The following is a 53,570-nucleotide window of genomic DNA, read 5'->3' on the forward strand; positions in this document are numbered from 1 at the left end:
GACGACCCGGCGGGCCCCGGCCGCCAGGATGAACGGCATGGATCCCGAACTCGAAGCATTCGTCCACCTGCTGCCCAAGGTCGACATGGCCGACCCGGTCGGCACCCGCCACCTGTTCGACTCGCTCGCCGCGAGCCGGCCGCCGCTCGACACCACCGGCCTGGACATCGAGGACCGCACCGTCCCCGGCGACCCCGACGTGCCCGTGCGGATCTACCGCCCCCGGCAGGCGCACGGCGCCGTCCTGTGGCTGCACGGCGGCGGGTTCGTCTTCGGCGGCCTGGACGCCGAACACCCCTGGGCCACCCGGATCGCCCAGGACGCCGGGGCCGTGGTGATCTCGGTCGGCTACCGCCGCGCCCCCGAACACCGCTTCCCCGCCGCCCTCGACGACTGCTACGCCGTGCTGGTCTGGGCGGCCGACCACGCCGCCGAACTCGACATCGACGCCGACCGGATCGCGGTCGGCGGCCACAGCGCCGGCGCCAACCTGGCGGCCGCCACCGCCCTGCGCTCCCGCGACGAGCACGGCCCGCGGATCCGCTTCCAGCTCCTCAACGAGGCCATCCTCGACGACCGCCACCGGACCTGGTCCGCCCGGAACTTCACCGACACGCCGTGGAACAACCGCGCCGTGCGGATCGCCGCCATGGACCACTACCTGGGCGGCCGACCGGCCACCCCGTACGCGGCCCCGGCCCTCGCCACCGACCTGACCGGCCTGCCGCCCGCGTACGTCGCCACCGCCGAGTTCGACCCCAACCGCGACGAGGGCATCGACTACGCGCTGCGCCTGCTGCAGGCCGGCGTGAGCGTCGAACTGCACCAGTGGCCGGGCACCTTCCACGGCTCCCAGGCGATCCTTTCCGCCGAGGTGTCGCAGCGTCAGATCGCCGCGCTGGGCGCCGCACTGCGCCGGGCGCTGGCGGACTGACGAGGATTCGGGGCCGGGGCCGGGGCCGGGGCCGGGGCCGCGGGTCGATCGCGATCAGCGGGTCGGGCGGCCCCGGCCCGGTCGGCGGGGGAGCGGAGCGAGCCGTAGCACTGCATCCGCTGCCGGCGCAGCCGGTTGTCGGCCAGCGCCGTCCACACCGAGTGGATCACCACCAGGTACATCAGCCCCATCGCGCCCCACTGCGCACCGCCACCCATCACCCTCCACGCGACGCGCCGTCAGAACAAAGGCAAGTTTCGCCTGTTCCCGCAGGGACGTGGGGGATGATGAGCCCGCTGATCACCCTGCGCCCGAGTGGAGCGAACGTGTCGATGATCCCGGCTGACCTGCGATTCGCGGAGTCACACGAGTTGGCCCGCCTGGAAGCGGACGGCACGGTGACGGTCGGGATCAGCGACCACGCCCAGAAAGCGCTCGGCGACATCGTCTTCGTCGAGCTGCCCGAGGTCGGCAGGACCTTCACGGCCAACGACCCCGCCGGCATCGTCGAGTCGGTCAAGGCCGCCTCCGACATCTACACGCCGATCGGCGGCAAGGTCATCGCCATGAACGAGGAACTGGCCGACAGCCCCGAACTCATCAACGACGAGCCCTACGACGCCTGGATCTTCAAGCTGAAGCCCTCCGACAAGGCCGAGCTCGACAAGCTCCTCGGGTGAGGCCGATCGGCGCTGGCGAGGCCGGGGCGGCCGCCATCGTGGCCGGACCGGCGGTTCGGTGTGTGGCTCCGTGGCTGCAGCCTTGGATGGTCTGGGAGGACAGGAGCCGGTGCCCTAATCTGGACGTCATGTCGAACCCTGACAGGCTGCTCGTCGACATCGCCGCGATGGTCGAGTCCGAGCGCAACAACCAGATGTCGCTGACCGTGGTGGTTCCCGGAGCCGTGATCACCGGCAGGCTTGCGCCAGTGGCCCTGTGGTTGGAGCGAGTTGCAGAGGTCCTGCAGTCCTCGGATCACCTGAAGCCGTTCGCTGCCCTGTTCACCCCGCCCGCGGACGGGTCGCCCGCACGCCCCACTCATCTCCACCTGCACCGGGCGAAGATCCTGCAGGGAAACTTCGGGCTCCCTCACACCGGCGGTATGTACCGCATCGCCATTGAGGACATCAGTAGCTGGACGGTCGGGGACCTCAGCTACTCCGACACCTGACAAGGACTCGACGGGCCGGGGCGCGATCCGCCTCCCGTCCGGCTCGCGACGGGCCGATGGGTGTGGAAGCCGGGCAGCCCGCTGGAGTGGCGCGGCCGAAGCCGTGGGAGGTCAGCGACGAGCTCTGGGCGGTGATCGAGCCGCTTCTTCCGAAGGTGAAGCGCCGGTCCGTTTCTGGGAGACCCTCGCCACGGCCGCCGAGCAGATGCAGCTGAAGAACAGCGCCGCCTGGTGCCACTGGCGCTGCTATGAAACCCGCAACGGGATCATCCGAGCTGATCTTACCCTTTGACCGGTCAGCGAGAGCCGACGGCAGACCCTCTTCTCCGGAACCGGAGTTCTCCGGCCGATGTGGAACATCGGAAACCGAACCCCGATCGGCGAAGCGCCCCTCAACATCGCGAGCCTCTGGGGCGAACCCACACCCTTCCTGGAGCCCGGCGAGCGAGCTTCGGTGCGACTCGCACCCCTCGACCCTCGCAGTGGCGGCACCTTCACCCGGCCAAACGATCGCCGTGCACGAAGACCGGCCGTCGCAGGAACGGCTGTCGTCCTGGAAGTCCACGATCCTACGGCCACACCCACCGCACAGTGAATCGCCCCGGCGTGTTCGGGGACTCAGTTTGTTGGATGAGTGGCCGGAGTGGGGCCGTGGTGGTGATCGTAGTGGGCCTGTTCGGCCTCGACCGGGGTGGGGTCGTCGCAGGCGCTGTGCAGGCGGCGGTTGTTGTACCAGTCGACCCAGGTCAGGGTGGCGATCTCGACGTCGGTCAGGGATTGCCACGGCCCGTTCGGTTTGATGACCTCAGTCTTGAACAAACCGATCGTGGTCTCGGCGAGGGCGTTGTCCAGCGCGTCGCCGACCGTGCCGACGGACGGGGCGATGGCCGCGACGGTCAGGTGCTCGGTGTAGCGAATGGCGAGGTATTGCGACCCGGCATCCGAATGATGGGCTCTGGACAGGCAGCCGTCCGTGGCGAAGCCTGGCCGCACGAGCAGCTCCTCGATCTCGCCCGGCGGCGGGTGGCTGCCTACGTGAAGGCGGTGGACTACGGGATCGACGCGGTCGCCGACCAGCAGCGCGCCGAGCAGGAACTTCAGGGGCTGGAGGCTGCCGCCGACAGCGCCCGCGGGTAGGCGCCGCCGGCCGGTGGGTGTCCGCGTCAGTGCAGGGGCTGGGCGTGCACGGGGGTGTCCGGCTCCGGGCGGTGGATGAGGGCCAGGAGGTGGACGAGGCCGCTGTCCTCGATCTCCACGCGGACGGTGCGTTCGGCGTCGGCGTAGATCGGGTGTCCGTGGGTCCGTAGCCGGTCTGCTGTTCGACCAGCACGGCGTCCTGCTCGCTGTGGGCTTCGGGACGGCCGGGGAAGGTGAGCAGCCAGCGCGACGGTATGGGGGCCACCGGCATTGCCTCCTGTCCGCCGCCGGTGTCCGACCCTATGTCGGTGTGGGGCCGGGCGGCGGTAGGCACACTGGCGAGGCCGGGCAACCGCCCCGCCGCGGCCCCGCCGATGCCGGCGTCGGCGGGCAAGCGGTGCTCGCGCCGCGCACCCGGAGCGGCGCCGGGGGCGGTTGGTCGCCGGTTCGGGGGCGGTCCCGGGCGGGTTGGCGGCGTGGTCTGGCATACCGTGAAGGGGGCCTGGGGAGCTTCCCGGGCCGGGGGAAGGGATGAGTTCGTGCTGGAGACCGAGCTGCGCCCGGGGGCGGCGCGCGTGTGGGCCGTGCCGGGGCCGGAGGAGGACGGCCGCTCTGGGGCCGGCCAGCTGCCGAGGGCGGTGGGACAGATGCTGGCCCTGGCCGGCTGGGTCGGCGAGGGCAGGCAGTTGACCACGACCGGACAGCTGCTGCGCGCCGATGCGCGGGAGCTGGTCGCGCTGCTGGGTACCGGCGGCAACGAGGCGGGGGCCGGGCCGGCTGCGGCCCTGCGTGGTGTGCAGGTGTTGTTGGCGTGGGCCCACCTCGCCGGCCTTGTGGCGACCGATGGTCCGTGGCTCGGGCCGGGCCGGGCCGCCGCGCGGCTGCGGGAGGATCCCGGGACGCTGCGGGATGCGCTGTTCGCGGCCGTGCCGCGGCTCGAGGACTCCCGCTGCGGCTGGCAGTCCATTCGCCTCCACCTGGAGGGCTCGGCGGACTTCAGCGCGGGCCTTGGTGCCCTGTGGCGACGCCTTTGCACGGGTCCGCTCACCGAGGAGGAGGCCGCCCAGGTGGTCTGGGACGAGCTGACGGGCCGCCACCACGTCGAGGAGCGCCAGCCGGAGGGCCTGACCTCGTGGAAGGTCGTGGTGGCCCGGGACGTGGCCAGGGCGCTCGCCCTCTACGAGGCTGTTGGTGCGGTCCGGGCCGAGGACGGCTGTGTCGCTCTGACCGGCTACGGCCGCGAGCGGCAGCCGATGGTGGCGCGCCACGGGTGAGCCGACAGGCCTCAGGGCAGCCGGAGGGCCTGTCCGGCGAGGATGAGGCCGGGGTCGTCGCCGATGGTGTCCTGGGTGGCGTCGTAGAGGGCGGGCCAGCCACCGGCCACCTGCTGCGCCTGGGCGATGGAGTCGAGGGTGTCGCCGTCCTCTCAGCGACAGGCGCCCCGGCCGGCCGCCCATGCCGGCCCGGGGGATTTTCTACGCGTGAAGCTGCGGTTACCGGTGCGTGCCCGGGTCCGCCATCACATCCGACCCGCGCCCAGTGCCGGGACCCCGCAGGCCCTAACCCCGGCAGGCCAGCACGGACGTGCTGGCCTGCCCACCCGCGTACCCCGCCGCTACCCGACCGCCTGCAGCATGTCCCCTGCGTCCGCAGACCTCCGCCACCGCCCACTGCTGACAACATCGCGGGCCTCGAGGCGGCTTCGCGGCACAGCCCGGAAGCCCTGATCCACACCGTGCGATCCGGCCCCGGTGGCCGGTCGGCTCGTCCCGCTGCCAGAGGTCTCGGGGCGGTCGCGGCCTGGCGAGATCGCCGGTTCAGACGGCGTTGGAACGCCAGGCATCGCGGGCAGCGCTGGAGGCGGACGCGGCCTGGTGGGCGGTGCGGGAGGCCATCTCCACGGGGTGGGTTTCCCAGGCCGTGACTATTCGGCGTCCGGCCATGGCGAGGGCCGTGGCGACCAGGGCCGCTCCTGCGACGCTTAGGAGGGCCCCGGCGCCGGCCATGGCGGCGCCCACGGTGAGGCGGTGGACGTTCGGCTTGAACTGCTTGGCATGCAAGTGGTTGTTCGGCATGCCTCCACGATGCGCGGCGCCGCTTTCCGCCGCACCCGCGGCCGTCCGGTGTGGGCCGCGGCGCCAGCGCCGGCGAGCGTGGGCCGCGCGCCGGCCACGTCGGTGTCCGCCGAGGGACGTTTGACCGCGCCGTTCTGGCCCGCTCGGGCACCTCCTCAGCGTGCTCGGCTCCCAACACACCGGTGGCGAATGCTGCGATTTCGCTGCCGTGTTCCCCGCCTGGGTGCGCACCGTTTTCGCCGCCCGCTTTCGGTCACCCGGCCGGTCGCCGCCCCGGCCTTCGTCGAAGCCGTCGCCCGCGCCCTCAGAGGCCCGCCCGAGCCGCTGGGACACCTCCGCCGTCCTGACCGTCCTCGCCAACCTGGCCCGCACCGAACTCACCGGCCGAGTACTCGCCCACCTGCCGTGCAACTACGCGCTGCTGTTCGGCCCCGGCCGACCTCACCACCGCCGCCTGATACCCGCTGCGGGCGGCCGTGCGCGCCGGCCGGCGTGCGGCCCACCGAGGCGACAGATGGTCGCGCGGCCTTTCCGTGCCGAGTTCGCCGCCGGCCGGGCAGCGCACCCGCTGCGCGGCAGCCGTCCGGCCGAAGTCGATGGTCGGGGGGCATGCCATGCTCGTTGTATGAAGGACGGGGAGGGACCCGCGATGCCGGGGTCAGATGGCGGTGGCTGCGGCCCGGCAGGGGACGACGCCGTCTTCTCCTCGCGCCGATACCGGCCCCGCGGACGGCCGACGGCCGACGCAGGTCCGGGCACGGCACTGCCGGCGCCGGAGATCCAGGAGATGCTGGACGCCCTGCCCGGCTCGGTGATCTTCCTCGTGCCGGTGCTCGGCACGACGGGCGAGGTCGCGGACTTCCGGATCACGGCCGCCTCGCCGGAGGCGGTCGACATCGGGACACGCCGAGGAAGGGACCTGGTCGGGCTGAGCATCCTGGAGACCTACCCGACCGTGGCCGGCACTGCGCTGTGGCACGGCTACCTGCAAGCTTTGAGCACCGGCGTCCGCTATGAGGGAGAACCGTTCGAGTACGAGGAGGTCCTCGCCGGCATCCCGCGCGTGTCCCGCTTCGCCGTCCGGGCGGCCCCTTGCCGGTCGGGGCTGATTGTCTCCTGGGTCCGCCTGGACAGCGGCGAACGCGAACAGCGCAGACTGACCGCCATGCAGCGCCTGGGGAACATGGGGTGGGCGGACTGGGATCTGGTCCGCGACGTGATCACATGGTCTGACGAGGCATACTCCATCTTCGGTCGGGACCGGTCGCTCGGCCCGATGACACTGGAGGAGCTGCCCGCCCACGTCGTCGCCGAGGACCTGCCCGCGCTGGGTGAAACCGTGCAGCACCTCCTCGGGGACGGCAGGCCCGTCGATCACACCTTCCGGATCACCACCCCCGCCGGAGAGATCCGCCACGTGCGGATCGTCGCGGAGGCCGAGGCGGACGTACACGGCGACCCGGTGGAGGTCCACGGCTTCTTCCAGGACCGGACCGCCACCAAGAACGCCGAACAACAACTGCTGGACCAAGAACGCGCCGCCCTTGTCCAGCGCGGCCTGCTCACCGCCGAACGCGACCTCGCGGACCAGCTCAAACACGCCCTGCTCCCGCCGCCACAGCGATCCATGCGTCTGGCCGGCCTCACCGTCGACGTCGCCTACCAACCCCTGCAGGAAGGTCTCAACCTCGGCGGAGACTGGTACAGCGCCATCGAACTGCCCGACGGCAGCGCCCTGCTCGTCATCGGCGACGTCGCCGGCCATGGACTGGCCGCAGTCGCCACCATGGCTCAACTGCGCTTCACCGCCAAAGGCATGGCCATTACTGGCATGCCCCTGGTCACGATCCTCGACCGGCTCAACACCCTCCTGCGGCACACCCCCGAACGGAACTTCAGCACCGCCACCATGATCATGGCCCGCTACGAGCCCACCCATCAACAACTCACCTGGGTCCAGGCCGGCCACCTCCCACCCCTCCTGATCCGCCAGGGCCGGGCCCACTACCTCCCCGTCCCCGACGGCGTCCTGCTGGGCGCGACGACCACACCGACCTACCAGTCGGCCACGCTGCGCCTGCTGCCCGGCGACCACCTGCTGCTGTACACGGACGGCCTGATCGAGGAGCCGGGCCAGATCATCGACGAGGGCCTGGACCGCCTCGCCCGCACCGCAGCCGGCTGCGTCGGGAACGCCTGCGCCCTCGACAGCATTCTGGGCGTACTCGTCACGCCCGAATGCCGCAGGGACGACATCTGCGTCCTGCACATCAGCCGGTGACCCGCTCTTGCCGCTCCCCCCGGCCCTGATGGGGCGAGCGAGACCTGGCGGAAGATCAGTGGCCCCGACATTCTTCTGCCTGGGCCTCGCGGGCGCGCCGAGAACGGCAACTCGCTCTACGCCCGCGACCCGCGTGCCACGACCCCGGCGTAGCAGCGAAACCGGATGCGGGTGGCGGCCGGTGCTCCTCGGCACCACTGCTCGGGTTCGCCCGCGGCGAGCGGACCGTGCTGCGTGCCGACCGGCAGCGTGTGGGGCTGTGCAGCGCGAGCGCGCCGCCCGCCCCGTCCATGCTGCCGGGTTCGGTGGTGACCGTCGGGCGGACGATCCCGACTCCACGTGGTGCATCCGGGCCGGGCCGGTGGCGGTGCGCCCCGGAGCGTTGGCGACGGCCGACGCGGAGCGAGGAGAGCCGCGGTGGCGTTGGCGATCCCGGCACGGTGCCGCTGCTTGGCCCGACCTGCTGGGCGTCAGGGGAGCGGGCTGGCCTCGGGGGCGAGCAGGGCGAGGAGCTGGTGGCGGTGGAGGGCGGCGACGGGTTCGAGCAGGTCGGGGTGGCGGAGCAGGGGAGCGGCGTCGGTGTCGCGCTGGGCGGGCAGGGTCAGGCGCCGCGGGTCGCCGGCGAGACCGGTGTGATCGGTCGCCGCGAGGGCCTGGTGGGCGCGGGAGGCGAGTGCGGGCTCCGCGAGGAGGCAGGCGGCCCAGCTGACGACGGTCTCGTCGACCCAGGTGCGCCAGTCGGCCTGTCCGGTGTCGGCGCAGTCCGCGGAGTCAGGCCCGTCGAGGTAGTTGAGGTGGGGCTGTCGCCCGGGCCGAGGAGGTGCAGGAGTTCGACGTCCAGCGCGGTGGGATAGCGCAGGGCGGCGGTGGTGGCCTGCCTCGCCCGGGCCTCGGCGGTCGCGCGGCTGAAGGCGCCGGGGCGGCGCTGCCCCGGCGGTGGCAGGCCAGTGCAGGCAGCCGGTCGGCGGGAGCGGCATGGCGCAGGTCACGGCGTGATCGGACGGGCGACGATTCGGCCCGTCCGATCACGCCGCTCGCGGCCCCCGAAGCGGGGAGCCGTCCGTGGGGCACCTGCAGGTCAGGATTTGCCGCGGCCGGTGACGAAGTCGCGGGCCCGGTCCACCAGGCCGGCGCCGGGGGCGAGGAGCTTGCTCGCGGTGGGGCTGCTGGGCGCCGCGGGGTGGGGCCGGGTCGGGGCCATGGCCTTGGCCCGCGGATCTTGTCGCCGAGGTCGTCCAGCATCTCGGCCGAACCCGGTATCCGCGCCGCAGGTGATTTGCTAGGGCACCGAGGCCCTTCAGGTCGGTGCCGTAGGGATCGTCGCGCACGCCATCACCAGAATCGACCTGGAGGACTGGGGTTCCGAGGCTGCGGTTCTCGGAGCGGGAGCCGACTCGACCGTGTCCTGGACGGCGCCGACGCCAAGCGACCCGTCCGTCAGCCGACACGGTTCCAGTCGTCCTTCTTGAAGCCCTCCTCGAGGACGGACTTGTTGAGTTGACGGACGACCGTGAACGGCTGGCCGGCGCGCTTACCGTGCATCTCGGCCTGGTCGGCCAGCGGCTGGAAGACGTCCTGCAGGTGGCCGGGGCGCCTCCGGCTCTCGTCGCGGTAGGGCCGGTGAGTAGTTGGCCCTCGGCTGGCACCCTCGTTCGCTTTTGGGCGTGCCGAATCACCTGGGCGGGTGGTCTCCACTCGCAGCCTCTGCGGCAACCGGGCCAGGCTGGCATGCATGGAAGACGCCAGCCAGCTCCTTGCCTCCACTGCCCCGGCCACCGGCTCTCCCCCGAGGTCCACGGTGCGGGTGGAGGCCGTCGTGGCGGCCGCGGCCGCCTCGGTGCTTGACCGGTACGCGACACTTCAGGTGGATGCCCGGCAGGCACAGCGGGCCGGCGCCGTGGCGCACGGCCTCCGGACGGCCGTGGCGGACGCAGGCAGCACCCCGCCGGCCGAACAGCCCTCGCCGGCAGAGGCGGCGGCCGACCGGCTGGACCGGGACCGACTCGCCGCGCGCGTGGGCGATCTGTGCGAGCCCGGGCGCCCCGCCGCCTGCCGGGTGCACGTGGAAGCGGGCCTGGTGTCCGACGCCGTGGCGTTGCTTCAGCATGCGGGTCGGGGATTCGAGGGCGAGCCGCTCGGCGCGGCCGCCCGCCGCTTGTGGGAGCACCTGTACCTGTGCCTGCCGCTCACCGCACTTGCCTGCCGACCGGAGACGGACAGTCGCTGAACCCGCGGCCTTGACCGGTTGTGACCACCTGGTCGGCCTGCGCACCGGGCCCCGGACCGCGAAGGCGGCTAACTTCGCTGCATGACGGCACAGAACACCACCGACGCCTTGGTCGGCGTGCGGGATCCGCACGAGCTCGGCCGCCTACTGGCCGCGGCCAACACCCACCCGTTCTGCACCGGGAGGTTCGGGCGCGGCGTCCTCGAAGCGCTGCGCTGGGCCCTGGGCCACCAAGTGACCGCGCCCATCACCGCGATCCCGTTGAACGGTGTTCTCCGGCCGGCACAGCTCCGGGACGAGGTGGACGCCGCCCGTACCGAACTGCTCGGCCATGAAGGCCGTACGGTCGAGCTGGACTACGCCCGCGGCGTGTACGAGGCGCTTGCCTGGGTGTGCGGTCACCGCGAGCACCCGCCCCAGACCACCGGCCGGTGAGACGGGCCTACGGTCCGACCGGACGCGCGTACTGGCCGCACACGATCGCCCGTCCCGGCGGGAGCACTCTTCCATGCCCGGGTCGGCCGACTCCGCCTGCTCAACAGCCGCTCCCGGGCGCGGTACGAAGCACCTGGCCGGAGTCGTGCAGCGGATCGTCCGGGATGCGCCGGCCGACACGCGACACGGCCGTTCTTCGGAGCCAGGGCGGCGCCGTCGTGCCTGAACGCTCCGGACTCCCCGGCGAGGTGGCGGCAGGTCAGAGGAGACGAAGCATCTGGCCGGGGAGGGGCAGATCCGGGGCCAGATCGCTGTGGTACTGCCAGAGCTCGGCCAGGGCCCGGTAACGGCCCACACGGCCCACGCGGCGGGGGCCGGGGTTCGGCTTCCCCGAGATGGCGCCACAGCACCTGGTAGAGGTGCCAGGAGACGGCGAGGACGGCGCCGGCCACCTCGCGGGCGGCGGCCTGCTGGTCTCGCGCGTCAGGGGCTCGTATCCCGGGAGACGCAGAGTGGGGCCGGGTGTAGGCCCGGCCGTCGACGAAGGAGTTCAGGTCTCGCAGCTGTTCCCGGGCCGACAGGATCGGTGCACCCGCGACCCGGCACGCCACCCGCCGGGGTCGGGCCCCTCCGCGCGGCCCGGGTCCGGCGGAGCGGCTGATCGTGTGAGAACGGGCCCGGTTCGGGTGCCGCCCGTACGCCCCGGGGGAGTGTCCGAGGGGCCTTCCTCCCACTCCGAGGGGGCCGGACACAGGGATCACGAAAGGATTCGGAATGACCACGACGGTGCGGGACATCATCACCACCAAACTGGAGCGCCAGTTCGACACCATGGACGCCAACCACGACGGCTACGTGGACTGGACGGACTACCAGAAACTCGCCGACCGCTACATCCAGGCCTACAAGCTCGACAAGAGCGACCGCCGCGCCCGCGCCATCCAGACCTTCTGCCAGATCTACTGGCTGGAGCTGCTGCGCCACTCGGGCGTCGAGGGCGACCGGCTGACGAAGGACCAGTTCGTCACGGCGAACCGCCTCGCCTGCATCGACACCAGCCGGCTGAATGTGACGGAGGGCGGCGGCCACGCGATCTTCGACGTCATCGACACCGACGGCGACAACGAGATCAGCAAGGACGAGTTCGCCCGGCTCCTGCGGGACGTGTGGAAGAGTGACGCGCCCGATGCGATGGACATGTTCATGAAGCTGGACACCGACGGCGACGGCATGATCTCGCGCCAGGAGTTCATCCGCGCGGTGCGCGAGCACTTCCTCTCCAACGACCCGGACGCCCCCGGCAGCCTGTTCTTCGGCCACATCTGAGCAACCCCGCCGCACGGCACGTCCCGAAGACCAAAGCCGCCGCTGCCCCCGGGCACCAGCCCGGGGGCAGCGGCCCGGTCTGGAAAACGACATGCGCCGACCGGGCGGCCGAGGTGGTGAACGAGGTCTCGGAGCTGCACTCCTGCCCCGCCGACCCCCGGCCGGCCATCCGTTCAGCAGCGCCCTCGAGGCCGACCGCGAGCGCACGGTGCAGGACCACTTCGGTGCCGATCGCACCCTGATCCTCGGCAGCGGCTCTTCTGGTCGGCCCCTACGAGAACGGCGGCCGGCTGCCCTGGTGGCTGGAGCGGATGGCGCGCGGCGGCCCGGTGCCGGCGCCGGGTGACCCGGAGCGGGCGCTGCAGGTGATCGACGTCCGCGACTTCGCCGCCTTCGGCGTGCACGTGGTGGGCGCCGGGCCCGCCGGCCGCTACATCACCACCGCCCCGGCCGGGAACGTCACCTTCCGGGGGTTCCTGCCGGCCAGTATCGAGGCGGTCAGCGAGCCGGCCGCTCGCCGAACTGGTCTGGGTGGCGGACGGCCCGCTGCTCGCCGAGGGGCCGGATGGCGTCCAGCCGTGGGCCGAGCTCCCGCTCCGGGCGCCCGACGACCGGAGCCGGTGGCCCGTTTGGCTCGCCGACACCGCCCGGCCGGGCGGTATCGCCCCGATGCGCCGCACGGGTACGGCCTGGTCGTCATCGATCGGATCGCCGACGACTGGGGTGCAGCCCAGACGGCACCATCAAGACGGTGTGGGCGGACCTCCCGTGCCCGAACCGACCCGGGCGCGGTGCAGCGCGCCGCACGCGCCAATCCCGGTCTGCTCTTCGACAACTGACGGCGTCGGCGTGCGGGGCGTGCGGTCGGTGGGGGCTTGTTCGTTGGAGTGGGTATGACGGGTGCTGCGGACGAGGGGCCGGTGCTGTGGGCATTGGCAGTGCGGGAGACGGACGAGGGCGGTGTGGTGGCGGAGGTGATCGTCGAGGTCGACGAGGGCCACTACGGGGCGCTGGCGGTTGACGCCTGGGAGAGCGGGTTCGTGGCGGCGGCCGGGCAGGTGCCGGTGACGACGGGGGCGGTGCAGGTGCGCGGGGGCCGCTTCGAGCGGCTGGTGCTGGTCGGCGGCCGCCAGGTGTGGGAGCCGCGTCCCGCAGTACCGGCGCCACCCACATGGTTGTCAGCCGCCGCCGAGGGCGGGGCGCTGGTGACGGTGGTGCTTCCCAGGACGTGGCCCGAAGGCCTTGCCGGACTGCCGCCCGAGCGGCGGGCGGACGCATTCGAGGAAAGCCTGGAAGACGCGCGGGAGAACGGGAGGGTGCTGCAGGGCGTGGTCGCCGTCGAGATGACGTGACCTGCTGCCCGCCGGCAACTCCTCTCTGGCCGCACGCACCAACGGCGTCGGTGGCACACGGGCGGCGCCGGGGCGGGCCCGGCGCCCTGTTCTGCCGCGGTCGGAAAGGTTTGGCGTACTGGTGTCGTGCAGAGGCGGGGTGCCCCGGTCGGCCGGTTGGGAAGGTTCGTGGTACCGGCCGCGGGCGCGGTCTGGTGCCTGAAGGTGCTCGGGTGCCGGGCCAGGGCGGACGAGGTGGTGCCCCGCCCGGGAACACTGACGTGAGCGGGACGCCGCCATTCCGCATTCCGGGTCTGCGGCCTGCCCGGGGCCGTGCCGAACCTTCCGTCGGGCAAAGGCTCGGGCCGGCCCGAATACGGGGTGGCGCGGGTCGTGGTCAGGAGAGTGGTTCGGCGTGGAGGGGGCCGCGGTGCAGCGGGGTAGGTGTGAGGAGCCGGGCCGTGCCGTGTTCGGTGATCTCCACGCGCACGCGGCCCGTCTCGTCGGTGTACACCGGATGGCCGCCAGGTCCGGTGCGGCCGGTCGCGGTGACGACGACGCTCGGCTGCGGGGCGTGGCCGCCGACCCGGCCGGGAAAGACCACCAGGTACCGGTGCACAAGCGCCATGACCGCCGTCCCTTCCTGCCGGCACCTGCCGAGGTGGACACACCGCCGACAATGCACTGACCCTACGCCGCTGGCCGGCGGGCAGGCACTGCGTCGATGCCGAGCCCGGGGCAGAGGACGATGCGAGCCCGCCAGGCGGACCCGCTCATGAGATATCAGGAATCGAGGGGAGCGAAGCCGAGGACCCATCCGAGGGCGCGGGCTGCGCCGCGGGCAAAGGCGCGTTCGTCACAGGCCAGATCCGGGTTGCGGGCGGCGCAGAGGGCGGCGCGTTCTTCGACGGCCAGGTCACTGTCGTGGAGTTCGGCGTGCCGGGTGCCGGTGAGCGGCGCGGGCCGGCCGGGGTCGAGGACCCAGTGGTGGACGGCGGCCGCGCCGCGGGCCTGCGGATGCCCGTCGCAGGCCGGGCCGGCGGCGAGCGCGGCAGCGGCACACACCTCTTCGCTGGTGCGAACACCGATGTAGTCCTGGACGGTTCCAGCGGCCACAACACACCATCCTTCGATTCCGGTCGGAGAGGCCCGGGCGTCGGCCGGGTGCTGCCCGGCGGCGACCGAAGATCCCAGGCTTACCCGTCCGCGGCCCGCGCACACCCTGGGCGCGCCGTGGACGGCGTGTCGTGTGGGCTGTTCGGCGTGCTGCCCGCCGGCCGGCGACCGGCCGACGGCGCCAGCGGGGCGGAATGCACCGGTGACGGGTCGGCGAGTTGTCTTCCGAGGAAAGACACGCAACTGGCAATGGGTGGGCTGAAGACGAGCACGAGCCGGGCGGTCCAGGCCGCGGTTGTGCGTTCGTCGGCGACCTCCACATGAACAACACGGAGTTCGAGCCCGGCCCGGTCCCGGGTCCGGGCTCGTTCCGGTCAGGCCGGCCGCCCTCGAACACGGTGTCCTCGGGAAGCTGCGCCCAGCCCACTTGACCGTCGGCCTCCAGCCACCACGACCTGGCCACGCTGTAGGCGCGCTACCGCCCGACCGTCTTCGCTGCTCCGTATTGTGGAGCGGCCCGTCGGCCGTCGCCGCGGGCTGGGCCGAGGCCGTCAGGTAGTGGTCTCGGCGTGGTGGCCGGTGCGAGTGAGCATGGCGGCCAGGAGCCGCACCGCCTGTTCGGCGTCGGCGAGTTGGTCGCCGGTGGGGAGGGTGGTGCCGAAGGCGTGGCCGTCGGGGGCGTCCAGGGCGCGCCAGTGCAGGACCGGGGTGAGTTGGCTGCTGCACTGGGCGAGGAACCAGGCGAGGTGGCCGTGGGTGCGGGCGACGGTGATCGCGAGCGCGGCGAGCGCCTCGCGTAGCCCTTCCAGGCGGTCGATCCGCGGCAGCGACTGCTGCACGTCCGTAGGGCCGACAGCCGCATCCAGGGCGACCGCGGTCTGCCGGGCCAGGGCGAGGTCGCCCGTACCTGGCTCCCACTCCAGGCGGTCCAGCTGGCGCTGGGCTTCCTGAACGACCTGCTCGACGGCCGTGAGCATGCTCATGCGGCGCAGACTACCGGTGGTCGCCCGGGGCGGTCTCGAGGTTGTGGCGTCGCGGGACTGACTCGAATTGTTCGGCAGGATGGGCCGGCAGAGGGCGTTTGCGGCGTCGGGTGGTGTGCAGAAGCTCCGGTGCCGGTGGCCGGTCGGACTGGTCCATGAGACTCGGCCGCCAGGCACCGATCCGGTATCCGCCGGTGTCTTGCGGGTGCCGGACCGGGCGGGGTGGTGTCCCGGACCGGGGACGCAGACTCGCCGGGGCGCCGCTCCAAGGTCAGGGGAGGGGTTCGGCATAGAGGGGTCCGTGGTGGAGCGGGGTAGGGGGTGAGGAGGCGGACCGTGCCGTGTTCGTTGATCTCCATCTGCATCCGGCCGCTCTGGTCGGTGTAGACGGGACGACCGGTCGGCCCGGTACGGCCGGTGGCGGTGACGACGATGCCCGTCTGCGGGGCGTGGCGGCCGGGACGGCCAGGGAGGACCACCAGGTAGCGGTGCGCGGACGCCATCACAACTGTCCCTTCTCCCGCGGCTGCACCCTAGGGGCACGCGGGCGGTGCCCCGACCCTACGCCCGGCGGAACGGGGACGAGTGCATGTGAACGGCGGTCGACAGCGCCGAAGTACGAGGTACTCCTCTGCCCGGGCTTCGGTACGGCCACTTCCGCACACTCACCCGTGTGGGGCAGCCCCGCAGCCGGGCACCGTAGGGCGTGCCCGGGCGGGACCCGGGCCGCGGCCCGGGTCCCGCCTGTCGGGTCCGGCCGTCCGGGCGATGTTGCGGTTGCGGTGCGGGCGGGGGTCGGGGTTGATGGGTGTCGGCCCTGGGGGCGCAGTCGAACGCGGGGCAGGGGCTTGGGGACCGACGACCACCCAACGGTTATGGAAGAAGGCTTGGGCATGAGCAAGGTGCAGGAGACGATCGACGTGGATGTGCCGGTCAGCACCGCGTACAACCAGTGGACGCAGTTCGAGGACTTCCCGCTGTTCATGGACGGGGTGGAGGAGATCACGCAGATCGACGACCGGCACAACCACTGGAAGACGAAGATCGCCGGGGTGAGCCGGGAGTTCGACACCGAGATCGTCGACCAGGTCCCCGACGACCACGTCAGCTGGCGTACGACCACCGGCGAGGTGAAGCAGACCGGCATGGTCTCCTTCCAGCCGATCGACGCCCACCACACCCGGGTCGTCATGTCGATGGACTTCCAGCCCGAAGGCCTGGCCGAAAAGGCCGCCGACATGATGAACATGCTCGACCGGCAGGTCAAGGGCGACCTCAAGCGCTTCAAGCACTTCATCGAGAAGCGCGGCACCGAGACCGGCTCCTACCGCGAACACCTCTGACAACCCGCGGCCGCCAGGGCAGGCGGAGTGCGGAAGGATGAGATCTACGGACGGCTGTGGTCACCAGTCCCGGTCTTCCCCATAGCCACACACGAGGCCGGGTTTGGCCTGTCGGATCGGGGTGAGACGACGGCCGGGCGGCATGGTGAGCGGCCCGCGGCGGCGTAACCCCCCTCGCCGCCGCGGGCCACGGCCCTGCAGCCATTGCGCCTTGTGGAGCGGCCCGCCCCGTGTGCTCCGCAGCAACCCCGCGGTCGGCCGACGGATCACCGGACTGCACGGTCAGGTGTCAGCCTTGGGCAACCGATCGTCGGCCGCAGGGACCTCTCCGTCCGGGAGCGCCGGTGGTGGTGTGTCTGGCGATGGCATGGTGAGGCGTTCGACGAGACGCTCCTCGAACCCGCCGAGCAGCAGCAGGATGCCGAGGAGGGCGGGGGGTATGAACAGCATGAGCACGATCATGTGAGCCTCCCGGGGGGACGGTCACGTTCGGCTCGACTCGCTGGTCGACTGGCGTTCACGCTACGGGCGCGTACGGCTTTCGGCATCTTCGCCGCCCACCGGGCCCCGGTCAGGGCCTACAGCGGGCCGTTCAACCGGTCCGGTTGCCGCTGACACCGACACAGGAATCAGGGGGCGGCACCATCGCCTTGCAGATGCCGGTGGCCACGGCGATCATTGCCTTGAACCCGGTCGCCGGCACCGTGACGGCCGTGGCGGGCCTGATCGCCGCCGTAGGGAAGAAGGAGATCGGACGGGCCACCCCTCCCACACCTGAGCAGGCCGTCGGCAGCGTCAAGGCCGACATGGCCGAGATCAAGAAGAGGGCTCACCGATGACGGACGACTCACACGACACGCCCACGCCTGAGGAACTGCGCGAGCAGGTGGAAGGCACCCGCGAGGAACCCGGCGGGACAGCCGACGAGCCGGCGGCGAAGGCCGACCTCAAGGCCCGAGCCCAGCACAGAGCGGCGCAGGTCAAAAGCCAGGTGCAGGACAAGGCCTCCCACGCCTTGCACGCGGCGCAGGACAAGACGACCGAGCCGGTGCGGGTCAAGGCCGCCCACGCCAGGGAGCAGCTGAGCGAGACCGCCCATGCGCTGGGGGAAAAGATCCCGGATCCGGTGCGCGAGCGGTCCTCCCAGGTGGCGCACGCCGGGCGTGACAACCGGGGTGCGCTCATCGCGGTCGGTGTGACCGCCGCACTCGCTGTGATCCTCTACGTCCGATGCAGGAGGAACTGAGGTATGAGGTAAGCAGGTCCCGGATACTCCGTTCCCAGGCACACCCGGTTCATCCGCATCGACCGGGCATGTCGGGGGCCGCGAGAGCAGCGTCTTGACTGCCGGTCCCGTGCACGGCCACGGCTCCGTCGTCCCGGCCTCCCCAGCGCGCCGCGGCCGGACGAGATCAGTAGTAGTGGCGGCGGCCACCAACGGCATGGCCGAGGAGGCCGGCGACCCAGAGGATGAGGCCGATGACGGCAAGGATGATGCCGATGGTCCACAGGATCGAGATCCCGGTGACGAAGCCGATGATGAGCAGGATGACGCCGATGATGATCACGGGTGCTCCCGAGTGCGGTGCGCGGTGGGTGGTGCCTGGAAAACGGTCCCGGTGAAGGTGGCGGGTGCCAGGCCGCTCGGCGGCCAGTCGGTGCCCTACCCGCCGACCTCCCTGCGCTGGCGCGTATACCGCTGAGCATCGGGGCCAAACCGCCCCCGCAGCCCGCAGTTTGCCAGCCGAACAACGACCCGCCTTCACCCGAGCCAACCAGAGCTCCCGCGGCACCGAGACGGGCCTTCAGCCGCACCACCTGACCACCGGCCAGCCATTCCCCGCCCCGCCTTTGTCGACGCCGGGTGGCGTCCCACGGCTCCGGTAGGAGGGGCCCGCCGTGGCAGTCGGTGCCCCCGCAGTGCACCCCACCGGGCCCTCGCCGTGGCCGTTCACGCCCACTCCACGCCGTGCTCGGCGAGCTGCGCGAGCTGCCCTGGCGACAGCTTGGCGCGCCGTGCCTTCTGGTTGTTCAGCCACGCACCCGGACCGACCTGGACGGTCTCGACGCTCTCCTGGCCGCCGGGGCCGGCCACCGCGACCTCCAGGGGCTCCTTGTGCGGGCGCGGCACCCGCACGCGGCCCTCCCGCTCGACGAACGTGGCGAGCGCGGCCAGGCCCTGGGCGAAGCGGTCCGCGCGGGACACCTTCGGCTTCGCCTCGGCCGCGGTCCTCGCGGCGACCAGCTCGGCGTCCGGCTCGACGCCGATCGCCGCCAGCAGGTCCTGCTGGTCCGCCTCCAGGCCCGGCCAGCCGGCCCGCTGCGCCACGACCCAGCGGCCGAGCTGCTCGCCCTCGAACACCGTCTCCTCCGGCAGCTGCGCCCAGTCGACGGCCGTCGGACTCCAGCCACCACATCCGTGCCACCGAGTAGGTGCGCTGCCAGACGATCGGCCAGGCGGGGCACCAGAACGGGTCGATCTCCTCCAGCGCGGCCCGCCGCTCCGGCGCCAGCGCCCCCAACTCGCCCGCGGGCACCTGGCCGCTGCCCTCAGCTCTGACAACCAGGTGCCGATGGCGTACCCGCCGACCGACGCCTGCGCCGGCGCCGCGGCGGACCATGACTGTCCGAATCCAGAATTTCCCCGGGCTCCTCTCCGCGTGCCAGGAAAATAGGCGCGATAAGTGATGGGTGGCGTGTGGGTTGCAGTGGTGTGCCGCCAGTTTCAGTGGCTGGGTGGTGGTCGCTGCTGGTCAGTGCCGTGTGCCGCTGAACGGTGGTGTCGTGTCCGTACTGAAGAGCAGTGGCGCAGGCTGGCGAAGTTCCGATGTCGCCTGCGACAGGGACCGCGATCCGGGCGGCGCGGATTCTACCGGCGGTCACTGAGCGGCTGCGGCGCGGCTCCGCCTGAGGTGGAACTCGACGGAACGGCACAGGCCCAGCGCGTCCTGCGGGTCGTCGGCCCGGTGGCCGAACCGGCGGATGAGCACCACCGAGTCGAGTGTGACGCCTGTGCGGGCCAGCACGAACAGCAGGGTGAGCAGGGCTGCGCGGGCGTTGCCGTCGTCGAACGGGTGGAAGAAGCAGACATCCAGGTAGGCCCGGGCCGCCCTGGCGGCCAGCGAGAGCCGGCTGTCGGCGGCCTGCGCCAGACAGGCGTCGAGGCGGGTGCGGGTGTCGGGGCCGATCCCGTAGCGCTCCTCGCCGCCCTTGGCGAAGGCGGGGTGGGCGCGCAGCAGTGGCGGCTCGGGTGTGCCCAGCACGTGCTGCTGCCAGCCGCGCAGCAGCTCGAAGTCGAGCGCGGCACCATGCACCGCGTCGGCCCGCACCAGCTCCAGTGCGGTGAGCAGGCCGGCGGCGCGGGCGGGGTCGACTGCGGCGTCGAAGGAGCGGAAGTCCTCCGCCGCGCCGTCGCGGACGGAGGTCGCCGGTCCACTGTCCTCGCCGTCCGGCCACGGCACGCTCTCGCGTACCGCGAGCCAGCGCTCCAGGTGGTCCGGGAGCTCGCCGGGGTCCGGTGACCAGTGGGTGTCCTGCGGGCGCAGTGGGCCGACGAGCCGCTCAGCGACGTCCTCCGCCAGGACGGTGTCCGGCGCGATCCAGCTCTTGAACCGGCCGCCGACCGCCTGTTGCACCAGCCGCTCAGCCAACTCGGGGGCGACACCCCAGTAGCTGAGGAACCAGCCCAGGACCTGCTGGCAGTGCCCGTACCAGCCGCTCTCAGCGCCTGTCCGGTCGGCCACCTGCAGGATCAGGTTGCGGGCGGCGCGTTCCCACAGGATCCGGTCCGCCACCAGGGTCTCCGGGTCCAGGGGGTAGGCCTCGAACCACTCCGCGAGGTGCTCCAGCCAGTCGCGCCACTCGCACAGCGCCGCCACGACTTGGTCGAGGGTCTGCTCCGGAGTGGTGATCGAGTGCGACCCGCAGCACCAGTTCTCTACCGGCCCGCCGTCAACGTCCCCCTCGCCGAGCGACCAGCGCCACCCCGCCGCCCACCGGCCGTAGCGCTCTATCAGCACGTGCGTCATGGCATCGGACCAGGGCTTGGCCACGTCCCAGGCCCAGTTGACCCTGGTCGGATCGAGGGTGGGGTCGAGTCGGGAGGGCACCCGCTGTGCCGGGCCGAGGGAGCGGACCACCTGTGCCGCCGAAGCGGGGTCGAAAGGGTGGCCGGCGGGGTCGACCTCGTCCCAGGTCAGGCCTGTGGGGTAGAGCGCATTGAACACCCGGTCAGGGTGTCACGGGGGCCAGGGGTATGAGCAACGCTATTTCCGCCAGGTCGCGGCCAGGCGGACCACCACCAGGACTCCGGCTCCCTCGGGCCGCCAGGCCCCCCGGGGGACACCCGGGAGGGCCACCCGCCCGTCGCGCTGGTCCTCACCGACGCTGGCGCCACGAGGCTGAACAACCGGGCCGCCGCGATCTGATGGTCTGCACGGGAGTGCCAGTTGCACGTCGTCCTCATCACCGAATGTCCCACCCCGACCCTGTGGGGACGGGACACCGCGACGCTGCTCACCGACGAGGACCCGGCCGTCCGCACATGCGCCGCGCTCGGCACCGCGGACCCGTCGGCCGTGCATGGGGTCGATCGCCAACCGGGATGCCTTGCTGCGTACAGCCGGGCTGCCCGCGTGTTTTCGACAGGTCGGGTCGGTTCAGGCACGGATTTCGTGAAGTCGATCGTGCTGTCGTGCGGCGGTGACGCTCTGTCATATCCGGGTGGACGCTGGCCGCGTGTGAGGACATCTTCCTGTTGCTCCCCCATCTCACGGGGATGCTGGTTGCGTGCATAGAGGTGCGGGACGGCCTTGCGGTGGTCGAGGCGTCGACGCCGGGGAGCGTCCCTCTGCCGTGCCCGGACTGCCGGATACCGTCGGTCCGGGCCCACAGCCGGTACGAACGGCATCTGGCGGACGCCCCGTGCGGCGGTCGGGGCGTCGTGATCGAACTGTCGGTACGCCGGTTGTTCTGCGACAACGACGGCTGTCCCCGGGTGACCTTCGCCGAGCAGATCGACGGGCTGACCTGCCGCTACGGTCGGCGGACGCCCGTCCTGCAGCGAATGCTCGGGGCACTGGGTGTCGTCCTGGCCGCCCGCGCCGTGGCCCGTCTGGGGCCCTACTGCTGGGCATCGCGGTCAGCCGGATGACCGTCCTGCGCCTGGTCATGGCACTGCCCGAGCCGGCCTGGACAGTCGCGCGCGTGCTCGGCATCGACGAGTTCGCCACGAGGTAAGGCCACCGGTACGGCACCATTCTGGTCGACTGCGAGACCCACCAGCCGGTCGATCTGCTGCCCGACCGCGACGCGAACAGCGTCGCCGCATGGCTGCGCGAGTACGCCGGCGTCGAGATCGTCTGCCGCGACCGCGCGCAGGTCTTCGCCGACGGCCCCCGCGCCGGCGCCCCGAACGCCCAGCACTGCGCGGACAAATGGCACGTCTGGCACAACCTAGCCGAGGCCGTCGAACGCCTCGTTTCCCGCCACCGCACCCTGCTCCGCGACCTGCTCGAATCCGGTCCCGAACCCGAGCCGCCAAGCCGTCGGCTCCGGCTGAGTCGGCCGTGGCCGATGAGGCGCTGCCCGAGCCGAACCCGACGGGGAAGTTCCTCGATCGGCTCCGCGACACCCGTGCCGCGGTCCGGGCCCAGGTCGAGCAGGGCCTGAGCCTGCGGGAGATCGCCAGACGTCTCGGGCTGGGACGCAACACGGTCCGCAAGTACGCCCGCGCGACCAGCCCGGAGGCGATGCTGCACGGCCAGTGGCAGAACCGGACCAGCAAACTCGACGCGTTCAGGCCCTACCTCGAGCAGCGGATCGCCGAGGGCTGCACGAACCTGTCCCGGCTCCACCGTGAGCTGCAAGAACGCGGGGTCCGGTGCAGCTACAGCACCCTGCGCGACTACGTCCGGCCGCTGCGACCCGACCGCCAGGCCGCGGAGCCCACGCCGCCGATCGCCCGGCCTCCCTCGCCCCGCCAGGCCACCCGATGGATCACAAGCCATCCCGACCACCTGCGCGAGGACGACCAGCAGCAGCTCAAAGCGCTGCTGGCCCGCTCATCCGAGCTCGCGGCCGCCGCAGACCACGTCCGTACCTTCGCGGCCATCATGACCAATCGCGAGGGGGATCGGCTGCCGTACTGATCGCGGATGCGTGCGCCGACGAGCAGTGCGGCCTGTCCGGCTTCGCCGCCGGGCTTCTCCCCGACCTCGGCGCCGTCGTCTACGTATGAGCACCGACTGGTCCTCCGGCCGGTCGAGGGTTGTGTCAACGACCTGAAGGCGCTCAAGCTCAGCATGTTCGGCCGGGCGAAACCGCCACTGCTGCGGAAACGGTTCCTCCTGATCGCCGCCAGCCGCCGACCACAGAATGTAACGGCCTGCTGAGCGACTTCACGAAATCCGTGCCTGAACCGTTTCACCCGTCGCCGACAGCAAGTCCGCCGTTGAGGGAGGGTGTCCATGGCGTAGCTCGGAACCGCCGGCGACGTCAAGGCCGGACGAGGCTGGCGAACGTGGGCATGGCGTCCAGGACTTCAGACGGCCGCAGCCGGGCTACGCTGCTTCCGCGCCCGCCGGATCGGGGACGCACACCTCTGTGTTCCGGCTGGCGCACCATGCTGCCGGCCCGGGAACGGTCCTGGCGTCGAGCACGTGTTCCGGACACTCCGCCGAACGGGTGAAAGGCGAGCCGGGAGGCTTGTCACCGATTTCGGGGCTCTGGATTACTTTCTGTATACAACCCGGCGGGCCGCCCATCCCTCCCCGGGGGGAAGCGCGATAGCCAGAGTTCGCTGTCCGTTGGGCGGCGTTATGTGAGGCTTGTGCGATGGGCACCCCCGTGGAGGACTTGGATCCACCTGCAGGTGCCGCGTCAGCGGTGCTGGCGGGTGCGGCGGCTCACATACGCCAGGAGACGTCATGCGAGCAATCCAAAGGTTCCGAAGCGTGCTGGCCGGTGTGGCGACCGGATGGTCCAGGGCGTGTCTGACAATGCGCGGCGGATCGGCGCCCGGTGTTGAGGTGCGTGCATCACAAGGCAGGGGGGGAAGTGCGACACGCCATGGCGACTCCCTGCCTTCGGGCCGTGGAAGGGCGACGTCGGCGCTCTGGTGCTGGGGGCTTCTGCTGGGGTGGTACGTACCGACGGTGATGGCGGGCGGTCAGCGCCCGAGCGGACCGCTGACGATGGAGAGCGTGACCGCGGCCACCGATGGCCAGGTTCCCGGTGGGATTCGTGTGCGGTGCGTCCGGCCGGGGCCGTCCGCGGAAAGCACAGGTGGCGTCGGGGGCGGATCGGCCGAGGAAGGCGTTGCGGCCGCACGGGTGAGCCTCCCGGCGGCAGCGACCGGGCAGTCGGTGGTGAGTTCCTCCGCCTCGGAGGCGGCCCAGGTCTCTCGTGTCGACTCACGTCGATCGACGGTGGTACCGGGCCCCTACGCCATGGACCAGGCCGGCGCGTCGTTCTCTGTCGTTCCGGACACCGGGCCGATGGCTGTGACTCGTACGGGGCCGCCGGCGCCCAGGACACGACGGTGATCACCACTGATGGGGCCAGCATGCAGGTGGGTGCCCTCACCTGCATCCCCGCCCGGAACCCGATCCCCGGCGATTCTGGCCCGTGCTCGACACGGCGGTCGCGGGTCCACGTAGGCCCCGTCCGGCGGGTGGCCGGGTCGCTCGGAGGGTACACCCCGACGAGCCCTGGTCGATGTTCCTCCGTAGGTCAGGGGGCACCCCGGCTCGGGCACGGTGCAGGTGACGGTGACCCCCCGGTGGCACCAGCAACAGCCCCGCCTGCACTTGCACCGCCCCACCGGCGATCTGGGCGGGTGCGGGTGACCGCCCCTCCGGGAAGGGCGTGAACATCGGCCGCCCGCAACCGCGTCCGACCAACAGTGAGCTCCGACAGCCGGTCTGCTGCCGGAGCTCACTGTTCTCATGCCGCCGGATCATGCCCCGCACTCTCCGGCGGCCGCTGTCCTACAGGTAGGTGTAGGAGGCGCCGTTGCTGGTGCCGGCGGCCGTGGTCACCGTGATCTGGACGGTCCCGGTTCCGGGCGGGGCGACGGCCAGGACAGCGCCGTCGCCCAACGAGGTGAAGTTCGTGGCGGGGGTGCTGTCGAACAGGACTGACGTCGCGCCAGCCAGGCCGTGGCCGACGATGAGGACGGGCAGGCCACCCGCGGCCGGGCCGACGGGCGGCACGAGCGCGAGGATGAACGGCGGGGCCGCCGGCTGGTAGGTGTAGCTGAGGCTGTTGCTGGTGCCGCTGCCGGTGACCACCGTGACCTGGACGGTCCCGGTTCCGGGCGGGGCGACGGCCGTGATGGCGCCGTCGAAGTTGACGGTGAAGCTGAGCGCGGGGGTGCTGCCGAACAGGACCGCCGTGGTTTCGGTCAGTCCCGTGCCGAGCAGGAGCACGGGCGTGCCCCCGGTCGTCGGGCCCTGCGAGGGGACGATGGCGAGGAGAATGGGCGACGACATAGGAGTCCTCTTTTCCGACTTCTGAAACGCCGGACAAGGCCGTTTTGATCAAGTTGGCGAGGCGTTTTCCTCACGGTAGGTTCGGGCGTCGCCGCGCGGCAATAGGTTATTTACTAAAGGGTGGAGCATTAGATCTTTCGAGGGGCGCACAATCTCTTCAGCGCCTCGCCCGGTGGAATCCGTGATGATTGGATGGCTTGCTCCTGGCCATTTTTGGTGAGCGCGATTCGAGTGCCCGACCGGCCGCGCGTCGACGGACTCCAGGGATCCATGCGGGAATTTTCCGAAACGCGCCTTCGGCGGGGGGCGGCGTGCGCGAGCGTCGGTCCAGGCATCGCTGTGACCTGCTGCTATGTGTGCCGAACGGAGATTCGGCGCGAGCATGCCGAAGTCTTCATATTTGTTCCGTCCGGCGATTTCAGGTTGCCCGCGATATGAATCATGGTTTGCCGGCGTGCCGCCTCCCTGCGGCCTGTTGCGGTCTGCGACGGCACGCGCCCCCCGGTTCACCTCGCGCGCCGTTTGATTCCTGGGTTAGTCACCTTCATGGCGGGTACTTGGAACGTGTGCGATCAGTACATGGCCTGACTCTTCTGAGGAATTCAGAGTGTCTTGAATTGGTGAGGTGAGTGTCACGTCCCGCCGCCTGCTCGTCTTCCTCAGCGGAGGTCCGAGTGACATTCCTGAGATTCACGAAGTGGAATCCGAGGTCATTGAAGATCGGTTGAAAATCCCTCGCGGGAACGGCTACGAGCACTTCGAGTTCACGCGGGGCTTCAAAGACGTCGGGGACGTGCTGATGCCCGTCTACCGGTGGTCGTACCGGACCGCCATAGCCGAGTAGCAGCACCCGTCACCGCCTCCCCGGCATCCGACACGGACGCCGGGCCCCAGGAACCGCACACCAACGCGACGCCGCCCCGCAGCACCCCATCCCACAACCCGAGGTGAGCAGTGATCAGCAGCCTTCCTGCACGAGTACGGAACAAGCGTCCGCCCCGCACCCCTGGGTGTGCGTCGTGAGCGGGCCCTCCGGAAGGCGCCCACGAGGCACGGACACCGTGGTCACCGGCATGGGGTTCTGCCTGCCGGGCGAAGAGCATCCGCTGTTCACCGTGGGCGAGGTCTGGGACGTGGCCTCCAACGGCCGCTCGTGCCTGAAGCACCACGGTGTCTACTACGGCTCCGTCGATCTACCGGAGACGGCGTTCGCGGAGCGCCTGCCCGAACTGCCGGGCATCTTCTCCCGGCACTACACCAACGCCCACCGCTACGGACTGGTCTCCCTCGTAGAAGCCTGCGCGGACGCCCAGCTGAGCATCCGGGACGGCGACCTCACCGACGCCGCGGTCCTGGTCGGACGCGGGGGCATCGATGCCAACATCTCCAGCTACCTCGAAGTCCTGCACGCCGACGCGCGCACCACCACCCCGCACCAGGCGATGGAGCTGTTCGTCAGGGCCCAGCAGGGACTCACCCCCTCCGACGTGGCACTGGTCCAGGGGGCGCTGTTGCGCACGACCGGCCCCTGCTTCACCGTTTCATGCGGCTGCGCCTCCTCCGCCGTCCAGATCGGCAACGCCCGCCGCATGATCGCCACCGGTGACATCGACCTCGCCGTCATCACCGGCGTCGACGTCTTCGGTGTGGACGTGATCCAGAACGTCCAACGCCTGCTGCACGGCGCCCAGCGCACCTACGACTCCATCCGAGTCGACGGCATGCCCGAGCTCCTCCCGTCCTTCGACCGAGTCATGAGGCCCTACGACCGGCGGGCCGACTGCGTGAACCACGGGGAGGGATCGGCGACCCTGGTGCTGGAGAGCCGCGACCGCGCCGAGCGCCGCGGGGCGTACATCTACGGCCAGATTCTGTCGCACGGCATGACCCGTGACGGCCTGTCCAATCCACTGGCGAGCGACGAGAGCGGTGCATCACTGGTCGCCGCCATCCGCAAGTGCCTCGGCGACCGGTGGGACATCGGCCAGGTTCCCTACATCCACGGCGGCAGCGACGGCGACGTCGTCGTGACCGCCTTCGAGACGAACGCGGTCCAGCAGCTCTACGGCGACGCCGTCGAAGGCCTCCTGATGACCTCCCAGGAAGCCTGCTTCGGCCACAACGGCGCCCCGGCGGGGGCTCTGGGCGTCGCCCTGACCCTCCTGATGCTGGAGCAGGGCGAGGTGTGCCCCACCGCGAACTGCGAGGAGCCGGCCGACAACATCCGCTTCGACCCTGTCCCCGGCGTCCACACCCGGCGCCTGGAGTTCGACTACGCACTGACCTGTAACTACCAGATCGGAGGTGTCAAGAGCGCGATCCTGCTGGGCAGTCCGGACGCCGACTGACCCCGTCCGCCGCCGACCGCGCCGCCGGACGGCGAGCGCTCCCCGTCCGTTCGTGCAAACGCATAGGAGACCCCGTGATGGGCCACGCAGAGAACCCGCGAGCCGCTGATACGCACATTGCCGTCGTCGGCATGGGATGCCGCCTTCCCCTCGACATCGACTCGCCCGCCGCGCTGTGGCGGCTGCTCGAGGCCGGCCAGGACGCGGTCGGCGAACCGCCGATCACCCGCGCCGGGCAGATTCCCCCGGCCCCGGTCGGCGCCACCGGGCAGATGCCGCGGTGGGGAGGCTACCTTCGCGACGTCGCTGGTTTCGACGCCGACTTCTTCGGGGTCTCGGGCAAGGAGGCCGACGTTCTGGACCCCCAGCACCGGCTGCTCCTGGAAGTGACGTGGGAGGCACTCGAACACGCCGGACTCCCCCCGGAGCGACTGGCGGGAACCTCCACGGGACTGTTCTCGGGCCTGAGCTACACCGACTACATGGAGTCCCTCGCCGGCCAACCCCGTGAACTCGAGGGCGCGATCCTGACCAACGGGCACTGTGTCGCCCCAGGGCGCATCTCCTACCTGCTGGGCCTGCAGGGCCCCTGCGTCGCGCTGGACACCGCGTGCTCGTCCTCGCTCGTGGCGGTCCACCTGGCCTGTCAGGCTCTGCGCAACGACGAGTGCGATCTCGCGCTGGCCGGCGGTGTCACCCTCATGCTCGGCGCGAGAACGACGATGTCCTTCGCCCGCATGGGGATGCTCTCGCCCACCGGTCGCTGCCGGACCTTCGACGCCGCCGCCGACGGCTTCGTACGCGGCGAGGGCTGCGGCGTCGTCGTCCTCAAACGCCTGGAAGACGCGCTGCGGGACCACGACCGCATCCTGGCCCTGGTCCGCGGTTCGGCCGTCAATCAGGACGGTCGCTCCGACGTCCTGGCTGCGCCCTCCGCCGAGGCCCAGCAGGCCCTGTACCGTCAGGCCCTCGCCCGAGCCGGAACCGACCCGCGCGAAGTGGGCCTGGTGGAGACACACGGCACCGGCACACCCGTCGGCGACCCCATCGAGTTCTCCAGTCTGGCCGCGGTCTACGGTGTGGGACAGGGGCGCTGCGCGCTGGGTTCGGTGAAGACGAACGTGGGCCACCTGGAACCGGCGGCCGGAGTCATCGGCCTGATCAAGGCGGTGCTCTGCCTTCAGCGCGGGCTCGTCCCGCCCAACCTGAACTTCACCCGCTGGAACCCGGCCATCGACGCCCGGGGCACCCGCCTGTTCGTCCCCACCGACCTGGCCGCCTGGCCCACCCTGACGGCCTCGCGACTGGCCGCCGTCTCCTCTTTCGGTTTCTCCGGGACCAACGCCCACGTGATCCTCGAACAGGCCCCTACGCGCAGCCGCACTACCGTCCTCCCCAGCGCTCCCACCACCGGCACCGCCACCAACGCGGACGCCGTCCCCGTTGACGCGGCGTCACAGCAGAAGCAGGCCACCCCGCCCCACGTCCTCCTCCTGGCCGCCGGCTCCCCGGACGCACTGCCCACCGCCGCCGCACGCCTGGCCCACTGGCTGGAGACCGAGGGAGCCGCCGAGCCCCTGCACGACATCGCCCACACCCTCGCCCTGCGTCACTCTCCCGGGCACGGCCGACTCGGGGTAGTGGGCGGCTCCCACGTCGAGCTGACCCGCGCCCTGCGTTCCTTCGAAGCCGGACAAGCCCACCCCGGCGTCGTACGCGGCCACGTGGGCGCGGGCGTCAGCCGTCGCCCCGTCTGGGTGTTCTCCGGTCAGGGCTCGCAGTGGCAAGGCATGGGACACGACCTGCTCAACAACGATCCGGCCTTCGCCGAGGCCCTGGCCGAGGCCGATGCGCTGATCGCCGCCGAAACCGGGTTCTCCGTTCTGCGAGCCGTCCGCGACCGCGAACACATCAGCGGCTGCGGTCGCGTGCAACCCGCACTGTTCGCCCTGCAGGTCGCCCTGGCCTCCACCTGGCGCGACCACGGGGTCGAGCCGGCTGCCGTCATCGGCCATTCCATGGGCGAGGTCGCGGCCGCAGTCACCGCCGGAGCACTCACCCTGGCCGACGGCGTGCGCGTCATCTGCCGACGATCCGCTCTCCTCACCCGCATCGCCGGAGCCGGCGCCATGGCGAGCGTCGGCCTCGACAGCGCGACCGTCGAGAACGAACTCGCCGCCATCGGCGCCGACACGGTGTCCGTGGCCGTCGTCGCCGCACCCGAGTCGACCGTCGTCGCCGGCACCATCGCCGCCATCCGGGACCTGACCGCCACCTGGCGGGCCCGCGGAATCGTGACACGCATGATCGACGTCGACGTCGCCTCGCACTGCCCCCAGGTCGACCCGCTGCTCGCCGACCTCGCCACCGACCTCGCCGGGCTGACCCCCGGCCAACCGGCCATCCCCTTCTACACCACCGTCCTGGACAACCCCCGCGCCACCCCCCTCTTCGACGCCGCCTACTGGTGCGCCAACCTGCGCCGACCCGTACGCTTCCACGCCGCCGTGGCCGCGGCCGCCGCCGACCGCCACCAGGTGTACCTGGAGATCTCGCCGCAACCCGTCGTCACCCACTCCCTCGCCGGAAGCCTGACCGGCCTGCTTCACGAGCCCGTGATCCTGCCGACACTGCGCAAGAGGGAAGACGAACGCACCACCTTCCGCACCCAGCTCGCCGCCCTGCACTGCGCGGGGGTCAGCGTCGACTGGTCCCGCCTCTACGCCGACGGCCACCTGACCGACGTACCCGCACTCACCTTCGACCGCCGACCCCACTGGACCGACGTCGCCCCGCCCCCAGCGGCCTCCCGGCACGCCGAACGCGCACCCGCCGCCCTGCCGGGAACACACACGGACGTGCCCGGCGACCAACCGCGCCACACCTGGCACGCCGACACCGGCACCGACGTCCTGCCCTGGATGGCCGACCACCGCGTCCACGGCCAGCCGGTCCTGCCCGGCGCCGCCTACTGCGCCCTCGCCCTGACCGCCGCCGACGAGGTCCTGCCCGGCGCCGCGCACGGTATCGAAGCGACCGACATCCACTTCCGCGAGATGCTGCACCTCGACGCGCACACGCCCGTCGGAACGACCGTCACCCTCACCGGCACCGACCGCGCCGACTGCGAAATCTTCGGCCAGGACAAGGACGGAGCCTGGGTACGGCAGGCAACCGCCAATCTACGCCGCATCGACCCATCCCCCCGGAAGCCGGCGTTCTCCGTGGACGCACTGTCCGCCGGCCACCACGCCGTCCTGGATCCGCACGCCCTCTACGCGAGCCTGCGCGCACGAGGCCTGGAACACGGGCCGGCCTTCGGCGGCATCACCGAACTGCGCGGTTCCGCCCAGGGCGACAGCTTCTGGGCCAGCGTGACACTGCCGGCCCCGGCACAGAGTGCCCCCCACGGCCTGCGGATCCACCCGGTCCTCCTGGACTTGTGCGCCCAGCTCGTCGTCGCCGGCCTGGTCCACGAATCAGGCCACGGCCTGGTGCTGCCCGTCCATGTGGGGGCCGTGCGGATCCTCGGAACTCCCGAGGACGCCCGCTACGCGCACGCCCGGCTCACCCACACCGCTGCCGACAGCATCGTCGGAGACGTGCGGCTGTTGGACGAGGCGGGAAATCCCCTCGTCGAGATCGACGCACTGCGCTTCATGCGCCATGGCCGGAAGGCCGACGAAACCGTCGACCGGTGGTTCCTCGAAACCCGATGGCAGCCCGTGCCGCGCCGGGAGCGCCCCGAACCTGCCGACCCGGGACCCTGGCTCGTCATCGGCGAAGCGGACGGATCCGCCCGGACACTGGCGGACGCCCTCGACCTCGCCGGGACACGCACCGACGTCCTCGACCTTCCCGTCGACACCGACACCCTCCCGCAGCTCAAGCAGACCATCACCCGGCACTGGGACTCCTCGCCCACACCGCGCGCCGTGGTCCTCCTGTGCGCACCGCCCGCGCCCGAGGACGACACCGGCGCGATCGCACTGCGCCGCACCCGCCGCCTGCTCGCCGCCGCCCAGAGCGCGATCGCGCACAGCGCGCCCACACGCCTGTTCGCCGTCACCCGATCCGCCCACGATCCGCAGCCGGGGCAACCCGCCGACCCCGCCCAGAGCACCGTGCGCGGACTCATGCGTGTGCTGACGCACGAACACCCGGAGCTGCGAGCGACCCTCATCGACGCCGACTACGCCGACGTCGACCTGCACCGGCTCGCGGCCGAACTCCTCACCGACCCCCCTGAGGACGAGATCGCCCTGCGCGGTGACGCCCGCCACATCGCCCGGCTGGCCTACACCCCCCTGTCCGAAACCGAACGCGCCACCGCCGTCACCCGCACCGTGCGCTACGGCACCGACCGCTTCCAGCTCCACGCGGAGCGGCTCGGCGACCTCGACGCCCTGCGCCTGACCGCCACACCGCGACGTGCCCCCGGCCCCGGTGAGGTCGAACTGCGCCTTCACGCCGCAGGCGTGAACTTCCGCGACGTGCTCACCGCCATGGGCATGCTGGCGACCGACGATGAAGCGGGCTACCGCATCGGCTTCGAGGCCACCGGCGTGATCACCGCCGTCGGACCGGGCGTCAGGCATCTGTGCGCCGGCGACAGCGTCCTCGTCGTCGACGTGCGAGGCGGCCTCTTCACCACCTTCACCACCGTGCCTGCGGCCGCCGTCGCCCCCATCCCGGCGGGCCTGCCCGCCGAGACGGCCGCAGGGCTGCCCATCGCCTACCTCACCGCCTGGTACGCACTGCGCCACGTCGCCGGGCTCACCAGCGGTGAGCGTGTCCTCATCCACAGCGCCACCGGCGGGACCGGACTGGCCGCGATCGCGGTCGCGCGGCGCCTGGGCGCCGAGGTGTTCGCCACCGCAGGCAGCGAGGACAAGCGCCAACACCTGCGCGCAATGGGCATCCGGCACATCATGGACTCCCGCTCGCTGGACTTCGCCGAGCAGACCCGCGCCGTCACGGGGGGAGAGGGGGTCGACGTGGTCCTCAACTCCCTCTCCGGGCGAGCCATCAGGGCCGGACTGGAAACACTGCGGCCCTTCGGCAGATTCGTCGAGCTGGGTGTACGCGACATTCTCGCCGACACCCCGCTGGGTCTCGGACTGCTACGACACAACATCACCATGACCACGGTCGACCTCGTCGAGCTCCAGCACACCCGCGCGGACACCTTCGCCGAGATGATGCGCGAGGTCTTGGCGGAATTCGACCGGGGCACCCTCACCCCGCTGCCCTACCGGACCCATCCGCTCGCGCAGGCCTCCGACGCCTTCCGCCTCATGGCCGGCGCCGGGCACATCGGCAAACTGGTCCTGACCATACCCAGCGAAGGCAGCACCACTGCCATCCTGCGCGAAGCGCCCTCACCGGTCCGAGCGGACGGCGCCTACCTCATCACCGGAGGCCTGCGCGGCGTCGGCCTCGCCACGGCCCGCTGGCTGGCAGACCAGGGCGCCGATCACCTCGTTCTCAACGGACGCACACCGCCCTCGGCCGACACCGAACGGGTCCTCGCCGGGCTGCGTGAACGGGGAACCCGCGTCAGCGTCGTGCTCGGTGACATCGCCCAGCCCGGCGTCGCCGAGAAGCTGGTGGCCGAAGCCACCGCCGACGGCGGGACACTGCGCGGCGTCATCCACGCCGCGATGGTCCTCGACGACGCCGCGGTGTCCAACATCACCGACGACCAGCTCGAACGCGTCTGGCATCCCAAAGCCACCGGTGCCTGGCGTCTCCACCAGGCCACCACCTCGCTGCCGCTGGACTGGTTCGTCCTGTACTCCTCCATGGCTTCCCTGTTCGGCAACCCGGGCCAGGGCGCCTACTCGGCCGCCAACGCGTGGCTCGACGCGTTCGCCACCTGGCGCACCGCCCGGGACCTGCCCACGTTGGCCGTGAACTGGGGGCCCTGGGGCGAAACCGGGGTCGCCACCGGCTTCGCGACCCGCGGCTACCAGACCATCCCCACCGCCGAGGGGCTCACGGCCCTCGCGGCGCTTCTGACCCACAACCGCGTACGCACCGGCGTCATCCCCGGCCCGCCGGACAGTTGGATTCCCCCGGCCGGCCGGAAGTCCTCGCTGTTCGCCCTCCTCACCCCCGAGGCGCCCGACATCCCCGCGCAGACGGTCGCCCAGGATGCCGTGCGCGACATCCTGGGCGAGCTGCAGGCCGCGGAACCCGGCTTCGCCCGCCGCACGATCCTCGAGGACCTCTTGGCCGAACACATCCGTACCGTCCTCCGGCTGGGGGCCAGCACCCTGGATCCGCAGACCCCGTTGAAGGCACTCGGGTTCGATTCCCTGCTCCGCATCGAACTGCGCACCCGCGTGGAGGACTCGCTCGGGATCAGACTCGCCAGCGACTTCGTTTCGGCCCACCCCACCCTGGCAGCTCTCGCCGACGGCCTCGCACAGCAACTCGGCATCAGCCTGGCCGCCGACGCCTCTCCTGTTCCCCCCGACGACGCCACATCCTCGGCCGTGGACCTCATCGGTCCCCGCCCGCCGCAGTTGGCCGAGTCATCGGACGCCACGGCCGGCACCAGGCCTCCGAGGAAGAACTCATGAGCTCACTTCAGGCCGCGAGCCCGCCGAACCGCCGACGGACCGTGAAGGACGGGATCCCGGCTTCGCCGGGGAGCGAAGCCAGGGGACGGACATGACCTCCACAAAATCGCCGGGCACGGACGCATGTGACGCACAGGAACGGCGCATCTCCATGTTCGTGTTCCCGGAGCCCCATCAGGTGCGGCCCGTGCGCCGCGCCGTGAAGGAAATCCTCAGCCACTGGGAGATGGCGCACCTCACCGATGACGCCGAACTCCTGACCACTGAGCTTCTGACGAACGCGATCCGGCACACCGATAGCGAGCATCCGATCAGGGTGACGATCGCGCTCGACCAGCGGTGGTTGTCGATCGGTATTCGAGACCGCTCCACGAGCGCTCCCCGAGTGCACCGGGCAATCACCTGTGAAGAAGGCGGGCGGGGTCTGCTTCTGGTCGAGAGCGTCGCCAGATCCTGGGCCTGTCGTTTCCATCGCGATGGAACCAAGACCGTCTCCTGCCGATTGTCGTTGTGAGACCGCGCGCGTCGTATCCCACGCCTGCCGCCACCGGCCGCACAGAGGCCGGTTCGCCCCCTGCCCGTCGGGCGAGGGGCGGGGCCAGGGGGCGAACGAACACCGGGATTTGCCGCATGGGCGATCCGGCGGCAATCATCATGCATGCATGGTTCAGGCGCCCTTCAGTATGTAATTCTCGCAATGCTCGGCAGAACTCCGCAGGAGGGCGGTTCGCGCCTCTTGTGCCGCTGGTCGAGGCCGCAACCCTTGCCAGGGCGGCAGCGGCCTCTGAAATTGCCTATGGCATATTCAGCAGATTCGACCATGTCTCGCGGTCGCCGCTAATTCAAGACGCTTTGTGGTGGCGAAGTTTGACAGTTAGGGGTTCGGATGCTCAGTTCAGAGGAGTACAAAGAGATTTGCGCCTTGCGTCGCCAGGGTTGGTCCGTCTCGGCGATCGCCCACCGCCTGGGCCGTGACCGCAAGACAGTCAGGGCCTATCTCAAGGGAGAGCGGACTGTAGGGGTCCGAGCAGTGCCCCATAACGAGTTCTTTCGATTCATCCCGTACTGCCAGCAACGGCTCGACGACGATCCGCACCTGCGGGCGAACGTTCTTCACAGCGAAATCGTCGAGCTGGGCTACGGCGGCGCCTATTCGACGTTCACCCGCGCCCTGCGCAGGCATCTGACGCGGCCGTGCTGCGAACTCTGCCACCGGGGGAGAGGCCCCACCTGCGGCACCGTGGAGGACGTGCAGTTCGACTGGGTACAGCTCCCGGCCCCGCCGGCCGAGTGGGACTGCGGGCGCCAGGCGTACCTGCTCATGGGTTCGCTCACGCGATCCGGCCGCTGGCGGGCGGCTCTGACCGCCACCAACGACCTCCCGCACTGCGTCGAAGCCGTGGACCAGGTGCTGCGTCGGCTGGGCGGCACCGGCGAACGCTGGCTGTTCGACCGGACTCCACCGGTCTGCTCACCGGCCGGCAAGGTGACCGCCGCCTTTCAGGAAATCGCGAATTATTACGCTGCCTCCATCGCGATCCGCCCGCAGATGGGACCGTCCATCCCCGCCACCCGTGCCCGCCGCTCCGTCGTCCTTCACTGGTGGGACACCACGGCCGACGATCTCGGCGTACAGACGGCACAAGACAGCCTCGACCGCCTGGCCGAGCGCTCGGACGGTTGGCGCCGACGGGCGGACTGCGACGCCTGGGCCCTGCTGCCCCTGCCCTCGAAGCCGTTCCCGGCTCGCATCTGCGTTCAGCGCAGGGTCGATCTCCACGGACTCGTGCCGTTCGAGGGTAACTTCTACCTGCTCCCCGCGGGTCTCGTTGGCAGCGAGGTAGGGATCCGCTGGCGGCTGGACGAACCCCACCTGTCGATCACGACCACCCACGGGGCGGTCATCGCCTGCTTCTTGAGGGCCCCGAGAGGGGCAGGCCGCACGATCGCCGGGCGCAGCGGCCCCATCACTCTGGAACGACCCACCCGGACCTCCAGCGCGAAGGCGCAGACCTGCACGGCAGGCAGAATCCCCCGCCCACGGTCCCGGGCCGCCCTGGACCAGGCCCAGGCCCTGTCCCGGCGCGACGACGAGCAGCCCACCAGACCGCTCCCTCGCGCCGAGGACCAGGAGGCGGATCCGCCACGATCGTGACGTCCCCCAGTGGTGAAGCGGTGCCTGCGGCCCGCGGTCGGGGCCCTGAAGAACCGAGGCCCGGCTCCAGGCCGAAGCCCGACGAAACGGCCGCTTCGGCGAGCTGCTCGTTGTCCGGCATGCCGCAGCCGGCACTGCCGACGGTGCCCGCTATCCCCGGCGCGGGCCTGGGGGCTGCGACAGGGGGCAGGGTGATGCCGTCGGCGCTCACCCGGGCGGCCTGCTTGTCCTCGCGCCAGCGGACATGGGCGATCCACGGCATCTGCAGCGACAGGCGCCGGCGGGTGGTGACCATGGCCGAGCGCCACGCCCCCTTCGCACGCAGCCAGGCAAGCTTCCAGCACCGGTCCGCCGGGTCGGGGGCCCGTGCCGGGTGGCGGGACCTCGGCACCACCCGCTGACACCTTCTCCCTCCCCGGGGCAGTGAGGAGGCCAGCCCTGCACGGACGTGGGCGTCGACGCGGTTCGCCCCTGAAAGCACTGAAAGCCCAGTCCTCACGGGGACCAAGGCTCACCCGATGCCCGGCGACGCGCACATATGACGTTCAGAAACAGCAAAAGCGGCCCAAGATTTGCCGTCTGGGGGCCGCTCCGCTGCCGTTAACTACGTCGTCTCCGACGGTACCAGGTGCTCGCAGATCTCGGCGAAAGACACCCGTCTCTCGCCCGGCCGGGCGATCCTGCGTATCGGCTCGGGGGCGGCGCTGACCCGAGAGGTAGCGCCCCCCTTGTTCCAGGCCGTCACTCTGCGGTTCGGCCGTGTCACTCCGGCCCTTCTGACTCCGCCGCGCCGCCGGCTCGACTGCAGCCGACGGCTGATGCCCGACAACTGCCCCAGCACGCACGGCGCCGCTTCTGCTGACGTACCTCCGCTCCCTGCCGGGGTCGGTGGCCTCCGTCCGCAGGCCGGCCATGCGACCGCCGGCCCTGTGACACACACCTTGCATTCCCCCGAACTCACCCATTCGCCCACCGTCCCGGCCGGGCTGCTCCTGGCGCCCGCTGCCGGTTCGGAGGTGGCCCGGTGAGGATGTACCGCGCCGAGGAGTCGGCGACTTGGACGACTCTCGACAACTTGACGGTGGACGACGATCTGTCGTGCCGGGCGCTGGGCCTGCTGACTCGGTGGCTGCGCCGGCCGCCCGGCGTCGAGATTGACAGCGTCCCGGACATGGTGAAGCGCGCCAAGCGGAACGGGGCGAAGAACCTGGAGGGCCGCGACGCCCTGTACGCGGCCTCGTACGAGCTGGAGCGGGCCGGGTACATCGTCCGACGGCTGATGCACCACAAGAACGGCACCCACGAGTGGGTGTGCGAGGTGTACAGCCGACCGGTGCCCCCTGAGCAGAGGACCGACCCGGACGACCGCAAGCGAGCCTCCAAGGGCTCCCCAAAGACACCTCCCCCAAAGCAGCCGCGCGGCCGGAAGTCCGCAGGTCAGGAGAGGTCTGGAGGTCCGGTTCCTGGAAACCCGGAACCGGAGCCGAATCCGGATTTCCAGGAACCGGCTCACCCGGATTCGGCTCACCCGGATTCGGGGGACCAGGGATCATCTTCCAAGTACTCCGCTAATGACTCTTCTTCCTCTACCGCTCCTCCGACGTCGGCCACCCCTGGTGCCACCGCCCAGGAGCAGGAGAAGAAGAAGATCGACGAGCAGGAAGAGCGTCCGCAGGGGCAGGCCGCGCCTTCGGCTGCGGCCGTACTCGCGCCCCGGGAGGAGTCCGCTCCCGCTGCCCCTGGAGCCGAGTTTCCGGCGGAGGTCCGGCGGATCGTGGCGGCCTGGCAGTCGGGCCGGGACTCGATCGGGGTCGGCCGCCACCGCGGGCCGGACGCCCTGGCGGAGTTCACCGAGTCGGCGACCCGGCTCGTGGCCAAGGGCGAGCCGGTGGAGTGGCTGGCGGCGGTCGCAGCCTGGATGGGCGAGGAGAAGCCGTCGTGGTGGCGCCTGGGCGAGGCGATCCACGCCCAGTACGCCGGTGCTCCGGCCAAGCCGGCCGCACCTCGGCGCCCGGACCCGGACAAGTGCTCGCGCCACCCGGCGCTTCCGCTGGACTGCCCGACCTGCGTCCGTGAGGAGCAGCAGCGGCGCGGCGGCAAGCCGGAGGGGTTGTCGATGGCCGAGATCCTCGCGGCCGAGGGCGTGCCGTGGCAGCCCAAGGTCAACGCCCGACCATCCCTCGAACAGCAAACGGCGGCCGGGGTCTGCACCCCCGGCCGCCGGGTCGAACCATCCCTCGAACAGGAGATTCGCCATGAGCGTACTGCCCGACGGCCAGGGTCTGGAGCCGGACGACCTGCCCGATGAGCTGCCGGAGGACGACTACGCGCCGGCCGGGGAGATGTTCGTCGAGCAGCTGCCCGCGCCGAGGTGGGGCGGGCGGACCCGCCGCACGGACGGCGGTCCGGTGGGGGAGGCGGTCCTGGAGCGGGTGCCGCCGCAGGACCTGGATGCCGAGCAGTCGGTGCTGGGCGGGATGTTGCTGTCCAAGGACGCGATCGGCGACGTGGTCGAGGTCCTCCAGCCCGCTGACTACTACCGGCCCGCGCACGAGACGATCCATCAGGCGATCCTCGCCCTCTACGCCAAGGACGAGCCGGCCGACCCGATCACCGTGGCCGGCGAACTGACCCGGCGCGGCGACCTGGAGAGGGCCGGCGGCCCCGGCTACCTGCACACCCTGGTCAACTCGGTGCCCACCGCGGCGAACGCCGAGTACTACGCCGCGATCGTCCACGAGCGGGCGGTACTGCGCCGCCTGGTCGAGGCCGGCACCCGGATCGCCGGGATGGGCTACGCGGCCGAGGGCGAGCTCGACGCCATCGTCCAGGCCGCCCAGGAGGAGGTCTACAAGGCCGTCAGCGCCCGCACGGTCAGCACCTCGTACGCCCCGGTTGGCGACGACGTGGAGGCGTTCTTCGACGGCCTGGACGCGACCAAGACCCGCAAGACCCTGGCCGGACTGTCCACCGGCTTCGCCGACCTGGACCAGCTCACCAGCGGCCTGCTGCCCCGCCAGCTCGTCGTCATCGGCGCCCGGCCGGGCGTCGGCAAGTCCACACTCGCCCTGGACTTCGCCCGGGCCTGCGCCATCCACCAGCAGAAGACCGCCGCCTTCTTCTCCCTGGAGATGGGCCGCGCGGAGATCGTGCAGCGACTGTTCTCCGCCGAAGCGAAGGTCGCGCTGCACCACATCAAGGCCGGCACGGTCACGGACGACGACGTCCAGCGCCTCGCCCGCCGGACCCCCGAGATCATGGACGCGCCGCTGGTGATCGACGACTCCCAGGAACTCACCCTGATGGAGATCCGCTCCCGGGCCCGGCGCATCGCCCAGCAGCACGGCGGCCTCGGCCTGGTCGTCGTCGACTACCTCCAGCTGATGCAGTCCGGCGGCAGCAAGCGCTACGGCAACCGGCAGGAAGAGATCAGCGACATCTCCCGCCACCTCAAGATGATGGCCAAGGAGCTGGAGTGCCCGGTCGTGGCGCTCTCCCAGCTCAACCGCGGCCCCGAACAGCGCCAGGACAAGCGCCCGATGGTCTCCGACCTGCGCGAGTCCGGCTCGATCGAGCAGGACGCCGACATTGTCATCCTGCTCCACCGCGAGGACATGCACGAGAGGGAGAGCGTCCGCGCCGGCGAGATCGAGCTCAACGTCGCCAAGCACCGCGGCGGCCCGCAGGCCGTGATCACCGCCGCATTCCAGGGCCACTACAGCCGCATCGTCGACATGACCCGCGACACGGACTGATCCCCGAGAGGCCCGAGAAACACCCTGATGGGCACTCAGGCCGCCCCGCAGCCACGCCCGCGCCGGCCTTAGCCGGGCGGAGCCGTGATCGCCCGGCACAAGACGATCTGGAGCCTCGCCCGCTGCCGCGCGGACGAGTGGAGAGGATGGCCACCTATGGGAGAGATAGAAGACGGTCTGGAACGCGCGCTGCGCACCCGGCCGATCCCCAAGTCCGTACCCGCCCGGGTCCGCTTCCTGGTCAAGGCCGCGAAGGGCTCGACCGCCGCTGTCGCCGGGCAGCTCGGCATCTCGCAGCGCACCGTGCAGCGGTGGCTCAAGGGCCCAGCGGCCCCGAAGCCGGCGGCGGCGCAGGCGATCGCGGACGCGGTCCGCGCGGCCTGGCAGCCCCGGGTCCAGCAGCGGGTGCGTCGGATCGCCGAACGCGACGGCTTCGTTCTGCACGCCAGCGCACAGTTCGGCTTCGCCAGTGCGGCCGGCTCCACCGACGACCCGCGGCTGCGCCTGATCACCCAGCACCTGCCCGGCGACGTCGCCGCCGAACTGTTCGCCGCCCGCGACGCCGGCGCCTCCGAGACCGACCAGGCCGCCATCCTCGCCGCGGGTCTGCAGGAGCACTACTTCCGCGACAGCGGGCGCCGCGCGTCCGGCCTGGCGGTGGAGTTCACCGGCATCGAGTGGGCCGACTTCGGCGTCCTGTGACAGTGCCGCCGCGAAGCCGTCGCCCGGGGCCGCCACGTACGCGCACGGTGCGCACGTGGCGGCCCCGGCTTCGGTGATGGCCAGTGCCAGCGGCGGCGTCCGGCCGCTTGTCCCACCCGTGGGACATGTCGGTCCCGGGTTGCCCTGCGAGTTGCCTGCGGAGTTGCCCACCGAGTCGCCTGCGAACGGCGCCGGGCGGCGCCCGGCCAAGAGGCCTGACCTGCAAGTCAAGGGGCAGGACAAGGGGGCGCCGACTACTCCCTGGGACACCCTCCGGCGGCCGATCACGGCAGTACCGGGCCGCCCGCTGCGCCCCGCCGCCAGGCCTGTGCACAACCTCAACCCGCCGGGCCCGGCGCCGGCGGGGCCCCCAAGGCTCGCGCGCATCGCCCGCGCGGGGTCTGTACCGTCATCGGTGTAACTCCCGATCAAGGAAGAACACCTGATGAGCGACGTGATCGTCTCGGCTGAGGCGGTTGAAGAGGTCCGGCCGGCTGAGCTGTCGGCGGACCTGCTGGACGACCAGTTGATCGGGCAGCTGGTCGACCGGGCCCGCGCGAGCGGCCTCCAGTTGACCGGCGAGGGTGGGCTGCTGCAGCAGCTGACCAAGCGCGTGCTGGAGTCCGCCCTGGAGGGCGAGATCACCGACCACCTCGGATACGAGAAGCACGACCCGGCCGGCGCGGGCAGCGGGAACTCCCGCAACGGCGTCCGCTCGAAGACCGTGCTGACCGACGTCGGACCGGTCGAGATCGACGTGCCCCGCGACCGCGGCGGCAGCTTCGAGCCGTAGATCGTCAAGAAGCGGCAGCGGCGGCTGACCGGCGTGGACGAGATGGTGTTGTCCCTGTCCGCGCTGGGCCTGACGCACGATGACATCTCCGCCCACCTGGCCGAGGTCTACGGCGCGAGCGTGTCGAAGTCCACGATCTCGACCATCACCGACAAGGTCATGGACGGGATGTCCGAGTGGCAGAACCGGCCTCTCGACCCGATCCATCCAGTGATCTTCATCGACTGTGTGCACGTGAAGGTCCGCGACGGCCGTGCGCTTTTGCACCGTACCCGCCGGGTGCATTTCGGCCGCGCCTCGTTGAGTCGGCGCCGCCGGTGTGCTGCGCTGTCGGGCATGGGTCCGAGGTCCGGAGGACGTGCGCGGCGCACCGCGGCACTCGCCGTGGTGCTGGCTGCCGCCGCCGCAGGGTGCGGGCAACTGTCCGGCCGTGAGGACGCCGCCGCGGCAGTGGTGGCGGCCTTCGAGCAGGACACCGCCGGCGGTGACGCGGCAGCAATGTGCGCGGCGCTGGCGCCGGGCACCCGGGAGGAGCTGGAGGACCAGGAGAAGGAAGGCTGTGAGCAGGCGATCACCGGTCTGGGGCTGCCGGCCGGTGGGAAGCTGCGCCGGATCGACGTGTTCGGGCAGCAGGCCCGCGCCGTCCTGGAGGCCGACACCGTCTTCCTGTCGGCCTTCCCCGACGGTTGGAAGATCACCGCGGCAGGCTGCGAGCCCCGGCCGGAGATGCCCTACCGGTGCGATGTGAAGGGGGACTGACCGTGCGTACCCTGTTCGGCCTGTGCATCACCGTGGTGGTCGGCGGCCTGGCGTACTTCACCACGATCGGGCTGTTGCAGCGATGAGCGCCGCCGGCCGGTTCCTGCGGAACAACAGCCTGACCCTGGTATTCGGCACCGCCTTCCTGCTGGCGCTCGCCGGACAGGCGGCCGCGGGGATGGCGGACCTCAACAACCAGCTGGTCGCCGCCGGCCTGCAGCCGCTCGGCGTTGCCGGCTACCTGACCAGCTCCCAGTTCGCCGTCGACGTCACGGAGAACTGGCAGTCCGAGTACCTGCAGTTCTTCCTGTACATCTTCGGCACCGTCTGGCTGCTGCAGCGCGGCTCCCCGGAGTCGAAGGAACTGGACAAGGCCGGTCCGGAGTCCGAGCGCGAGCAGAGGATCGGGCCGCACGCCACCGATGCCTCCCCGGCCTGGGCCCGGGCCGGGGGAGCCAGACTCGCCGTGTACTCCCGCTCCCTCGGGCTGGTCATGGCGCTGTTCTTCGTGGGCTCCTGGGCGTCGCAGTCGATCACCGGCTGGTCCGCGTACAACGCCGACCAGCTGCGCGACCTGCAGGCACCCGTCACCTGGGGGCAGTACGTGCTGTCCGCGGACTTCTGGAACCGCACCCTGCAGAACTGGCAGTCCGAGCTGCTCGCGATCGCCTCGATGGCGATCCTCTCGGTGTACCTGCGCCAGCGCGGCTCGCCCGAGTCCAAGCCCGTCGGCGCCGCCCACACCTCGACCGGCGTCGAAGGCTGACCCCCTGAGACCAAGGTCGGTGCCCGGTCTGCTTCCCTTGCGGGTTGGGCGCTCCCGAAGTGGGCAGAGGCAGCCCATGGGCGCGGTCACCGCCGTTGCGCGATGCGAGCGGTGCCTGTCGCACCGCCTGGCCGCGGTGCGTGTGCCGTGGCTGCGGGCCGTGCTGGATGCGGTCGGCCGAGCCGCTCGGTTCACCGGTCTGTGGTGGGCCATCTCCGTGGTTCTGGCCGTCCGGGGCGGCCCGCGGGGGCGGCGGGCGGCGGCCGAGGCACTGGCCTCCGTGGCCGTGGCGGAGGCGGGTTCGGCGCTGGTGGCCAAGCGTCTCGTCCACCGGCGCAGACCCCCACCCGAATGGGCACCCGGCGGCCACGGCCACGATCGCCCCGACAGCTCGTCCTTCCCGTCCGCGCACACGGCCGCGGCCGTCGCCTACACCACGGCCCGCGCCCGCACCTTGCCCGCTGTCGGTGCGGCGTGCGCCGCGGCCGCCGTCCTGGTGTCCATGCAGCGAGTCACCAGCGCCGCCCACTGGGCCGGCGATGTCGCTGCGGGCGCCGTGATCGGCGCGGTTGCGGCCCGTGCCGTGCACGTCACGGCCAGGCGCCTGGGCGAACACGGCCGCGTCGGCGTGAACCGGTAGATGTGCGCCCTCCACAGGCGCGCCCGCCGGGTGGGCCGCCCGAGCGCACCGGGCCGGCACCGCCGGGAGTTCACGGCCCGTCAGGCGGCGCCCGCACCCAAGCGTCGATCCTTCCGCTTCTGATCGGGTTTACTGAATTCCAAGCGCGCCTCCGCCGTTGCCGGGCCGGACCTGCTGTTTGGTGGGGCCGGGCCGGGTATACGTGCGCGGCACGAGGAGACAATCCCTTCGCGGCGGTGTGCGGCCCGACGGGCCGTGCCCAGACACCGGCACCAGACGGGCGGCTGGGCGGGAAGCCCACCCGGCCGTTCCTCGTACCGCAGCGCTGCTGCGGATCGTGTGTGCGCACGCCCCGGGCAATGACGATGAGAGGCGCGCAAGGATCATGTCGGTTCCGGGAGGGCCGGGATCGGGCGGGGCCGTGTTTCACCGGAAGGGCTGAACGCCGCCGACGGCGCATGCCCCATCACCCGCCGGCTGCATGCATGCATGCATGCTCAGCCCACCAGCTCATCCTAGGTGCAGGTAGCGTGCGATTCGCCGGTCTGAACAGTGCGGTCCGCTTCTCGCTGCAGGCGTAGTGGCCGCTCGGGCGGCCTCGTGGGCCGCCGGTCCAGGAGGCCGCGCCGATGGTGTCGGTCGGTCCGGGCGAGCAGCGATGGGGCGGACGGAGCATACGGGGGTTGGCACGAGTCCGGACTCGGCGTCAGCTGTTGACGAAGTCCCGGACCTGTCCGTACACCGTCGGGTCGGAGCCGATGGCGATGTGGCCAAGGCAGACCGTTTTGGTGTTCTGCGCCCCGCTCAGGGAGACGCTGCTGTCCGGGTTGATGACGGTGTCGCAGGGCGACCACCAGGTCGCGTAGCGGGGGGTGCCGGGGGTCTCGTCGCCGGCGTTGAGGTCGTTGAGGAAGGCCGACCCGATGCGCATCTCGTAGCACGAGGTGTCGACGCAGCCGTTCGCCCAGTCGGTGCCGTGGTTGGGGCCGCCCAGCGAGACCCAGGCGTCGATCTTCCCGCTGCCGCCGAGGTTCTTGGCGTAGTAGCGGCTGGACAGCCCGCCCATGGAGTGCGTGACGACGTCGACCTTGGACGCGCCGGTGGCGGCGAGGAGCCGGTCGACTTCGGTGGCGAGCTGCTGGGCTGTGGTGGCATTGGACTGGTGCCAGTCGTAGCTCCACTGGCCGAGGTATGCGGATGGCCAGCCGTCGGCTCTGAAGTCGTCTGCCATGGTGTTCCAGTAGGAGCCGGACGAGCTGTATCCGTGGACGAACAGAATCGGGTTGCTGGAAGCGGTGAAGGTGGACGTGCCGCCGGCTGCGTGGGACGGGGTCGCAGTGGCAAGTGCGAGCAGCGCGGTGGCGAGCGCGGCGGACAGTGATCTCTTCTTCATGACCTACCTCGTCATCGGCGGTTGGGGAAACGCGCGCTACGAGGTTACCTGCGGGTAGGAGAGTCGAGTCAATAGCATTCTGAAAATCGACGATCGGCCGCAAGGGATTGCATTATCGATCCACCTCGAAGCGTTATTGGATTTTCGCTCCTCCAGGTATTGATTCGAAACGGTAGAGGTTCTGGGTCGTTGAACGTCGTGTGAGTGAACTGGTGGGGGATGCGCGGCACTGGTCACCGTCGGCGCGGGAGGCGTTGCGGTTCAGGGCGTGGCCGCGCTGGTTGAAGGCCGGGGCCGAGAGGAGGTCGCGGTGGTGTTCAAGGTGTCGCTGAAGGCTATGGACGGCTGGTGGGCGAGGTGGCTGGCCGGCGGTCAGGGCGCGCTCTTCGCGCGGCCGCGGCCGACGGGTCGGAGAACACCAGGTACTGTCCGAGGCCGAGCAGGCCGCGGTGCGGCAGGCCGTGCTCGACCACCTCCTGAACGCCCTCGACCAACTCCACGGCCTGCCCACCGGCTGACCCCGCGCCGCCGCGCTCATGGACCTCGCGAGTGCTCCTGCCTGCGCCGAGGACCTCTCCCCGTTCGGTCGGCTCGGCACTGCCGCCCCGTACGTATGGCGGCGCGATCAGGCGTTTGGCGACGCACCGTCGCGGCTCACCGAGCAGACGGCCGAGACCCTGCGAGTGCCGGCCACCGATCGGGTGACGGAGCCGCGGTTGCAGCCGACACGACCAAGCACGATCACGCTGGTCCGGGCAGCCGTCAACGGCAGACGCGGCCTCACCCTGCCGAGTGGCAGCTGAAAGGGCTCATTGAACCTCTTTCATCCTGGGTTTTCCCAGGTCAGGAGGGTGTGGACGGCAGAGATGGTCCGGCCGATCCGGTTGGTCGAGCAGCGGGCCCGTCGTAGAAGTCGCCAGGACTTGAGCCGGGCGAAGGCGCGTTCGCCGGGTGCTCGGAGACGGGCGTGGTCGCGGTTGTACTGCTGGTAGTGCTCGGGCAGCTCGGCGTACCGGTAGTACGGGGTTCGGACGGTGACGCCGGCGCCCTGGTAGGCCCGGTCGGCGAGCACCAGGACTTCGCGGGTAAGGCAGGCCTGGACGATCCCGTGGGCACGGGCCGCAGTCAGGTCGTGGGTGCGACCGGGCAGGGCGGGGGAGAACCACAGGGGCGTGCCGTCAGGGGTGGCGACGACCTGCACGTTCATCCCGTGCTTGCGGTGTTTTTGCGAGTAGTACGGCTCGTCCGCCTTGATCCGGTCGGTCGGGATCAGCGTCCCGTCGACGATGACGAAGTCGCCCTCGCCCAGGCCGACCAGCGCCTCGCGCAGGCCCGGCGCCCAGGCCGCCAGGACCTCCACGGTCTCGTCCACATATCGCCAAGCCGTCGCCTCCGACACCCCGAACCCGGCCCCGACCTGCGCCAGTGTCTCGTTCTTCCGCAGATGAGCCAGGACGAGTAACGCCTGCTTGAAGCAACCCAACTTCCGCCAGCGCGAGCGCAGTTCACACCTTCGGGTATGGATCAGCCACGAAACGTGCTCGACCAGCTCGTGCGGGACGTCGAGCATGATGCCCCTATGGATTTCAAGTGGTGGTCGGCAGGGGCAGACTGGCACGGATGATCTTGTAGATGGTGCGGGCGAGATAGCGCTTCAGGCAGCGGATGATCTCTCGCTTCGAGAGGCCTTCTGTGGTGCGACGACGCATGTACTCCTGGGTGGCGGGGTCCCAGCGCAGACGGGAGAGAACCGCCCGGAACAGGGCGGCGTTGGCCTGCCGATTGCCGCCGCGGCTGAGTCTGCGCCGGCTGGTCTTGCCCGAGGATGCCTCAACCGGGCTGGTTCCGCACAGGGCGGCGAAGGACGCCTCGCCGCGCAGGCGGTCGGGATTGTCGCCGGCCGCTATGAGCAGGGCGGCGGCCGAGTCCGGTCCGATGCCCTGCATCTGCATCAGTTCGGGAGCCGTCGCCTGGATCATCGACGTCATCCGTTTGAGGACGTCTTTGATTTCAGCGTCGAGGAACCGGACGCGCCGGGCGAGGCTGCCGAGCGTGTGGACGACAGCCTCCTCCGCCGGTGCCAGTCCACTCCAGCCCTCTGCAGCACACTGGACGATGAGCCGAGGCAGCGGCAGGGCCTCCAGTGGTTCCCGCACCCGAGGGCTCGCACTGACCAGGACCGACCTGAGCTGGTTCACGGCCTGGACCCGGGCTTTAACCGCGGAGTCCTTGGCGACCTTCAGAACCCGGATCGCCTCGACGGGCCCGTCGCCGTTCTTGGGCACGACCGCCGCCTCACCGCTGAGCACGGAGCGGGCGGCGGCTTCCGCGTCCACCGCGTCGCTCTTGCCCCGCCTGCGGCGCATCGCCCGGTTCGGGCGGTTGACCTCGATGACCTCGACACCGGCAGCCCGCAGAGCCCGGGTCAGGCCGGAGCCGTAGGAGCCGGTGCCCTCCACACCGGCCCGTTTCACCTGGCCAAGAGCGCAGGCCCAGTCCAGCAGCTCCCGGTAACCAGCAGCGGTCGCGGCAAACGCCCCGGTCCCGAGCACCGCGCCGAGCGTGTTGAGGGCCACGGCCACGTGGCAGTCCTTGTGCGTGTCGACACCGATGACAACCTCGGCCTGCTCGGCTGCCTCTGCATGAGCGGTCATGGACGCGTCTTCCCCAACCCCTGGTAGGAACAGAGTGCCACCGGGTTGGAAGGGCGGTCAGACCTGTGACGATGCCGGAGCAAAGCCCCTATTCGGACACGAGCTTCCGCCCGGAGGCACACGCACCGTCCCGGACGCAGCCGGCAGATCACACTCAGGGCATCCACGAGCAAGCCAGGCAGGATATGGGCCAGGCCGCCCCGGAACGGCGCTGCCATCCTCACAGGCAGGATACGGAACCAACAGGGCCCCTCGGCGACGACGTGATGAGTGGAATCACCACGCCAACGACGAGGGGCCCTGCCGCGTCACCGATACCCCTCCTGACCAGACCATTTCATCCTCCAGCGCAGGATGAAAGAGGTTCATTGCTTCCGCGTTCCTTCACTCGGTCCTCGTGGTCGCAGCTACCGTTTTCGCCGACTCTCCACAGCCAGATGGGCCCGGTCGCCCGTGGCCCGGTCGGGCTGAGTCCCGGCTCGGCCGGTGTGCCCGGCCGGGGCGAGGCCTGCTGGGCAGACTCCGGTTTCGTATGCCGCCCCGGCAGTGCCGGATGGTGCAACTGGCAGCACGCCTGACTTTGGTTCAGGAGGTTCGGGGTTCGAATCCCCGTCCGGCAGCGCAACACCGCAGTGTTCACGGAGGAACCGGCCGTCAGGCCGCGCCGGTACGCGATGGGCGCCCGCACGGGTTCGCGCTTCCTCCGCCGAGGGCGAGCTGGGCATGGGAGAGCCCAGGGGTCTGTAAAACCCCCACGGCAGCCAGGGCTACCAGGTCCAGCCGTTCGATCTCGACCACCCGGACCGACTGCACAAACTCAAGGGGATCCGGGCATGCGGCACGGTGCGGGACTTCGTGCCGTTCGCCTCGGCCTCGCTGGAAGCGGTCTGGGGACAGGTCGAGAACCGTCTGCCGGATGCGGCCGCCGCGGCTGAACGCGGGGACGTCTTCGACGACGACCGCCACGTCGAGGTGCTGAAGGACTTCATCGCCCTGCACTGGGTTCGCTCCCGGTTCTACCGCGACCTCCATCACCGGATCGTCACTGACACGGTCGCGAAGCTCAGGCACGAGCTGGTCACCGAGTGGGCCGACACGCTACGCAAAGACACCCTCCGCCGCACCGGTCTGCATTTCGCGGGCCCGGCGGGTTTTGTGGCGGCGGCGGACGAACTCCTGCAGCCCCCATCTGGAGGACTACAACACCGGAGCGGACCTCCGCGTGCGTATCGAGGAGAACTTCGAGAAGGCGAAGGGCATCATCCGCGCATCCGGACTGCAGATCCTGAGCCCGGAAGCCGGCGAGTACCTGCTGGGCGACACCCCGGCCATGACCATCCGGCAACGGGGCGACAGGAACGAATACGGGGATGGCGCTGGGGGACTCCGGCGCCGTCGTCCTTCCGCTGGGGCCCACGCACCTGCTCGTCGGCCGGTCGCCGCGTGACGAGATCGCCACTCTCCCGGCCGAGATGGTGGTGAGCATCAACGCCCTGCAGATCGAGATCGCGCATCGCCACGTCTACCTGCGCCCCCACAGCGGGATGGAGCGCTTCGTGAAGGCCTACCTCGCGGGCGGCGGCCGCCCACGTTGACGAGCTGCCCGGCGGCCCCTGCCGGTACCGCGCTCCTCGAAGCGTTCGCGGGCGGGTCGGCGGCGCGCTCTGGCATACCGTGAAGGGCCCGGGGAGCTTCCCGGGCCGGGGGAAGGGGACGGGTTCGTGCTGGAGACCGAGGTGCGCCCGGGGGCGGCGCGTGAGTGGGCCGTGCCGGGGTCGGGGCAGGCCGGCCGCTTGGCAGCGGGGGAGTTGCCGCAGGCGGTGGGGCAGATGCTCGCTCTGGTCGGCTGGGTCGGCGAGGGCAGGCCGGTGACGTCGACGGGACAGTTGCTGCGCGCGGATGCGCGGGAGCTGGTCGACCTGCTGGGCACCGGAGGCAACACGGGAGCCGGGGCGGCCGGGCCGTTGCGCGGGGTGCAGGTGCTGCTGGCGTGGGCGCACCATGCAGGCCTGGTGACGACCGACGGCCCGCGGCTGCGCCCCGGACCCGCGGCCGGCCGCCTGCGGGAGGATCCCGGTGCGCTCCAGGATACGTTGTTCGCGGCGGTGCCGCGGCTGGAGGACTCCCGCTGCGGCTGGCAGTCCGTGCGCCTCCACCTGGAGGGCTCGGCGGACTTCAGTGCAGGCCTTGCCGTCCTGTGGCGGCGCCTCGGCGCCGGCCCGCTGACCGAGGCGGAGGCCGCCCGGACGGTCTGGGAGGAGCTGACGGCCCGCCACCAGGTCGAGGAGCGTCAGATCGCGGGCCTGACCTCGTGGAAGGTCGTGGTGGCCCGGGACACCGCCAGGGCGCTCGCCCTGTACGAGGCGGTGGGCGCGGTCCGGGCCGGGGACGGCCGCATCGCTGTGACCGGCTACGGCCGCGGTCGGGCGCTGTCCGGGCTGTGCGACGACGATGCCGAGCGGCACAGGCACGGCGAGGTGCTCGTCCACTGGCCGTAGCCACACCCGCTGCCCGGCCCGGCCGCGCCGCTGCCCTGTCCCGGCGGGCAGTACGGGGTGGGGGCGCTGTCGTCGGGCGGGTGGCGGCGCGGGAGGAGTCGAAGCGGCCCGGGCGAAGCCCTACATACGGCGCGCCGGCAAGTCCTCCCGGGCTCGCCAGAAGTCCGCGTCGCGAGGGTCGGCCAGCCACGTCGTCATGCGCTCGGCACACGCTTCGAATGCCCGGGGCAGCGAGATCCCGTCACCGACGGCGAACTTGAGGACGTCGACGTCATGGGTGCCGTGGTCGATCTCGCACCAGCAGCCCACGTTGACCGATGCGGTCACCTCGTGCTGGCCCTGGTCCGTCCAGCCCACCTGAAGCTGGAACTCCAACCAGTCGCTTCCAGCAGCCGGTTGAACAACGCACAGGAGGAGTATCACGTGCGCCCGGGACTGCGGACCTGTGAAGACCGCATGCTTCGGCCACCAATCCCACCCCTTGGCGCCAGCCTCCGACTGGGCCGCGCGAACGCGGCAAGCCGCGCGCTGCATCGATTCAACGCCAGTGGCAGACAACTGAGGGAACAGCGTGCTCAGGGGGACGGCCTCGATGGTGCCTCGGCTCATGGACATGAGCTGATCATCCGGTCGGGTCGGTGTGGACGGCAAGGTCTCTGTGTCCTCGGTGCCCCAGTGGACGTGCGGAGTTGAGAGTGGGTTGCCGTCACAGGGCCGCCGGCCGAGTACCGGTGGCCCGTTCTGTCAGGGTCCGTTTGCGGGCGGTGGTTGATGCAGTTCCCCGGCGCAGCAGCCCATGGCGTCCGCCCGCCGGGGGCGGTTGTCCTGACCGGCCTGCGATCCGCTCCAGGCATCTCTTGTCGATGTCCCGGCGTCGGCCTCGGCGCCGCACCGCCAGCCACGCCTTACAGGCGGACGATGACGAGGGCGGTGTCGTCGGTGACGCCGCCGGTGGGCAGCAGGTCGGCGAGGACGGCGTCGGCGAGGGTGTCGGGGTCGAGCGGGTCGGCCCCGGTGGCGGCGTGGTGGCGTGCGAGGGAGTCGGTGAGGGCCATCAGGCCGGTGTCGATGTCCTGGCCGCGGCGTTCGATCAGGCCGTCGGTGTACAGGGCGAGGACGTCGCCGCCGGCGAACGCGAGGGTGGCCTGGGGGCGCGGGCTGGGTTCGGGGTGGGCGTCCAGCGGCGGGTCGGTCGCCGCATCGAGCAGGACCGCGGTGCCGTCGGCGTGGAGGAGGACGGGCGGGGGATGCCCGGCGCTGGAGTAGGTGATCGTGCGCTCGTCCCAGTCGACGAAGCAGGTGACGGCGGTGGTGGATTCGGCGCCGTCGAGGAAGTGCGCGTAGCGGCCGAGGGCGTCCAGCGCCCGGGCGGGGCCGACGGCGACGAGCGAGGCGGCGGACAGGGCGCTGCGCAGCTGGCCCATGACGACGGCGGCGGCGAGTCCGTGGCCGACGACGTCGCCGACGGTGACGGCGATGCGGTCGCCGCCCGGGAGGGGGATGAGGTCGTACCAGTCGCCGCACACGTTCAGCGCGGCGGTGGCGGGCCGGTAGCGCACCGCGGTGCGGTGGGCGCGGATCGGCCGGGCCGGGGGGAGCATGGCGCTCTGCAGGGCGAGGCCGACCTCGCGTTCGCGCGCGTGGGCCTGCCGCAGCCGCTGGTTCACCTCTTCGAGTTCGCGCAGCCGGCTGTACAGCTCCGCCTCCACACGCAGCTCGGCGCCCGGCCCGCCCACGGCGCGGATCAGCGCGGTGACCTCCTCCACCCGGTGGATCACCAGCACGACCCGCCCGCCCGGACCGAACACCGGCGCGTTCACCGGGCTCCAGTACCGCTCCTCCCACCGGCCGGGGGAAGTCTCGACGTCGTAGCGCTGCACCGCCATCACGTCGCTCTCCCCGCCGGCCAGCACCCGCCGCAGCGACGCCTCCAGGTCCCGCATCCGGGAAGTATCGACGTCGTGCGGCTGCCGGGGGAACGCGTCGAACAGATACCGGCCGACCACCTGCTCCCGGCTGCGCCCGGCCTGGAACAGGAACTTCTCGTTGGCCGCCGCGAATACCAGCTGCGGGGTGAGGAGCGCGACCGCGCCCGGCAGCGCCTGGAACACTGCCGCGAAATCGAGGTCCGCCTCCGCCATCTGTGCTGCTGCCTCCGCCGTTGGGTTGGTGCTGTCCGGATCCGGCACAACCGCGCGGGAGCGGCCGCCTTCGCCTTCGCCGATGTATCGGGAGTTCCCGAGGTCGTCGGCCCGGAACCCGCCCGGCAGCGACTTCCCCCCAACGCAGCCCCACCGGGCCCCGGAGGCGGGCCGCTGGCTATCAGGGCAGGCGCAGAGTCTGTCCGACCAGGATGAGGTCGGGGTCGTCGCCGATGGTGTCCAGGTTGGCCTGGTAGAGGGCGGGCCAGCCACCAGGGACCTCGAGGGTCTGGGCGATGCCGTCGAGGGTGTCGCCGTCCTGCACCACGACGGTGCCGTCCTCCGCCGGGCCGGGGTCCGCAGCCGCGGCTGTGTCCGGTTCGGCGGTGGCCGCGGGCCGGTCGACAGTCGGCTGCTGGCCGGCGGGCCGCTTTGCCGGTCGCGGCGCGGGCACCGTGTGGTGGGCGCCGGTGCGGCCGACGCGTGCGCCGCAGACGGGCCACGGCGCGAGGCCACGGCGGGCGGCGAGGTGTTCGGCGACGGCGATCTGCTGCTCGCGGGTGGCGAGGTCGGCGCGCGGGGCGTAGGCGGTGCCGCCGTTGGCGCGCCACGTGGCCCGGTCGAACTGCAGGCCGCCGTAGTAGCCGTTGCCGGTGTTGGCGTTCCATCGGCCGCCGCTTTCGCAGGCCGCGACCTTGTCCCAGTCGACGCCCTGCCCGGCGGCCCCGGCGGCCCCGGCGGCCCCGGCGGCCGCGTTCGCCGCGGTGGCCGCCGCGGCGGAGACGGCGTGCGCGGGGGCGGCGATGGCGCTCCACAGACCCGCTGCGCAGGCGAGGGCGATGAGGTACTGCAGGATCCGGTGGGCGATGGACACGGTGGTGCTCACTCCCCGAGAGGTCGGCGATCGGCGGCAGGCGCCCCGGGGCACCGCCCCCACCGTTGGCACACCCCACCGCCCGGGCCCCGCCGACATCCCGCATAGGTCACCCGCCCGGCCGTGCGTGGCCACCCGGCTGCACCACGCCCACCCGGACCCTGCCCTCGTCCGGCCCGGGCCGGCTCAGGCCGTGGCCTGTCGGTGGGGCGGGCTACGGTCCCTCCACGATGTGGGAAAGCGTGGCCCCGCTCTGGCGAGCAGCACGGGGCGGGGCCACTTCCGGTGCGGCCCGGCAGGACGCCGGCGTACCCGGCGGCCGCGCCGGTGCCCCGGCCGACGCCCGGCATACTGCCGTCCTGATCCAGCGAGGAGGGTGGGGTGCGGGTGGTGATGGTGGGCCAGGATCAGGTGGGGGCGCGGCCTGCGCGCCGGCCGGCCCGCAGCCGGGTACGCCACGGGCAGGCCTCCTGCGCGGACTACGGCTGCTTCTGATCTTTTGGTTTCGGGGTGACTATGGTGGCGTCAGGACGAGTCCGGTCTCGGCGATGAAGCCATCGAGGGTTGCGTCCAGGGAAGTGGTGTACGGGTTCCACCCGTTCCGGGGGTTTCGTCCCGGTAGCGGGTGTCGCCTGAGAACGTAAGACGGCCACC

The 53,570-nt window shown here is 71.3% G+C and carries 47 protein-coding genes, 1 tRNA gene and 3 pseudogenes; 30 read left to right on the plus strand and 21 right to left on the minus strand.

What is annotated here, in order from left to right; all coding sequences use genetic code 11:
- Positions 1-37 precede the first annotated feature (37 nt).
- The 3 genes from AB0M03_RS18820 (at position 38) to AB0M03_RS18830 (ending at position 2,105) form a co-directional block, all read left to right on the plus strand.
- Positions 38-934: an alpha/beta hydrolase gene (locus tag AB0M03_RS18820; RefSeq protein ID WP_363492673.1), complete on the plus strand. Its 897-nt coding sequence runs from the start codon at positions 38-40 to the stop codon at positions 932-934.
- Positions 935-1,266: 332 nt separating this feature from the next.
- Entirely contained in the window at positions 1,267-1,614 is a 348-nt protein-coding gene (gcvH, locus tag AB0M03_RS18825) for a glycine cleavage system protein GcvH (protein ID WP_363492674.1), read from the plus strand.
- A 128-nt stretch (positions 1,615-1,742) separates the two neighbouring features.
- Positions 1,743-2,105, plus strand: coding sequence for a hypothetical protein (locus AB0M03_RS18830; RefSeq protein WP_363492675.1), 363 nt, complete (start codon positions 1,743-1,745; stop codon positions 2,103-2,105).
- A 618-nt stretch (positions 2,106-2,723) separates the two neighbouring features.
- Here AB0M03_RS18830 and AB0M03_RS18835 read toward each other — a convergent pair.
- A pseudogene (locus AB0M03_RS18835) lies at positions 2,724-3,056 on the minus strand (integrase core domain-containing protein); the annotation flags it as partial.
- 212 nt (positions 3,057-3,268) lie between these two features.
- On the minus strand, positions 3,269-3,361 hold the full coding sequence (locus AB0M03_RS18840) for a hypothetical protein (RefSeq protein ID WP_363492676.1): 93 nt from the start codon (positions 3,359-3,361) through the stop codon (positions 3,269-3,271).
- 420 nt (positions 3,362-3,781) lie between these two features.
- Between AB0M03_RS18840 and AB0M03_RS18845 the strand changes: the two genes are divergently transcribed.
- Positions 3,782-4,516 carry a hypothetical protein gene (locus AB0M03_RS18845; protein WP_363492677.1) on the plus strand — a complete coding sequence of 245 codons (735 nt, stop codon included), beginning with the start codon at positions 3,782-3,784 and terminating at the stop codon, positions 4,514-4,516.
- A 543-nt stretch (positions 4,517-5,059) separates the two neighbouring features.
- Here the strand turns inward: AB0M03_RS18845 and AB0M03_RS18850 are convergent.
- Positions 5,060-5,317 (minus strand): hypothetical protein, encoded by a 258-nt coding sequence (locus tag AB0M03_RS18850; protein WP_363492678.1) that lies wholly within the window; start codon positions 5,315-5,317, stop codon positions 5,060-5,062.
- 649 nt (positions 5,318-5,966) lie between these two features.
- On the opposite strand from AB0M03_RS18850, the gene AB0M03_RS18855 reads away from it, so the two are divergent.
- Positions 5,967-7,598 (plus strand): SpoIIE family protein phosphatase, encoded by a 1,632-nt coding sequence (locus AB0M03_RS18855; protein ID WP_363492679.1) that lies wholly within the window; start codon positions 5,967-5,969, stop codon positions 7,596-7,598.
- Positions 7,599-8,068: 470 nt separating this feature from the next.
- Here AB0M03_RS18855 and AB0M03_RS18860 read toward each other — a convergent pair whose 3' ends face one another.
- Both AB0M03_RS18860 and AB0M03_RS18865 read right to left on the minus strand, forming a co-directional pair.
- The gene (locus AB0M03_RS18860) at positions 8,069-8,587 is read right to left on the minus strand and encodes a hypothetical protein (RefSeq protein WP_363492680.1); all 519 of its coding nucleotides are present in this window, start codon (positions 8,585-8,587) and stop codon (positions 8,069-8,071) included.
- Positions 8,588-8,676: 89 nt separating this feature from the next.
- Positions 8,677-8,849, minus strand: a pseudogene (locus tag AB0M03_RS18865) (hemerythrin domain-containing protein); the annotation flags it as partial.
- A 553-nt stretch (positions 8,850-9,402) separates the two neighbouring features.
- On the opposite strand from AB0M03_RS18865, the gene AB0M03_RS18870 reads away from it, so the two are divergent.
- The 5 genes from AB0M03_RS18870 to AB0M03_RS18890 all read left to right on the plus strand — a co-directional run bounded on the left by AB0M03_RS18870 (position 9,403) and on the right by AB0M03_RS18890 (position 12,938).
- Entirely contained in the window at positions 9,403-9,825 is a 423-nt protein-coding gene (locus AB0M03_RS18870) for a hypothetical protein (RefSeq protein WP_363492681.1), read from the plus strand.
- An 81-nt stretch (positions 9,826-9,906) separates the two neighbouring features.
- Positions 9,907-10,260, plus strand: a complete 354-nt coding sequence (locus AB0M03_RS18875; RefSeq protein WP_363492682.1) for a hypothetical protein — start codon at positions 9,907-9,909, stop codon at positions 10,258-10,260.
- Positions 10,261-11,034: 774 nt separating this feature from the next.
- Positions 11,035-11,586 carry an EF-hand domain-containing protein gene (locus AB0M03_RS18880; protein ID WP_363492683.1) on the plus strand — a complete coding sequence of 184 codons (552 nt, stop codon included), beginning with the start codon at positions 11,035-11,037 and terminating at the stop codon, positions 11,584-11,586.
- A 311-nt stretch (positions 11,587-11,897) separates the two neighbouring features.
- Complete coding sequence (locus AB0M03_RS18885) at positions 11,898-12,425, plus strand: hypothetical protein (protein WP_363492684.1); 528 nt, start codon at positions 11,898-11,900, stop codon at positions 12,423-12,425.
- 54 nt (positions 12,426-12,479) lie between these two features.
- Positions 12,480-12,938, plus strand: a complete 459-nt coding sequence (locus tag AB0M03_RS18890; protein ID WP_363492685.1) for a hypothetical protein — start codon at positions 12,480-12,482, stop codon at positions 12,936-12,938.
- A 376-nt stretch (positions 12,939-13,314) separates the two neighbouring features.
- Here the strand turns inward: AB0M03_RS18890 and AB0M03_RS18895 are convergent, their stop codons facing one another.
- The 4 genes from AB0M03_RS18895 to AB0M03_RS18910 all read right to left on the minus strand — a co-directional run bounded on the left by AB0M03_RS18895 (position 13,315) and on the right by AB0M03_RS18910 (position 15,519).
- Positions 13,315-13,545, minus strand: a complete 231-nt coding sequence (locus AB0M03_RS18895; protein ID WP_363492686.1) for a DUF6296 family protein — start codon at positions 13,543-13,545, stop codon at positions 13,315-13,317.
- 155 nt (positions 13,546-13,700) lie between these two features.
- Positions 13,701-14,033, minus strand: a complete 333-nt coding sequence (locus AB0M03_RS18900; RefSeq protein WP_363492687.1) for a hypothetical protein — start codon at positions 14,031-14,033, stop codon at positions 13,701-13,703.
- Between the two features lie 551 nt (positions 14,034-14,584).
- Positions 14,585-15,016 carry a hypothetical protein gene (locus tag AB0M03_RS18905; RefSeq protein WP_363492688.1) on the minus strand — a complete coding sequence of 144 codons (432 nt, stop codon included), beginning with the start codon at positions 15,014-15,016 and terminating at the stop codon, positions 14,585-14,587.
- Positions 15,013-15,519 (minus strand): DUF6296 family protein, encoded by a 507-nt coding sequence (locus AB0M03_RS18910; RefSeq protein ID WP_363492689.1) that lies wholly within the window; start codon positions 15,517-15,519, stop codon positions 15,013-15,015. Before AB0M03_RS18910 ends, AB0M03_RS18905 begins: the two co-directional genes overlap by 4 nt.
- Before the next feature lie 390 nt (positions 15,520-15,909).
- Between AB0M03_RS18910 and AB0M03_RS18915 the strand changes: the two genes are divergently transcribed.
- Positions 15,910-16,359: an SRPBCC family protein gene (locus tag AB0M03_RS18915; RefSeq protein WP_363492690.1), complete on the plus strand. Its 450-nt coding sequence runs from the start codon at positions 15,910-15,912 to the stop codon at positions 16,357-16,359.
- A 282-nt stretch (positions 16,360-16,641) separates the two neighbouring features.
- Here the strand turns inward: AB0M03_RS18915 and AB0M03_RS18920 are convergent, their stop codons facing one another.
- Positions 16,642-16,821, minus strand: a complete 180-nt coding sequence (locus AB0M03_RS18920) for a hypothetical protein (protein WP_363492691.1) — start codon at positions 16,819-16,821, stop codon at positions 16,642-16,644.
- 143 nt (positions 16,822-16,964) lie between these two features.
- On the opposite strand from AB0M03_RS18920, the gene AB0M03_RS18925 reads away from it, so the two are divergent.
- Both AB0M03_RS18925 and AB0M03_RS18930 read left to right on the plus strand, forming a co-directional pair.
- Positions 16,965-17,198, plus strand: coding sequence for a phage holin family protein (locus AB0M03_RS18925; RefSeq protein ID WP_363492692.1), 234 nt, complete (start codon positions 16,965-16,967; stop codon positions 17,196-17,198).
- A complete protein-coding gene (locus tag AB0M03_RS18930) occupies positions 17,195-17,605 on the plus strand; it encodes a DUF3618 domain-containing protein (RefSeq protein ID WP_363492693.1) in 411 nt (136 codons plus the stop codon). The genes AB0M03_RS18925 and AB0M03_RS18930 overlap by 4 nt, the downstream gene beginning before the upstream one ends.
- Before the next feature lie 166 nt (positions 17,606-17,771).
- Here AB0M03_RS18930 and AB0M03_RS18935 read toward each other — a convergent pair whose 3' ends face one another.
- The 3 genes from AB0M03_RS18935 to AB0M03_RS18945 form a co-directional block, all read right to left on the minus strand.
- Positions 17,772-17,927 (minus strand): DUF6131 family protein, encoded by a 156-nt coding sequence (locus AB0M03_RS18935; protein ID WP_363492694.1) that lies wholly within the window; start codon positions 17,925-17,927, stop codon positions 17,772-17,774.
- A gap of 383 nt (positions 17,928-18,310) precedes the next feature.
- Complete coding sequence (locus AB0M03_RS18940; protein ID WP_363492695.1) at positions 18,311-18,721, minus strand: helicase associated domain-containing protein; 411 nt, start codon at positions 18,719-18,721, stop codon at positions 18,311-18,313.
- 517 nt (positions 18,722-19,238) lie between these two features.
- The gene (locus tag AB0M03_RS18945) at positions 19,239-20,585 is read right to left on the minus strand and encodes a Fic family protein (protein ID WP_363492696.1); all 1,347 of its coding nucleotides are present in this window, start codon (positions 20,583-20,585) and stop codon (positions 19,239-19,241) included.
- Between the two features lie 551 nt (positions 20,586-21,136).
- On the opposite strand from AB0M03_RS18945, the gene AB0M03_RS18950 reads away from it, so the two are divergent.
- The 3 genes from AB0M03_RS18950 (at position 21,137) to AB0M03_RS18960 (ending at position 22,508) form a co-directional block, all read left to right on the plus strand.
- A complete protein-coding gene (locus AB0M03_RS18950) occupies positions 21,137-21,511 on the plus strand; it encodes a transposase family protein (RefSeq protein WP_363492697.1) in 375 nt (124 codons plus the stop codon).
- A 143-nt stretch (positions 21,512-21,654) separates the two neighbouring features.
- A complete protein-coding gene (locus AB0M03_RS18955; protein ID WP_363492719.1) occupies positions 21,655-22,029 on the plus strand; it encodes a transposase in 375 nt (124 codons plus the stop codon).
- Complete coding sequence (locus AB0M03_RS18960) at positions 21,927-22,508, plus strand: hypothetical protein (protein WP_363492698.1); 582 nt, start codon at positions 21,927-21,929, stop codon at positions 22,506-22,508. Before AB0M03_RS18955 ends, AB0M03_RS18960 begins: the two co-directional genes overlap by 103 nt.
- A 1,839-nt stretch (positions 22,509-24,347) precedes the next feature.
- Here the strand turns inward: AB0M03_RS18960 and AB0M03_RS18965 are convergent.
- Positions 24,348-24,851: an IPT/TIG domain-containing protein gene (locus AB0M03_RS18965; protein ID WP_363492699.1), complete on the minus strand. Its 504-nt coding sequence runs from the start codon at positions 24,849-24,851 to the stop codon at positions 24,348-24,350.
- Between the two features lie 625 nt (positions 24,852-25,476).
- Between AB0M03_RS18965 and AB0M03_RS18970 the strand changes: the two genes are divergently transcribed.
- The 11 genes and pseudogenes from AB0M03_RS18970 to AB0M03_RS19020 all read left to right on the plus strand — a co-directional run bounded on the left by AB0M03_RS18970 (position 25,477) and on the right by AB0M03_RS19020 (position 43,356).
- The gene (locus tag AB0M03_RS18970) at positions 25,477-25,695 is read left to right on the plus strand and encodes a DUF5988 family protein (protein WP_363492700.1); all 219 of its coding nucleotides are present in this window, start codon (positions 25,477-25,479) and stop codon (positions 25,693-25,695) included.
- Between the two features lie 229 nt (positions 25,696-25,924).
- Entirely contained in the window at positions 25,925-27,199 is a 1,275-nt protein-coding gene (locus AB0M03_RS18975) for a beta-ketoacyl synthase N-terminal-like domain-containing protein (RefSeq protein ID WP_363492720.1), read from the plus strand.
- Positions 27,200-27,276: 77 nt separating this feature from the next.
- Positions 27,277-33,786, plus strand: coding sequence for a type I polyketide synthase (locus tag AB0M03_RS18980; RefSeq protein WP_363492701.1), 6,510 nt, complete (start codon positions 27,277-27,279; stop codon positions 33,784-33,786).
- Between the two features lie 91 nt (positions 33,787-33,877).
- Positions 33,878-34,300 (plus strand): ATP-binding protein, encoded by a 423-nt coding sequence (locus tag AB0M03_RS18985; RefSeq protein ID WP_363492702.1) that lies wholly within the window; start codon positions 33,878-33,880, stop codon positions 34,298-34,300.
- A 372-nt stretch (positions 34,301-34,672) separates the two neighbouring features.
- Positions 34,673-35,941 (plus strand): IS21 family transposase, encoded by a 1,269-nt coding sequence (locus AB0M03_RS18990; protein WP_363492703.1) that lies wholly within the window; start codon positions 34,673-34,675, stop codon positions 35,939-35,941.
- A gap of 1,024 nt (positions 35,942-36,965) precedes the next feature.
- The gene (locus tag AB0M03_RS18995; protein ID WP_363492704.1) at positions 36,966-38,249 is read left to right on the plus strand and encodes a hypothetical protein; all 1,284 of its coding nucleotides are present in this window, start codon (positions 36,966-36,968) and stop codon (positions 38,247-38,249) included.
- Positions 38,197-39,696 (plus strand): replicative DNA helicase, encoded by a 1,500-nt coding sequence (dnaB, locus tag AB0M03_RS19000; RefSeq protein WP_363492705.1) that lies wholly within the window; start codon positions 38,197-38,199, stop codon positions 39,694-39,696. The genes AB0M03_RS18995 and dnaB overlap by 53 nt, the downstream gene beginning before the upstream one ends.
- A gap of 156 nt (positions 39,697-39,852) precedes the next feature.
- Positions 39,853-40,398 (plus strand): helix-turn-helix domain-containing protein, encoded by a 546-nt coding sequence (locus tag AB0M03_RS19005; protein WP_363492706.1) that lies wholly within the window; start codon positions 39,853-39,855, stop codon positions 40,396-40,398.
- 445 nt (positions 40,399-40,843) lie between these two features.
- Positions 40,844-41,446, plus strand: a pseudogene (locus tag AB0M03_RS19010) (transposase); the annotation flags it as partial.
- 586 nt (positions 41,447-42,032) lie between these two features.
- Positions 42,033-42,716, plus strand: a complete 684-nt coding sequence (locus AB0M03_RS19015; RefSeq protein ID WP_363492707.1) for a DUF6766 family protein — start codon at positions 42,033-42,035, stop codon at positions 42,714-42,716.
- 76 nt (positions 42,717-42,792) lie between these two features.
- Positions 42,793-43,356, plus strand: a complete 564-nt coding sequence (locus AB0M03_RS19020) for a phosphatase PAP2 family protein (RefSeq protein WP_363492708.1) — start codon at positions 42,793-42,795, stop codon at positions 43,354-43,356.
- Between the two features lie 706 nt (positions 43,357-44,062).
- Here AB0M03_RS19020 and AB0M03_RS19025 read toward each other — a convergent pair.
- The 3 genes from AB0M03_RS19025 to AB0M03_RS19035 all read right to left on the minus strand — a co-directional run bounded on the left by AB0M03_RS19025 (position 44,063) and on the right by AB0M03_RS19035 (position 47,403).
- Positions 44,063-44,749: a triacylglycerol lipase gene (locus AB0M03_RS19025; protein WP_363492709.1), complete on the minus strand. Its 687-nt coding sequence runs from the start codon at positions 44,747-44,749 to the stop codon at positions 44,063-44,065.
- 823 nt (positions 44,750-45,572) lie between these two features.
- Entirely contained in the window at positions 45,573-46,319 is a 747-nt protein-coding gene (locus AB0M03_RS19030) for a transposase family protein (protein ID WP_363492710.1), read from the minus strand.
- A 16-nt stretch (positions 46,320-46,335) separates the two neighbouring features.
- Entirely contained in the window at positions 46,336-47,403 is a 1,068-nt protein-coding gene (locus AB0M03_RS19035; protein ID WP_363492711.1) for an IS110 family transposase, read from the minus strand.
- Between the two features lie 547 nt (positions 47,404-47,950).
- Here AB0M03_RS19035 and AB0M03_RS19040 point away from each other — a divergent pair.
- Positions 47,951-48,023: transfer RNA gene (locus tag AB0M03_RS19040), tRNA-Gln, on the plus strand.
- A gap of 34 nt (positions 48,024-48,057) precedes the next feature.
- Here AB0M03_RS19040 and AB0M03_RS19045 read toward each other — a convergent pair.
- Positions 48,058-48,474: a hypothetical protein gene (locus AB0M03_RS19045; protein WP_363492712.1), complete on the minus strand. Its 417-nt coding sequence runs from the start codon at positions 48,472-48,474 to the stop codon at positions 48,058-48,060.
- A 299-nt stretch (positions 48,475-48,773) separates the two neighbouring features.
- On the opposite strand from AB0M03_RS19045, the gene AB0M03_RS19050 reads away from it, so the two are divergent.
- Both AB0M03_RS19050 and AB0M03_RS19055 read left to right on the plus strand, forming a co-directional pair.
- Complete coding sequence (locus AB0M03_RS19050) at positions 48,774-48,998, plus strand: hypothetical protein (protein WP_363492713.1); 225 nt, start codon at positions 48,774-48,776, stop codon at positions 48,996-48,998.
- Positions 48,999-49,232: 234 nt separating this feature from the next.
- Positions 49,233-49,901, plus strand: coding sequence for a hypothetical protein (locus AB0M03_RS19055; RefSeq protein WP_363492714.1), 669 nt, complete (start codon positions 49,233-49,235; stop codon positions 49,899-49,901).
- Between the two features lie 120 nt (positions 49,902-50,021).
- On the opposite strand, the gene AB0M03_RS19060 is transcribed toward AB0M03_RS19055, so the two are convergent.
- The 3 genes from AB0M03_RS19060 to AB0M03_RS19070 form a co-directional block, all read right to left on the minus strand.
- Positions 50,022-50,516, minus strand: a complete 495-nt coding sequence (locus tag AB0M03_RS19060; RefSeq protein WP_363492715.1) for a hypothetical protein — start codon at positions 50,514-50,516, stop codon at positions 50,022-50,024.
- 290 nt (positions 50,517-50,806) lie between these two features.
- The gene (locus tag AB0M03_RS19065; RefSeq protein WP_363492716.1) at positions 50,807-52,042 is read right to left on the minus strand and encodes a SpoIIE family protein phosphatase; all 1,236 of its coding nucleotides are present in this window, start codon (positions 52,040-52,042) and stop codon (positions 50,807-50,809) included.
- A 181-nt stretch (positions 52,043-52,223) separates the two neighbouring features.
- The gene (locus AB0M03_RS19070; RefSeq protein WP_363492717.1) at positions 52,224-52,928 is read right to left on the minus strand and encodes a transglycosylase family protein; all 705 of its coding nucleotides are present in this window, start codon (positions 52,926-52,928) and stop codon (positions 52,224-52,226) included.
- Positions 52,929-53,570 lie beyond the last annotated feature (642 nt).

This window comes from Kitasatospora sp. NPDC051914, from assembly GCF_040680995.1.
In the GTDB taxonomy this organism is placed as follows: Bacteria; Actinomycetota; Actinomycetes; order Streptomycetales; family Streptomycetaceae; genus Kitasatospora.

What these genes read in the sequence shown, in the direction of transcription:
- AB0M03_RS18820 (WP_363492673.1), top strand. Translation starts at nt 38, where the DNA reads ATGGATCCCGAACTCGAAGCATTCGTCCACCTGCTGCCCAAGGTCGAC.
- gcvH (WP_363492674.1), top strand. Translation starts at nt 1,267, where the DNA reads ATGATCCCGGCTGACCTGCGATTCGCGGAGTCACACGAGTTGGCCCGC.
- AB0M03_RS18830 (WP_363492675.1), top strand. Translation starts at nt 1,743, where the DNA reads ATGTCGAACCCTGACAGGCTGCTCGTCGACATCGCCGCGATGGTCGAG.
- AB0M03_RS18850 (WP_363492678.1), bottom strand. Translation starts at nt 5,317, where the DNA reads ATGCCGAACAACCACTTGCATGCCAAGCAGTTCAAGCCGAACGTCCAC.
- AB0M03_RS18855 (WP_363492679.1), top strand. Translation starts at nt 5,967, where the DNA reads ATGCCGGGGTCAGATGGCGGTGGCTGCGGCCCGGCAGGGGACGACGCC.
- AB0M03_RS18875 (WP_363492682.1), top strand. Translation starts at nt 9,907, where the DNA reads ATGACGGCACAGAACACCACCGACGCCTTGGTCGGCGTGCGGGATCCG.
- AB0M03_RS18880 (WP_363492683.1), top strand. Translation starts at nt 11,035, where the DNA reads ATGACCACGACGGTGCGGGACATCATCACCACCAAACTGGAGCGCCAG.
- AB0M03_RS18885 (WP_363492684.1), top strand. Translation starts at nt 11,898, where the DNA reads ATGGCGCGCGGCGGCCCGGTGCCGGCGCCGGGTGACCCGGAGCGGGCG.
- AB0M03_RS18890 (WP_363492685.1), top strand. Translation starts at nt 12,480, where the DNA reads ATGACGGGTGCTGCGGACGAGGGGCCGGTGCTGTGGGCATTGGCAGTG.
- AB0M03_RS18895 (WP_363492686.1), bottom strand. Translation starts at nt 13,545, where the DNA reads ATGGCGCTTGTGCACCGGTACCTGGTGGTCTTTCCCGGCCGGGTCGGC.
- AB0M03_RS18905 (WP_363492688.1), bottom strand. Translation starts at nt 15,016, where the DNA reads ATGAGCATGCTCACGGCCGTCGAGCAGGTCGTTCAGGAAGCCCAGCGC.
- AB0M03_RS18910 (WP_363492689.1), bottom strand. Translation starts at nt 15,519, where the DNA reads ATGGCGTCCGCGCACCGCTACCTGGTGGTCCTCCCTGGCCGTCCCGGC.
- AB0M03_RS18915 (WP_363492690.1), top strand. Translation starts at nt 15,910, where the DNA reads ATGAGCAAGGTGCAGGAGACGATCGACGTGGATGTGCCGGTCAGCACC.
- AB0M03_RS18920 (WP_363492691.1), bottom strand. Translation starts at nt 16,821, where the DNA reads ATGATCGTGCTCATGCTGTTCATACCCCCCGCCCTCCTCGGCATCCTG.
- AB0M03_RS18930 (WP_363492693.1), top strand. Translation starts at nt 17,195, where the DNA reads ATGACGGACGACTCACACGACACGCCCACGCCTGAGGAACTGCGCGAG.
- AB0M03_RS18950 (WP_363492697.1), top strand. Translation starts at nt 21,137, where the DNA reads ATGCTGGTTGCGTGCATAGAGGTGCGGGACGGCCTTGCGGTGGTCGAG.
- AB0M03_RS18965 (WP_363492699.1), bottom strand. Translation starts at nt 24,851, where the DNA reads ATGTCGTCGCCCATTCTCCTCGCCATCGTCCCCTCGCAGGGCCCGACG.
- AB0M03_RS18975 (WP_363492720.1), top strand. Translation starts at nt 25,925, where the DNA reads ATGGGGTTCTGCCTGCCGGGCGAAGAGCATCCGCTGTTCACCGTGGGC.
- AB0M03_RS18980 (WP_363492701.1), top strand. Translation starts at nt 27,277, where the DNA reads ATGGGCCACGCAGAGAACCCGCGAGCCGCTGATACGCACATTGCCGTC.
- AB0M03_RS18985 (WP_363492702.1), top strand. Translation starts at nt 33,878, where the DNA reads ATGACCTCCACAAAATCGCCGGGCACGGACGCATGTGACGCACAGGAA.
- AB0M03_RS18990 (WP_363492703.1), top strand. Translation starts at nt 34,673, where the DNA reads ATGCTCAGTTCAGAGGAGTACAAAGAGATTTGCGCCTTGCGTCGCCAG.
- dnaB (WP_363492705.1), top strand. Translation starts at nt 38,197, where the DNA reads ATGAGCGTACTGCCCGACGGCCAGGGTCTGGAGCCGGACGACCTGCCC.
- AB0M03_RS19005 (WP_363492706.1), top strand. Translation starts at nt 39,853, where the DNA reads ATGGGAGAGATAGAAGACGGTCTGGAACGCGCGCTGCGCACCCGGCCG.
- AB0M03_RS19015 (WP_363492707.1), top strand. Translation starts at nt 42,033, where the DNA reads ATGAGCGCCGCCGGCCGGTTCCTGCGGAACAACAGCCTGACCCTGGTA.
- AB0M03_RS19020 (WP_363492708.1), top strand. Translation starts at nt 42,793, where the DNA reads ATGGGCGCGGTCACCGCCGTTGCGCGATGCGAGCGGTGCCTGTCGCAC.
- AB0M03_RS19025 (WP_363492709.1), bottom strand. Translation starts at nt 44,749, where the DNA reads ATGAAGAAGAGATCACTGTCCGCCGCGCTCGCCACCGCGCTGCTCGCA.
- AB0M03_RS19030 (WP_363492710.1), bottom strand. Translation starts at nt 46,319, where the DNA reads ATGCTCGACGTCCCGCACGAGCTGGTCGAGCACGTTTCGTGGCTGATC.
- AB0M03_RS19035 (WP_363492711.1), bottom strand. Translation starts at nt 47,403, where the DNA reads ATGACCGCTCATGCAGAGGCAGCCGAGCAGGCCGAGGTTGTCATCGGT.
- AB0M03_RS19050 (WP_363492713.1), top strand. Translation starts at nt 48,774, where the DNA reads ATGGCGCTGGGGGACTCCGGCGCCGTCGTCCTTCCGCTGGGGCCCACG.
- AB0M03_RS19055 (WP_363492714.1), top strand. Translation starts at nt 49,233, where the DNA reads ATGCTCGCTCTGGTCGGCTGGGTCGGCGAGGGCAGGCCGGTGACGTCG.
- AB0M03_RS19060 (WP_363492715.1), bottom strand. Translation starts at nt 50,516, where the DNA reads ATGTCCATGAGCCGAGGCACCATCGAGGCCGTCCCCCTGAGCACGCTG.
- AB0M03_RS19065 (WP_363492716.1), bottom strand. Translation starts at nt 52,042, where the DNA reads ATGGCGGAGGCGGACCTCGATTTCGCGGCAGTGTTCCAGGCGCTGCCG.